This window comes from Streptomyces hawaiiensis (genome assembly GCF_004803895.1).
Taxonomy (GTDB): domain Bacteria; phylum Actinomycetota; class Actinomycetes; order Streptomycetales; family Streptomycetaceae; genus Streptomyces; species Streptomyces hawaiiensis.
This window is the reverse complement of sequence record NZ_CP021978.1, coordinates 1,766,087-1,822,282: the sequence shown is the minus strand read 5'-3', so window position 1 is coordinate 1,822,282 and position 56,196 is coordinate 1,766,087. Positions and strand designations below refer to the sequence as shown.

The window sequence follows — 56,196 nt, the reverse complement described above, 5'->3', positions numbered from 1 at the left end:
AGGCGGGCTGCCCCGACTGCCGAGGGTGCTTCGAGCTCGCCGCGGGCGCCCTGCGCCTGGCCATCGGCGCCACGAGCCGCACCACCTTCTACTCCTTCACCTGCCCGGAGTGCGGCGCGTCCGTCCGCAAGCCCGCGGGGGAGCGGATCGTGGAGCTGCTCACCGGCGGCGGTGTGCGGACCCTCAGGCTGCACTCCACCGTCTAGTGGGCCGGGGCGTTCGCCCGCTCGGGAAGGTCTAGGCTCGGCGTCATGTTCTGGCCGATGTTCGCGGTTGCTGTGGGTTTCGTGGGTCTCGTCGTGCTCGGGGTGCTCGCCGTGCGGGTCTTCGTGGCGGCACAGCGTCTGGGCAGGCAGGTCACGGACTCGGCGCGCCGTATCAACCGGGCCGCCGAGGACCTGGAGCGGGCCGCGGAGAGCGCCGCCCGTTCCGCGGACGCTCTCTGAGCCGTCCGGCAGGCGGCTGTGAGTTGCGTTTCGGGACACTTCGCCCTGTCACGTCGGCGGTTCGTACAGGTACTCTGCTGGTCGCGGCCCGGTTAACGAGGCACTGGTCGCGGACGGGAGTACGCACAGGGGATGCAGAGGGATTGCCCCACGTTTACCCCTGAGCGTTACGATCGCTGCCAGCACGATCGTTCGGACACTTGTCCGACCGGTCGGACAGCACCCCACCACAGCCGCCTCGGTGAGAAGGTAAAGACTTATGTTCGGAAGGCTCGGAGCCCCCGAGATCATTCTCATCCTCGTCGTCATCATCCTGCTGTTCGGCGCGAAGAAGCTTCCGGACATGGCTCGGTCGCTCGGCAAGTCGGCCCGCATCCTCAAGAGCGAGGCCAAGGCGATGAAGGACGAGAACAAGTCGTCCACGACGCCGGCCGGCCCGCCCAACAACGACGAGCAGTCCGCGCACCGCACCATCCAGGCAGCGCCCGGCGACGTGACCAGCTCGCGTCCGGTCAACGAGCCCACGGACACGACCAAGCGCTGACGCAGGGCCGGTGACCTCCGGCCCGCCGCACGAGATGGGAACGTGGGTTGCTGAAGTCTGCCCGCAAGCAGGAGAGGGATCCCGAGGGGCGCATGCCCCTCGCGGAGCACCTTCGCGAGCTCCGCAACCGGCTCGCCAAGGCGATTGTGTCGATCGTCGCCGTCACGGTCGTCGCCGCCTTCTTCTACAACGACATCATCAACTTGATCACCAAGCCGATCCTCGACTCGGTCGGCTGTGACAAGACCTTCGCGGAACTGGCCAAGTCGCAGGTGGGCACGAAGCCCTGCGCGCAGATCACCATCAACGGCCTGCTCACGCCCTTCACGCTGGCGCTGAAGGTGTCCTTGATGGCCGGTGTCGTGCTGGCCTCGCCGGCCTGGCTCTACCAGCTGTGGGCCTTCGTCGCCCCGGGCCTGCACCGGCACGAGAAGAAGTACGCCTACGCCTTCGTCGCCACGGGCGCCCCGCTGTTCATCGTCGGCGCCTACTTCGCGTACACGGTGCTTCCCACCACGGCGAAGGTGCTCCTCGAGTTCACCCCGGGCGGCACGTCCAACCTCCTTCCGCTGGACGACCTGCTCGACCTGGTCATGCGGATGGTGCTCGTCTTCGGCCTCTCGTTCGAGCTGCCGCTGCTGCTGGTCATGCTCAACCTCACCGGGGCACTCACCGGCAAGCGCATGCTCGGCTGGTGGCGCGGCATGATCATGGGCATCACGGTGTTCGCGGCCATCGCCACGCCCAGCACCGACCCGCTGACCATGCTGGCGCTCGCCGGGCCGATCTGGATCCTGTACTTCGCGGCCACCGCCTTCTCGCTGCTCAACGACCGCCGACGCAGCCGTCGCGAGGCCCTCGGCCCCGACGACGACGAGGCCTCCGAACTGGATCTCACCCCCGACGACATCGGCGAGATCGAGGCCGTGACCACCAGCCGGGCCGCCCTGCCCGAGCAGGCGAGCTCGGACCGCTCGGACCGGGTCAACGGTTATGACGACGTGACCTGAAGATCGGCAGGCAGCTCATAGGGTCGGTCGCGTGACCAGCGAGATCACCCTCTTCGTCAACCCCACCGCGGGCCGCGGCCGGGGCGCCCGCGCGGCGCAGCCGGCCGCTTCCGCGTTGCGGGCGGCCGGCTTCTCGGTGCGGACGATCCTCGGGGAGGACGCCGCGGACGCCCTCGTACGCGCGCGTGCGGCCGTCGAGGGCGGCACGGGCGCGCTGATCGCCGTCGGCGGTGACGGAATGGCGGGCCTCGCGCTGCGGGCGGTCGCGGGCACCCGCACCCCCCTCGGCCTGGTCGCCGTCGGCACCGGCAACGACTTCGCCCGCGCCCTCGGCCTGCCCGTGCGGGAGCCCGCCGCCGCCGGCCGCATGATCGCCGACGCCCTCAAATGCGGCCGGCTCCGCGACATCGACCTCGGGCAGGTCGGCGACCGCTGGTTCGGCACGGTCCTCGCCTCCGGCTTCGACTCCCGCGTCAACGACCGGGGCAACCGCATGCGATGGCCCACCGGCCGCTTCAAGTACGATCTGGCGATGATCGCCGAACTCGCCGGGTTGCGGCCCGTCCCCTACCGGATCCGGCTCGACGACGGTGAGGTCCGCGAGGTCGAGGCGACCCTCGTGGCCGTCGGCAACGGCTCCTCGTACGGCGGCGGCATGCGGATCTGTCCCGGCGCCGACCTGACCGACGGGCTGTTCGACATCACCGTGGTGGGGGACTGCAGCCGTACGACGCTGCTGCGGGTGTTTCCGAGGGTGTACCGCGGGACGCACGTCGGCCATCCGAAGGTGACGGTGCTGCGGGCGGCCCGGGTCGAGATCGCCGCCGAGGGCGTCACCGGGTACGCGGACGGGGAGCCGCTCGGCCCGCTGCCGCTGAGCGCGCGCTGCGTACGCGGGGGCGTGCGGGTCGTCGGCCCCTGAGGCCCGCTGCCCCTGAGCTGCGCCGATCCCGGGTTTCACAGGAACGGATCCGGATAATGATCGTCCTGTTGTCAGTGCGGCCCGGTACGCTCGAAAGCACGATGACAGAGGACCTCTCACCGGCCGAGCGGTACGCGGCAGCCCGCAAGCGTGCTGTCGAGCAGGCCACCGCGCTCGCCACCTTCCGCGAGATGTACGACTTCGGCCTCGACCCCTTCCAGATCGAGGCCTGCCAGGCGCTCGAGGCGGGGAAGGGCGTGCTGGTCGCCGCGCCCACCGGCTCCGGCAAGACGATCGTCGGCGAGTTCGCCGTCCACCTCGCCCTCCAGCAGGGCAAGAAGTGCTTCTACACGACACCCATCAAGGCGCTGTCGAACCAGAAGTACGCCGACCTGTGCCGCCGCTACGGCACGGACAGGGTGGGCCTGCTCACCGGCGACAACAGCGTCAACTCCGACGCCCCGGTGGTCGTGATGACCACCGAGGTGCTGCGGAACATGCTGTACGCCGGTTCCCAGACCCTCCTGGGCCTCGGCTACGTGGTCATGGACGAGGTGCACTACCTCTCCGACCGGTTCCGGGGCGCCGTATGGGAAGAAGTGATCATTCATCTTCCCGAGTCGGTCACGCTCGTCTCGCTCTCGGCGACCGTGTCGAACGCGGAGGAGTTCGGCGACTGGCTCGACACGGTCCGCGGCGACACCGAGGTGATCGTCTCCGAGCACCGGCCCGTGCCGCTGTTCCAGCACGTGCTGGCCGGGCGGCGGATGTACGACCTGTTCGAGGAGGGTGAGGGCCACAAGAAGGCCGTCAACCCCGACCTCACGCGCATGGCGCGCATGGAGGCCAGCCGGCCCTCGTACCAGGACCGCCGGCGCGGCCGGTCCCTGCGCGAGGCCGACCGCGAGCGCGAGCGCCGTCAGCGGTCCCGGATCTGGACGCCGAGCCGGCCCGAGGTCATCGAGCGGCTCGACGCCGAGGGGCTGCTGCCCGCCATCACCTTCATCTTCAGCCGCGCCGCCTGCGAGGCCGCCGTCCAGCAGTGCCTGCACGCGGGTCTCCGGCTCAACGACGAGGAGGCGCGCGACCGGGTCCGCACCCTGGTCGAGGAACGCACGGCGTCCATCCCGACGGAGGACCTGCACGTCCTCGGCTACTACGAGTGGCTCGAGGGCCTGGAGCGCGGCATCGCCGCCCACCACGCGGGCATGCTGCCGACCTTCAAGGAGGTCGTCGAGGAGCTGTTCGTACGCGGCCTGGTCAAGGCCGTGTTCGCCACCGAGACCCTCGCCCTCGGCATCAACATGCCCGCCCGCTCGGTGGTGCTGGAAAAGCTCGTCAAGTGGAACGGCGAACAGCACGCGGACATCACCCCGGGCGAGTTCACCCAGCTGACGGGCCGGGCCGGGCGGCGCGGCATCGACGTCGAGGGCCACGCCGTGGTGCTCTGGCAGCGCGGCATGAGCCCCGAGCACCTCGCGGGCCTGGCCGGCACACGCACGTACCCGCTGCGCTCCAGCTTCAAGCCGTCGTACAACATGGCGGTCAACCTGGTCGAGCAGTTCGGGCGGCACCGCTCGCGCGAGCTGCTGGAGACGTCGTTCGCGCAGTTCCAGGCGGACAAGTCGGTCGTCGGCATCTCCCGGCAGGTGCAGCGCAACGAGGAGGGCCTGGAGGGCTACAAGGCCTCCATGACCTGCCACCTCGGCGACTTCGAGGAGTACGCGCGGCTGCGCCGCAACCTGAAGGACCGGGAGAACGAGATCGCCCGGCAAGGCGTGGCACAGCGGCGCGCGGAGGCCGCCGTCGCGCTGGAGAAGCTGAAGCCCGGTGACGTCATCCATGTGCCCACCGGCAAGTACGCGGGCCTGGCACTGGTGCTGGACCCGGGCCTGCCGGCCGGCCGTTCGAACGGCCACCGCGGCTTCGAGCACCACGACGGGCCGCGTCCGCTGGTGCTGACCGCCGAGCGGCAGGTGAAGCGGCTGGCGTCCATGGACTTCCCGGTGCCCGTCGAGCCGCTGGAGCGGATGCGGATCCCCAAGTCCTTCAACCCCCGTTCCCCGCAGTCCCGTCGGGATCTCGCCTCGGCACTGCGCACCAAGGCCGGGCACATCCCGGCCGAGCGGCACCGCAAGCAGCGCTCCCAGGCGGCCGACGACCGCGAGATCGCCCGGCTGCGCACCGCGCTGCGCGCGCACCCCTGCCACGGCTGCAACGACCGCGAGGACCATGCCCGTTGGGCCGAGCGGTACCACCGGCTGCTGCGCGACACCTCGCAGCTGGAGCGGCGGATCGAGGGCCGTACGAACACGATCGCCCGGACGTTCGACCGCATCGTGGCGCTGCTGACCGAGCTGGACTATCTGCGCGCCGACGAGGTCACCGAGCACGGCAAGCGGCTCGCGCGGCTGTACGGCGAGCTGGACCTGCTCGCCAGCGAGTGTCTGCGCGAGGGCGTCTGGGAGGGCCTCGGCCCGGCGGAACTGGCCGGGTGCGTCTCGGCGTTGGTGTTCGAGTCGCGTGTCGCGGACGACGCGATGGCCCCGAAGGTGCCGTCCGGGAAGGCCAAGGCCGCCCTGGGCGAGATGGTGCGGATCTGGGGGCGGCTGGACGCGCTGGAGGAGGACTTCCGGATCTCCCAGACCGAGGGGGTCGGGCAGCGTGAGCCCGATCTCGGCTTCGCCTGGGCCGCGTACGAGTGGGCCTCCGGAAAGGGGCTCGACGAGGTGCTGCGCGAGGCGGAGATGCCGGCAGGGGACTTCGTGCGGTGGTGCAAGCAGGTCATCGACGTGCTGGGGCAGATCGCCGCGGCTGCTCCGCAGGGGTCCAGCGTCGTGAAGAACGCGCGTAAGGCCGTGGACCTGTTGTTGCGGGGAGTCGTCGCCTACTCGTCGGTGGGGTGAGCTTGTAGCGCGGGTGCCGGTGGTTCGTGGCTGCTCGCGCCCGCGCGGCGGAGCCGCACAGTGACACAGCCCCGCGCCCCTGAAGCAGCGTTGTACTGAGGCCCATTCACCCTCACGGTGAGTGGGCTTTCGTATGCCCGTTCGTCGCTACGCACAGTATTCGAACGATGTCGCAACGTGTAAACGACTGAGCGTACTATCCCTTCGCGTCCGGTTTCCGGCAGTTGCTGAATATGACACGGCGATGATCCGGTCGGACTAAGCTCGCCCGCAGCGCACCGTCTTGAGATGAATTCGTGCGCTTGTTCCCCAATGTGCGGAAGATCCAGACAGTTTCATGACATACCCCCTCGCACGTCCCTCCGAACCTCAGTCGACTCCTGTCAGAAGGCCCACATGGTGAGTGTTCAATCCCCTCCCGGTCGCCGTGAACTTCCCTACGCGCGCGTGCTGTTGCTGCCTGCCATAGTCATGGCGGCGGCGACCGGAGCCGCCGTCGCCCTGGTGACGGAGCCCGCCCGGACCGCCGTCGGCTGGTGCGGCGGCATCGCCACCGCGCTGGTGCTCGCGACGGCTGCCGAGGCGGTGCGCCGCGGCCGTGCGCTGCGCAACCAGCGTGCGGAGCACGCCCGGCACAGCGCCCATCTGGAACAGCGGATCGCCGCCCACGAGAACGAACTGGTCCGCTTCTCGAGGGAGATCGTGCCCGCCGCGCTCGACCTGCTGCGCACCGGAGAATCCCCCAGGGAGGTGATTCGCAAGCTCGGCCTCGCCAACCCCGCGTTCCGCAACCTCCCCGCGCCGCAGGCCGAGACGCTGCTGACGGTCCTCAAGATCGTCGACCGCGAAGTGACCATGCGTGACGCCGCCGCGCGCTCCTTCGTCAGTGTCGCCCGCCGCGTCCAGGCGATCATCCACCAGCAGGCCGAAGAGCTCCGGGAGATGGAGGAGGACCACGGCCGCAACCCGGAGGTCTTCGACGACCTGCTGCGCATCGACCACGGCAACGCCCTGATCGGCCGCCTGGCCGACTCCGTCTCCGTCCTCGGCGGCGGACGCCCCGGACGGCAGTGGCCCGAGCCGGTGTCCCTCTACAGCACCCTGCGCGGCGCCATGTCCCGCATCCTGGAGTACCGGCGCATCCAGCTGTCCTCCATCGCCAAGGTCAGCGTCAAGGGCATCTACGTCGAGCCGGTCATCCACGCCGCCGCCGAACTCCTCGACAACGCCACGCGCTACTCACCGCCGCAGACCAAGGTGCACGTCACCGCCACCGAGGTGCAGACCGGCGTCTGCATCGAGATCGAGGACGGCGGTGTCAACCTCAACGAGGAGGCACGCGCCCGCATCGAGGGCATGCTGGAGGCCGCCAAGGCGGGCGTCGACCTGCAGGACATCGGCGAGCACCCGCGCCTCGGCCTGGCCGTCGTGGGCCGCCTCTGCACGGCGTACAACATGCAGGTCTCGCTGCGCGCCTCCGCGTACGGCGGCGTCCGCGCCATCCTCATCGTGCCCAGCCAGATGATCACCCACGAGCCCGGTGTCGGACTCGCCCACGGCATCGGCGCCACCGGCATCCCGATGACGGTCGGCATCCCCGAGGGCCCGAAGCGCGCGCCCAAGAGGCGACGCCCCACCAGCCCGAAGATCCCCGCCACGGTCTCCCTGGAAGACGACGACGTCCCCGAGGTCACCGAGTGGACCGCGAACGGCCTGCCGCAGCGCCGCAGCCGGGTGAAGATGCCGCTCGCCGAGCGACTCGCCCAGCAGGCCGCCAACGAGAAGGCCGACCGGGAGGCCGCCGAACGCGGCGAGTACAACCCATGGGCGGCGACGCAGGAGCCCGAGACCAAGCCCCTGCGCGACATGTCGGCGCCCGACGCCCCCGGCAAGGGCCTCGAGGCCTTCTGGGAGGGGCTGAAGCAGGGCATCGAACCCGGCACGCACCCGACCGACTTCATCCGCAACCCGACCAAGTACCTGCACCTGATCAACGACCCGGCTCCCACCGAGGCCGACGACGAGGGGGACCTCAAGTGATCCAGCAGCGAGGCAACTTCGACTGGATGCTCAAGCAGCTCGCCGACGGCGTGCCGGGCATCGAGATGATCGTGGTGCTCTCGGCCGACGGTCTGCGCATCGCCCGCTACGGCGGTGAGCCCGACGCGGCCGACCGGGTCGCCGCGGCCTGCGCCGGCCTGCAGTCCCTCGCGGGCAGCGTCTGCCAGGAACTCACCGTCGGCGACGGCGAGATGAAGCTCGTCATGATCGAGATCGACCGCGGCTACTTCTACCTGATGTCCGCCGGTGCCAACGCCTTTCTCGCGGTGCTCTCCGACGTCCGGTGCGAACCCGGCCGGATGAGCGCGATGATGCGCGATCTGGTCGTCCGGATCGGCGGCCATCTCACCAGTCCGCCCCGGCGGAACGGGCAGATCGTATGACGCCTCCCCAACGCCAGAGGCGCGACCCCGCATCGGAACCGCCCACGCCCCAGGAGGGCGACGGCAAACCCGGGAATCCCGAGCGGATGTACGTGGTGGCCGGCCCGGACGGTGAACGGGCCGAGCTCGACCTGGTGACGTTAATCGTGGCGCGTGCCACGGATCCGCCGCCCTCCGCCTCTCCCGAGCAGGCGGCGCTGCTCCGACTCTGCGCCGCCCCCCTGTCCGTGGCCGAGCTGTCGGCCTACCTCCACCTGCCGTTCAGCGCGATGGGCGTGCTGCTCACCGAGCTGCTGACGGCGGAACTGGTGCAGGCGCGTGCCCCGATCGTCCGCAAGGCGCGCTCCGACCGTTCCCTCCTCGAAGCGGTGATGAATGGACTTCAACGGCTCTGACACCATCCCGGGCCCCCGGACCGAGGACCAGCTGCCCCACACGGCACAGGCCGCGGCCAAGATCGTGATCGTGGGTGGCTTCGGCGTCGGCAAGACGACCATGGTCGGCTCGGTCAGCGAGATCACACCGCTGACCACCGAGGAGACCATGACGCAGGCCGGCATCGGTGTCGACGACAACTTCGGCTCCGCGTCCAAGACGGCCACCACCGTCGCCATGGACTTCGGCCGGATCAGCATCACCGACCAGCTCGTGCTGTACCTCTTCGGCACGCCCGGCCAGCAGCGCTTCTGGTTCCTGTGGAACGGCCTGTTCGAGGGCGCGCTCGGTGCGGTGGTGCTGGTCGACACCCGGCGGCTGGAGGTCAGCTTCGACGTCATGGGGCGCCTGGAGGAGCGCGGCGTGCCGTTCGTGGTCGCCATCAACTCCTTCCCCGACGCACCCCATTACGCCGTCGAGGAGCTGCGCACGGCCCTCGACCTCACGCCGGACATCCCGATCATCGAGTGCGACGCACGGCGGCGGGCCTCCAGCCGCGACGTCCTGATGACGCTCATGCGCTTCCTGCACTCGCTCGCCATGACGGGCTCACGCACCTGATCCGTGTCCGTCCGCCCCATCCCCCCATGCCACCTGGAAAGCTTCGGAGCGACCACTGTGACGCCTGAATCCCACGCCCCGACCAGTACGGACGACGACCTCCGGCCCGGCCCGCCCCCCGGCTGCCCCGCGCACGGCCTCGGGCCCGGGGGGCTGCACCGGCTGCACGAGGCGGAGGACCTGGGAGCGCTGTACGAGCAACTGCGGGACCAGCACGGTCCCGTGGCGCCCGTGCTGCTCCACGACGACGTGCCGATGTGGGTCGTCCTCGGCCACGCCGAGAACCTTCACATGGTGCGCTCGCCCTCGCAGTTCTGCCGGGACAGCCGTATCTGGACCCCGCTCAGGGAGGGCCTGGTCAAGCCCGACCACCCACTGATGCCGCACATCGCCTGGCAGCCCATCGCCTCGCACGCCGAGGGCGACGAGCACAAGCGGCTGCGCGGTGCCGTCATGGGCGCCATCTCCACCATCGACTTCCGCAGCCTGCGCCGCTACATCAACCGCAGTACGCAGGTGATCGTCAACCGGTTCTGCGAGGCGGGTGAGGCGGACCTCGTCAGCCAGTTCACCGAGCACCTGCCGATGGCGGTGATGTGCGAGATCCTCGGCATGCCCGACGAGTACAACGACCGGATCGTCGAGGCCGCCCGCGACGCCCTCAAGGGCACCGAGACCGCGATCGCCAGCCACTCCTACGTCATGGACGCCCTGAGCCGGCTCACCGCCACCCGCCGCGCCCAGCCGGAGGAGGACCTCGCCAGCTACCTGATCACCCACCCGGCCCGGCTGAGCGACGACGAGGTCAGGGAGCACCTGCGCCTGGTGCTCTTCGCCGCCTACGAGGCCACCACCAACCTGCTGTCCAACGTGCTGCTCACGGTGCTGATCGACCCGCGCTTCCGGGCCCAGCTCAACGGCGGCCAGATGACGGTGCCGGAAGCGGTGGAGCAGTCCCTGTGGGACGAGCCGCCGTTCAGCACGGTCTTCGCCTACTTCGCCAAGCAGGAGACCGAGCTGGGCGGGCAGCGCATCCGCCGGGGCGACGGGCTGCTCTTCGCGCCGCTGCCGGCCAACGTCGACCCACGGGTGCGGCCGGACCTGAAGGCCAGCATGCAGGGCAACCGCTCCCACCTCGCCTTCGGCGGCGGACCGCACGAGTGCCCCGGACAGGACATCGGCCGCTCCATCGCCGACGTGGGCGTCGACGCGCTGCTGATGCGGCTGCCGGACGTCGAACTCGACTGCGACGAGGAGGAGCTGCGCTGGACGGCGTCCATCGCCTCCCGGCACCTGGTGGAACTGCCGGTGCAGTTCGTGCCCAAGCCGCCGCAGGACGTGCAGGAGGTGCCGAACCACAAGCCGGTCGCCGCACAGCGCTCGGACTGGCAGATCGGCACCGCACAGCCGCAGGCCGCACCGGCCGGCGCGCAGCCCCAGCCGGCCGCCCCACAGCCGCAGCCGGCCGCCGCGCAGCCCCAGCCGGCTCACGTGCAGGCCCAGCCGGTGTCGGGGCCGCCGCAGCCGGCCGTCGCGGAACCGCCCCGCCGCAAGGGGGTCTGGCAGCGGTTCCTGAGCTGGTGGCGCGGCTACTGACCGTCTGACGGGCCGTCGTACGTCCCGGCGGCCCACCGGTCGTACGACGCCCAGGCCGCGAGCACCCGGCCGCTGCGGAACCGGTGCTCCTCGCCCGTGACCGGGTCGGCGAACTCCAGGGACCGCGCCAGCAGCTGGAGCGGACGGCGGAAGTCGCCGGCCGGCCCGGGGGCGGTCACCTCCGGGTAGAGCGGGTCGCCGAGGATCGGCACCCCCAGCGCGCTCATGTGGACGCGCAGCTGGTGGGTCTGCCCGGTGGACGGTGTGAGCCGGTACCGGGCGATTCCGCCCGGCCCGTCGGGGCGGTCGCGGTGTTCGACGAGCTCGACGTGGCTGACGGCGTTGGGCTCGCCCGGGACTTCCCGGGCGGTGAGCACCCCGCGCTCCTTCAGGATCCGGCTGCGGACGGTCCGGGGCACGGTGAGGGCGGGGTCGTACGGGGCGACGGCCTCGTACTCCTTGCGGACCAGACGGTCGCGGAACAGCGTCTGGTACGCGCCGCGCTCCTGGGGGCGCACGGTGAACAGCACGAGTCCCGCGGTGAGCCGGTCCAGGCGGTGCGCGGCAGTGAGCGCCGGGAGGTCCAGCTCGCGGCGGAGCCGGGCCAGCGCGGTCTCGGCGACATGGCCGCCGCGCGGGGTGGTGGCGAGGAAGTGCGGCTTGTCGGCGACGACGATGTGCTCGTCCCGGTGCACGACCTCCACCGGGAAGGGCACCGGCACCTCCTCGGGCAGGTCCCGGTGGAACCACACGAACAGTCCGGGCACGAAGGGGGCGTCCGCCGCGACGGGGCGCCCGTCCGCCCCGACGATCCGGCCCGCGGCGAACATGCCGTCGACGACCCCGGCGCCCGCCCCGGAGAGCCGCTCCACCAGGTGCTCGCGCACCGTGCCCCACGTCCCCGCGGCGGGCAGCCGCACGCGCACCGGGTCCACGCCGTGGCGCTGCGGCAGGGGAGAGGGCGGGGTGGGGGTCTTGCGTCTCATCGCGGCCCAGCGTACGAGGCCGGTGCGCGGGGGCGGAAAACCAGTGGGGCCGCCCGGCCCGCCCTTGTCAGGATGCGGGCATGCCGTTCCTCATCAGCCCGGTTCTGAACGCCGGAACCCTCGCAGACCGCCCGCAACCGACACTCCCCGCCGACGGCGGACTCGTGCTGCGCCCCTGGCGGGCCGGGGACGCGCCCGCGGTGTACGAGGTCTTCCAGGACCCGGTGATGCACCAGTGGCACGCCCGCGCCGCCGACTCCGTGGCGGAGGCCGGGGAGTGGATCCGCGAGTGGCGACAGGCATGGGAGGGGGAGCGGGAGGCGCACTGGGCCGTGGCCGACGCGGAGTCCGGCGCGCTGCTGGGCCGGGTGGCGCTGCGCGAGCTTCGGCTCGACGACGGGACGGCGGAGGTGGCGTACTGGACGGTCCCGGCGGCCCGGGGGCGGGGCGTCGCCGCCCGCGCCACGACCGCGCTCACCCACTGGGCCCTCGACGAGACCGGCTTCCACCGTCTGGAGCTCCTGCACGCCGTCCACAACGAGGCCTCGTGCCGCGTCGCCACCAGGACCGGCTTCGACCTGGAGGGCACCAAGCGCAGTGCGATCCTGCATCCGGACGGATGGCACGACATGCACCTGCACGCGCGGGTCGGCTCCCGCACAGCTCCGCCTCGGTGAGGAGCGTCCTCAGGCCGCGGACACGCTCTCCTGCTCCGCCTCGATCCGGGCGTTCCACTCGCGCTTGGAGGCCTGCCAGCCCTCCTCGTCGTGGCCGCGGCGCCAGTAGCCGGAGATCGAGAGGTCCTCGCGCGGGACGTGGCGCTCGATGCGGAGCAGGTGGCGCAGCTGCTTGACGAAGTGCGCCTCGCCGTGGACGAAGGCGTGCACGCGGCCTTCGGGGAACTCCAGGTTCCGTACGGCCTCGACCAGCGCCTCACCGTGCGGCCGGGCGCCGCGGTGCAGCCAGACGACCTCCACGTCCGAGTCGATCTTCTGCTCCTCCTCGGGGCCGGAGATCTCCACGAAGGTGTACGCCCTGGCCCCGCGCGGCAGTGCCTCCAGGGCGCAGGCGATCGCGGGCAGCGCGCTCTCGTCACCGACGAGCAGATGCCAGTCGGCGCCCGGGTCGGGCGCGTAGGCCCCGCCGGGTCCCATGAAGCGCACGGTCTCGCCGGGCCGGACCCGCATGGCCCACGGACCGGCCAGGCCTTCGTCGCCGTGGATGACGAAGTCCAGGGTCAGTTCGCGGTGCTCGGCGTCCCACTGGCGGACCGTGTAGGTCCGGGTCACCGGCCACTGTTCGCGCGGCAGTTCGTCCCGGACGCGCTGCAGGTCGAAGGGTTCCGGGTAGGTGACGCCCACGGGCGGGAACAGCAGCTTCACATAGTGGTCGGTGCACGTGCCCGCCGCGAAGTCGGCAAGGCCCTCGCCGCCGAGCACCACACGCTGCATGTGCGGGGTCAGCCGCTCCGTGCGCACGACCAGCGCGGAGTGGACCCTGCGCGGCTGGCGTCCCGGTCGCTCTGCCATGAGGACCTCCCTGTCTCACATAGTTAGGCTAACCTAAGTTAGCACCTCGCCCTCACTTCACACCTCTGGTGGCGAGGATCAGGTCGCGAGAGTCGTCAGCAGGCGCTCCAGTGACCCGCCCAGGCCCCAGCGGGCCGCCAGTGCCTCCTGCGCCGCCGGGTCTCGTGGCGCCCGCGGCAGCGCCGTGGAGACGCTCGGCAGGGGCACGTCGTCCGCGACCCGGACGACCTTCGGCGCGACCGCGAGATAGGGACGCGCCTCGTCCAGCCGCCTGCGCTGCGTCGGCGTCAGCTTCGACCGCCGGTCCTCGACCGCAGCCAGGATCCCGGCCAGGTTCCCGAACTCGGCCAGCAGCTTGGCGGCCGTCTTCTCGCCGATGCCCGGCACGCCCGGCAGGCCGTCGCTGGGGTCGCCGCGCAGCAGGGCCAGATCCGCGTACCCGCTGCCGTCGACCCCATACTTCTCACGCAGCGCCGCCTCATCGGTGCGCTGCAGGGTTCCCACGCCCTTCAGCGGGTACAGCACGCGCACCCCGCGCGCGTCGTCCACCAGCTGGTACAGGTCGCGGTCGCCGGTGACGATGTCGACCGGGCCCTTCGCCCGCGCGGTGAACGTGCCGATCACGTCGTCCGCCTCGTACCCGGCGACGCCCACCCGCGCGATGCCCACCGCGTCCAGCACTTCCTCGATGACCGGCACCTGCGGCGACAGCGTGTCGGGCACCTCCTCCTCGTCCGGTCCCACCGCGTGCTCCTCGGCGACACGGTGCGCCTTGTACGAGGGGATCAGCTCCACCCGCCACTGCGGCCGCCAGTCGGCGTCCATGCAGGCCACGAGCTCGTCCGGCCGGTGGTCCCTGACCAGGCGGTCGATGAAGTCGAGCAGTCCGCGCACGGCGTTCACCGGCGTGCCGTCCGGGGCCCTGACCGAGTCCGGGACGCCGAAGTAGGCGCGGAAGTACAGGGAGGCGGTGTCGAGAAGCATCAGTCGTCCGGTCACGCCACGCATCATGCCGTACACCGCCGACAGCCACTCGCCGCTGCGCAACACGTTGCGCCCTGCGCCTCCTGTGTGAAGCGCCCCACTCTTCTGTTTGCTTTCCGAAATTGGGGGGAGGCGCCGCCCCGGAGCGAGGCTGGTTGCGCATTTCAACTGTTTGCGCCCTGTCATCGCTCTGTTCTGTTGCCAAGGAAATAGAGGTCCACGTGTCAGCGACGCTTGAGGCAGAGAGCCTGTACAAGGTGTTCGGCAGAAGACCGGACCGGGCGGTCGAGCGGCTGCGCGACGGAGCCGACCGGGAGGAGCTGCGGGCCGAGGGCGCCACCGCCGCCGTGATCGACGCGTCCTTCACCGTCGAGCCCGGCCAGATCTTCGTCGTCATGGGCCTGTCCGGCTCCGGCAAGTCCACGCTGCTGCGCATGCTGAACGGCCTGCTCGAGCCGTCCGCCGGACACGTGCGCTTCGACGGCCAGGACCTGACCACGCTGACCGACCGCGAACTGCGCGAGGTCCGCTCCAAGAAGATCAGCATGGTGTTCCAGCACTTCGCGCTCTTCCCGCACCGCAGCGTGCGCGAGAACGCCGCCTACGGTCTGGAAGTGCAGGGCGTGCCCCGCGCCGAGCGCGCACGCCGCGCCGACGAGGCGCTCGCCCTGTGCGGCCTGGCCGGCTGGGAGAAGTCCTGGCCCGACGAGCTGTCCGGCGGCATGCAGCAGCGCGTGGGCCTGGCCCGCGCGCTCGCCACCGACGCCGACCTGCTGCTGATGGACGAGTCCTTCAGCGCCCTGGACCCGCTGATCCGCCGTGACATGCAGGACCAGCTGCTGGAACTCCAGCAGAAACTCAAGAAGACGATCGTCTTCATCACCCACGACCTGAACGAGGCCATGCGCCTGGGCGACCGCATCGCCGTCATGCGCGACGGCCGCATCGTCCAGATCGGCACCGCCCAGGACATCCTGCTGCGGCCGGAGAACGACTACGTCGCCTCCTTCACCCAGGACGTCGACCGCTCCCGCGTGCTGACCGCGGGCGAGCTCATGGACACCTCGGTCACCGCCGACGCCCCGGGCTGCCACTGCGAGACCGCGACCCCCGACACCCCGTTCACGGAGCTGTGCGCGATCAGCGCCCGGCTCACCCACCCGGTCTCGGTCGTGGACGAGGACAGCAAGCAGATCGGCGTCGTCCAAAGGCAGCGCCTGATCGGCTTCCTCGGAGACGAGCGGGACGCCGCCCCGCGGCCCTGCGACTTCCCGCGCGACAAGGGCGGAGAGAAGGTGATCGCCCGTGCCTAGAATTCAGCTCGGCAGCTGGGTCAACGACGCGGTCGACTGGCTCACCACCCACATGGCGTGGCTCTTCGACTTCTGCAAGACCGTCTTCCTCGGCCTCTACGACGGCATCAACGCCGTCCTCCAAGCGCCCGAACCGCTGCTCCTCGCCGGCATCTTCGCGGTGATCGCCTTCTGGCTGCGCGGCACCCTCGCCGGTGTCCTCACCTTCGTGGGATTCGCGTTCATCGACTCCCTCGCACTGTGGGAGCACGCGATGATGACCCTGTCGCTCGTCCTCGTGGCGACCGTCATCGCACTCGTGATCTCGATTCCCATGGGCATCTGGGCAGCCCGCTCCGACCGGGTCAGTGGTCTGGTGCGGCCCGTCCTGGACTTCATGCAGACGTTGCCGGCGATGGTCTACCTCGTTCCGGCGATCCTCTTCTTCGGCAGCGGCGCGCCCGCGGGCATCGTCGCCACCCTGATCTTCGCGCTCGCCCCGGGCGTGCGGATGACCGAGCTGGGCATCCGGCAGGTCGACAAGGAGCTGGTCGAAGCCGCCGACGCGTTCGGCACCACCCCTCGCGACACCCTGCTGCGCGTCCAGCTCCCGCTGGCACTGCCCACGGTCATGGCCGGTGTCAACCAGGTGATCATGCTCGGCCTGTCCATGGCCGCCATCGCCGGCATGGTCGGCACCGACGGCCTCGGCGGCGACGTCAACCAGGCCATCGGCCAGCTCGACGTGGGCCTCGGCGCCGAAGCCGGTGTCGCCATCGTGATCCTCGCGATCTACCTCGACCGCATGACCAGCGCCCTGGGCACCCAGGTCTCCCCGCTCGGCCGCCGCGCCGCCGCCAAGCTGCGCGCCGCCCAGGGCCTGAAGATCTGGTCGTACCGGCCGCGGCCGGCGGTCGCCGTGATCGGCGTCGTCGTCCTCGCCCTCGCCGCGGGCGGCATGGGCGTCTTCGGCGGCGGCACCACCGGCTCCACGGCCGCGGCCGGCAGCAAGAACGTCGGCCAGGGCAAGAAGATCAGCATCGGCTACATACCGTGGGACGAGGGCGTCGCCTCCACCTTCCTGTGGAAGGAGGTCCTGGAGCAGCGCGGCTACGACGTCGAGGCCAAGCAGTTCGACGCGGGCCCGCTGTACACCTCCCTCGCTCAGGGCGATGTCGACTTCCAGACGGACGCCTGGCTGCCGACGACCCACGCCCAGTACTGGAAGAAGTACGGCAAGCAGCTCGACGACCTCGGTGCCTGGTACGACAAGACGTCGCTGGAGCTGAGCGTGCCCTCGTACATGAAGGGCATCGACTCCCTGGCGGACCTCAAGGGCAAGGCCTCCGAGTTCGGCGGCAAGATCACCGGCATCGAGTCCAGCGCCGGGGAGATGGCCCTGCTGAAGAGCAAGGTCCTCAAGGAGTACGGCCTGGACAAGGAGTACAAGGTCGTCGCCAGCTCCACACCCGCCATGCTGGCCGAGCTGAAGAGCGCGTACGCCCAGAAGAAGCCGATCGTCGTCACACTCTGGTCGCCGCACTGGGCGTACAACGACTACGACCTCAAGAAGCTCAAGGACCCGAAGGGCGCCTGGGGCGCGGGCGACGGCGTGCACACCCTGTCCCGCAAGGGCTTCGCGGACGACGACCCGACGGTCGCCAAGTGGCTGAAGAACTTCAAGATGAGCGAGAAGGAGCTCACCAGCCTCGAAGCCGAGATCAACAAGGCGGGCAAGGGCAACCAGCAGGACGCCGTCCGCGCCTGGCTGAAGCAGCACCCCGGCCTGGTCGACAAGCTCGCCCCGGTGCAGGGCGGCGCCGGCAGCACGCCCGCCGAGGCGAAGCGGCCCCTGGACGTGGCCTGGTTCCCCTGGGACGAGGACATCGCCGTCACCTACCTGTGGAAGAACGTCCTGGAACGGCGCGGCTACCAGCTGAACCTGAAGCAGATGGACGTCGGCCCGGTCTACACGGGTCTGGCCTCGGGCGATCTCGACCTCAACTTCGACGCCTGGCTGCCCTACGCCCAGAAGAACTACTGGGACAAGAACAAGGACCGGCTCAAGGACCTCGGCACCTGGTACGAACCGACCTCCCTGGAGATCGCCGTGCCGTCCTATGTGAAGGGCGTCGACTCCCTGGAGGACCTCAAGGGCAAGGCCGGCACCTTCAAGGGGAAGATCATCGGCATCGAGCCGGGCACAGGTGAGATGAACCTGCTGAAGACCAAGGTCCTGCCCGGCTACGGCCTCGACAAGGAGTACGAGGCCGTCGCCGGCTCCACGCCCGCGATGCTGGCCGAGCTGAAGCGCGCGTACGCCAAGAAGGAGCCGATCGCCGTCACCCTGTGGTCGCCGCACTGGGCGTACAGCGACTACGAGCTGACCAAGCTGAAGGACCCCAAGAAGGCCTTCGGCGAGGGCAACACGATCCGCACCATCTCCAACGAGAAGTTCCCCGAGCAGTACCCGCAGCTCACGAAGTGGATCAAGAACTTCAAGATGAGCGAGGACGAGCTCGGCAGCCTGGAGAGTGAGATCAAGAACCGCGGCCAGGGCCATGAGGAAGAGGCCGTGGCCGCGTGGCTCGAGCAGCACCCGGACATGGTGCGGCGCATGACACCGCAGTAGGGTTCCGGGGTGGGACGCGCGACACGCCGCGTCCCACCCCGCCCCCCGATCCCACGAGCGGGATCCGGACAACCACAGAGCGCTACGGCACCCCCCGAACCCCCTCTCCCGCCCAGTTCTTCCGGCAGACGGAAGGCATTCCCCGCCCTCGCCGGCGGCGGATCCCCTGGCGCGAAGTGTGAGGTCGTGCACCGTCCCGTATGACGTCGATGTGACGGGCGCGGGAAACGGTGTGCCGAACATGCGTAGGGTGCAGACAACTCAACAGAAGCAGTGCGCCGGGACACCGCCGCACGGGGAGCGGATCGACGGGCGAAGGAGGGAGCCGGAGCGATGGGCGACCACAAAGAACAACCCCTTCGGGTGGGCGCGGCCGTGCGCCGGCGGCGCCGCGCGCTGGAGCTCACCCTCGCCGTCGTGGCCGCGCGCAGCGGCCTGTCGGTCCCGTTCCTGAGCCAGATCGAGAACGACCGGGCCCGGCCCAGCACCAGTTCCCTGGAGAAGGTCGCCGACGCCCTGCGCACCACCGCCGTGGAGCTCCTCGCCGCGGCCGACCCGGCATGCAGCGTGGACGTCGTCCGCGCCGACGGCACCGAGCCGCTGCCCCAGCCCCGGGCCCGCTCCCTGGTCCGCGGCCACCACCAGATGCACGCCTCCGAGTTCACCGGCGACCATGACGGCGGCCGTGAAGTCCGGTACCGCAACGACCAGTTGATGTACGTCGCCGACGGCGCGGTGGAGATCGAGGCGGAGGGCCGCGCCTACCGCCTGGGCCGCGGCGACACGCTGTACCTGACCGGCGGCGTACGGCATCGCTGGCGGGCGGCCGAGTCGGACACCCGCGTGATCGTCGTCGCCGTGGCGGAGCACATCGAGGCGGTCCGGGACCGGCCGCGCCGTTGAGGGTCGTCTCGCTGGTCCCCTCGCTGACCGAGGCCGTGGCCCGGTCCGCGCCCGCAACCCTGGCCGGCGCCACCGACTGGTGTACGCATCCCGCCGGCCTGGACGTCGTACGCGTCGGCGGCACCAAGAACCCCGAGACCGGCCGGATCCTCTCCCTCGCGCCCGATCTGGTGATCGCCAACGAGGAGGAGAACCGCGCACCCGACCTCATGGCCCTGCGCGCGGCGGGCGTCGAGGTGCTGGTGACGGAGATCCGCGACATGCCGCAGGCCTTCGGGGAACTGGCCCGGGTGCTGGACGCCTGCGGAGTGACGGCCCGTCCGCGCTGGCTGGACGAGGCGGAGGAGGTCTGGTCGTCCCTGCCGCAGCCGGAGAAGCGGCTGACGGCGGTCGTGCCGATCTGGCGCCGCCCGTGGATGGTGCTGGGCCGCGACACCTTCGCGGGCGACGTCCTCGCCCGCCTCGGCGTCGACCTCGTGCACGCGACGCACCCCGACCGCTACCCCCGCGTCCCGCTCGAGGAACTCCGTGCCCGCGCACCGGATCTGGTGGTCCTCCCGGACGAGCCGTACCGCTTCACCGCGGACGACGGCCCCGAGGCCTTCCCCGGCCTGCCCTGCGCGCTCGTCAGCGGGCGGCACCTGACGTGGTACGGACCGTCACTGGCCGAGGCGCCGAGGGTACTGGGGCGGGCCCTGCGAGCAGCTCGCCCCTGAGCAGCCCGCGTACGGTACCCGCGACGGCGGTGCCCCATGCCGCGACCAGCACCGCGTACAGCATGACCGCCGGACCCGCGTAGGCGATCAGCCCGGTGTGCCGGCCCAGTGCCTCGGCGCCCGTGACGCAGGTCCCGACCGGGAAGGTGAACGACCACCAGGTCATCGAGAACCGCATCCCGTGCCGCCGGGCGCGCAGCACATGGGCGGCGGCCAGGCAGAACCACAGCAGCGCGAACCCCATCACGGGCACGCCGTAGAGCACGGCGAGGGCACCGAACCCCTCGCTGTACGGCTCGGGTACGGCCCCGGGCGCGATGTCCGCGAACGTGCCGACGGCGGTGGTGGACTGCCCGAGCGGGCCCAGCACCAGGAACAGCGTCGGGGCGAGGGGGAGGGGCAGCGGCCCGCCGGTGAGCAGCCTGGCGAAGACCAGGGGCAGCATGACCAGGGTCGCGAGCAGGCTGAGACCGAACAGCGCGAAGCAGCCGAGCAGCAGCGTCTCACGAGCCTGCCCGGGCGGCAGGTGCGGCACCAGCGGCGGTCCGACGGAAGCCGACACCATGGGCGCGACGAGCGGCAACAGCCAGACGGGCGTGGCCTGCCCCGGCTCCACCCGATGCCGTACGGCCATCAGATACGGCACGGCGACAGCCGCGGCGAGCCCGAGAACCGTGCCGGCGGTGAACAGCACCGCGTCGAGCGCCACGGCCACCCGCATGCCGATCCAGTCCCGGCCGACGGTGAGCGCACCGCCGCCCACGGCCAGCAGGGCCATGGCGAGACAGCCGTAGAAGGGTGCCGTCGCCGGGTCGAGGAGGTGGGCGCGGGCCTGGTCACGGTGCCGGGCCCAGTGCGCGGCCCGTCCTGCGAGCAGCGCCAGGAGCAGGGCGAGCGAGACGGCCCACACGCCCACGAGCACGCCGTGCAGCCCCGGGACGTGCGGGGGAAGGGTGGCTCCGGCGGTGGCGACGACGGCGGTGCCCATCACCGTGGCGTACCAGTTGGGTCCGAGATGACGGACGGAGAGCGGGTACGTGAGGGGCTGGGCTGCGGTGACCATGTCTCCACGGTGGGGCCGGGGGAGACGCACCACCAGGGACCATGCCTCTATGGCGACATAAGCTGGGTTTATGAGCAACGCGGATGAGCAGGCAGGGCCGACGGCCGCCGGGGCCCTGGCGCACCGGGTGCCGGATCTGGGCGCCCTGGAGCTGCTGCTGGCGGTGGCGCGGCTCGGCAGCCTGGGCGGGGCGGCGCGGGAGATGGGCATCACCCAGCCCGCGGCCAGCAGCCGGGTCCGGTCGATGGAGCGGCAGCTCGGGGTGGCGCTGGTCGACCGGTCGCCCCGCGGGTCCCGGCTGACGGACGCCGGGGCGCTGGTGACGGACTGGGCGCGGCGGATCGTGGAGGCGGCGGAGGCGTTCGACGCGGGGGCTCAGGCGCTGCGTGTCCGTCGCGACTCCCGGTTGCGGGTGGCCGCGAGCATGACCATCGCCGAGTATCTGCTGCCGGGCTGGCTGCTCGCGCTGCGCGCGCAACGGCCCGATACGGCGGTGTCGCTGCACGCGGGGAACTCGACGGTGGTGGCGGAGCGGCTGCTGTCGGACGAGGCGGATCTGGGGTTCGTGGAGGGGGTGTCGGTGCCCGCCGGTCTCGACTCGGCGGTCATCGCCCATGACCGGCTGATAGTGGTGACCGCGCCGGGGCACGCGTGGGCTCGGCGGCGGCGGTCGCTGGCCGCGGAGGAACTGGCGTCGACGCCGTTGATCCTCCGTGAGAAAGGGTCGGGGACGCGGCAGGTGCTGGACGCGGCGCTCGGTGGGCTGGCCCGGCCGCTGATCGAGTTGTCCTCCACGACGGCGGTGAAGGCGGCGGTGGTGAGCGGGGCGGGGCCGGCGGTGCTGAGTGAGCTGGCGGTGGGGGAGGAGCTGGCGATGCGGCGGCTGGTGCGGGTGCCGGTGGAGGGGGTGGCCCTGGCGCGGGATCTGAGGGCGGTGTGGCCGACAGGGCATCGTCCTACGGGCCCGGCGCGGGATCTGCTGTCGCTGACGCGGGGGTAGGGCGCCCCGTAGCCAGGGGGCTCCGCCCCCTGGGCCCCCGGCCTGCGCCCACCCCACCGCCCGAATCAGTCGGCCAGGAAGCCCGGCTCGCGGCCTCCACCGGAGTCGAGGGGCGAAGCCCCTTGGTACTCAGCCCGCCGCTGCCGCCTCCACCAGCGCCCGCATCACCCGCACGTCCTCGCCCATCTCCGGATGCCACTGCACGCCCAGGACCCAGTCGGCAGAGGGCAGTTCCACCGCTTCCACCGTGCCGTCCGCCGCGTACGCCGAGGGGACGAGGCCCTCGCCCAGGCGGTCGACGGCCTGGTGGTGATACGTGGGAACGAACGTCTCCTCCGGTACGACACCGGCGTACAGACTCCCCGGCACCGGCTTCACGGCATGCCCACCGAACACGCCCACAACCTCGGCGTGCCCGTCGACGTGCTGCGCGAGCGTCCCTCCGAGAGCGACGTTCAGCAGCTGCATCCCCCGGCAGATCCCCAGCAGCGGCACACCGCCGGCCAGCGCCGCGTCGATCAGCGCCAGCTCCCACGCGTCCCGCTCCGGCGCCGGCGGCCCGGTCCGCTCCTCGCGCTCCGCGCCGTAGCGGACCGGCTCCACGTCCGGCCCGCCCGCGATGACCAGCCCGTCCAGCCGGGCCACGGCAGCCGCGGCGAGGCGCGGGTCGTCCGGCGGCAGCATCGCGGCCAGGCCGCCCGCCCGCTGAACGAGCCGGGGGTAGCCGACCGGCAGCAGGGCGGCCTCCAGCTCCCACACGCCCCAGCGCGCACCGGACTCCAGATAGGTGCTGACCCCGATCAACGGCCTGCCCACGGAAACTCCCTCACTCTCGACGCCTCAGTCCCGTGCCAACTCTGCCTCGGCGGCCGCCAGGGCCGCGAACTCCTCCTCCGGCGCCTTCGCCACCAGCCGCTTACGGCTGTACAGGCCGAAGTACCCGACGGCCACGGCGTAGACCACGAGCGCGATCAACGCCGCCGTCACGTCCACCAGGAACGTCGCGACCAGCGCCGCGCACGCCAGTACCAGGGCGATCGAGGACGTCACCACCCCGCCCGGCGTGCGGTACGGCCGCGGCAGATCCGGCTCGCGGCGGCGCAGCACGATGTGGGACAGGGACATCAGCGCGTAGGAGATGGTCGCGCCGAAGACGGCGATGTTCAGCATCCGCGCGCCGTTGCCGGAGAACGCCGCCAGCAGGAAGCCGATCGTGCCGGGCACCAGCAGGCCCAGGTAGGGCGCCTTGCGACGGCTGGTGAGCGACAGGAAGCGGGGCAGATAGCCCGCGCGGGACAGGGCGAACAGCTGGCGCGAGCCGGCGTAGATCAGGGAGAAGAACGACGCCACCAGACCGGCGAGGCCCGCGTAGTTCACGATCCGGCTGAGGGTGGTCGCCTCGCCGTTCGGCTGGAGCGCCTCGACCAGCGGGTTGCCCGCCTCCTGGATCGCGTCGGAACCGCGGGCCCCGGCCGCCGCGAAGAACGTGACCACCGCCAGCACCACCAGGATGCCCATAGACCAGCGGATCGCCTTCGGCAGCGTACGGGCCGGATCCCTGGTCTCCTCGGCGGCCAGGGGCACGCCCTCCACGCCCAGGAAGAACCACATGCCGAAGGGGAACGCCGCCCAGATGCCGAGCAGGCCGAACGGCAGCCAGGAGCTCGACCCCGCGGCGGAGGCGTCGACCGGGATGTCGTCCAGCGAGGCGAAGGAGAAGTCGGGCAGCGCCGCCAGCGCGAACACGATCAGGGCGACCACCGCGATGCCGGTGACGACGAAGCTGAAGCGCAGCGCCTCGCCCACGCCCCACAGGTGGATGCCGAGGAAGATCGCGAAGCAGACCAGGTACATCGGCCAGCCGGACTCCAGACCGAACAGGCCCAGCGACTCGACGTAGTCGCCGATGAAGATGACGATCGCGGCGGGCGCGAGGACGTACTCGATCAGGATCGCCGTGCCGGTCAGGAAGCCGCCCCACGGGCCGAGCGCCCGGCGGGCGAAGCCGTAGCCGCCGCCCGCCGTGGGCAGGATCGAGGACAGCTCGGCGAGGGCGAAGACCATGCACGCGTACATCGCGCCCATGAGCACCATGGCGATCGCGAGGCCCCCGAAGCCGCCCTCGGCCAGGCCGAAGTTCCAGCCCGAGTAGTCGCCGGAGACGACGTAGGCGACGCCGAGGCCGGTCAGCAGCACCCAGCCGGCGCTGCCGCGGCGCAGCGCTCTGCGTTCCAGATAGTCGTCGCCCTCCGGGGCGGCGGGTGTGACGGTGGGTTCCTGGGGCATGGGCAGACTCCCGACGGGGCGGCGGCGGTCACGAGGGGCGAGCGGACTACGACTCAATGGAATGGAGCCATACCTTTGCGGCGCCGACCGAGGGAATGCAAGACCCGTGCGTTAATCGCCCGTAAATCCTCACCGCGCCGCGACACCGCCCGGCTCAGCCGAGGAAGCCCCGCAGCAGCGCCGCCGTGCCCCCGCAGTGCTCGCGCATGATCTCCCGCGCCTGGTCGGCGTCGCCCTCGATCACGGCCTCCACCAGAGCGGTGTGCTGCCGCTGGGAGTGCTCCAGGTTGCGCACCAGCAACGGGATGCAGTCGAGCAGGTCGTTGACCCTCGCGCGGACGGCCGCGTACTGGGCGGTCAGCGTGGGGGAGCCGGACAGCTCGGCGACCGTGAGATGCAGCAGCGTGTCCAGGCGGCGGTACTCGGCGAGCGGCGCGTCGTGCGTGCGCGCCAGGGCCTCACGCAGCCGGTCCGCCTGCTTCTCCTCCAGCCCGTGCGCCGCGCACAGCCCGGCGGCGCCCACCTCCAGCACCTCCCGGAACCGCAGCACGTCCTCTATGTCGACCTCGGCCACCCGGCGCCGCAGCTCGTCCTCACCGACGGCCTCGGCCCGCGGCAGCACGAACGTGCCGCCGTACCGGCCCCTGCGCGATTCGACGAGCCCCTGGTCCTGGAGCACCTTCAGCACCTCGCGCAGCGTCACCCGGCTGATCCCCAGCCGCTCCGCCAGCTCCCGCTCGGCCGGCAGCCGCTCGCCCCCCGGTACCAGTCCCAGCCGTACGACCTGCAGGATCTGCTCCAGAGCCTCCTCGAAGCCGTTGCCCGCGCGCACCGGTCGCAGCACCGGCGTCAGCCCGTCCCGCAGCTCGCCCCCACCGTATTCGTCCGGCATGTGGCCGCACCCCCTTCCCAAGCAATGGTTCTCCGCAATACCTTATGGCTCCCGGCGGACCCAAGGAGCCTAGGAGGCCTTCCCGTGGCAGACCGCACACCCCCGCTGAGCGTCGAGGAACTGCACACCCTCGTCGCCGGCGGTGAGATCGACACTGTCGTCCTGGCCTTCCCCGACATGCAAGGGCGGCTCCAGGGCAAGCGGTTCGCCGCACGCTTCTTCCTCGACGAGGTCCTCAAGCACGGCACCGAGGGCTGCAACTACCTGCTCGCCGTCGACACCGAGATGAACACCGTCGACGGCTACGCCATGTCCTCCTGGGACCGCGGCTACGGCGACTTCGCCATGCACCCCGACCTGTCCACCCTGCGCCGCGTCCCCTGGAACGAGGGCACGGCCATGCTCCACGCCGACCTCGCCTGGCTCGACGGCTCCCCGGTCGTCGCCGCCCCCCGCCAGATCCTGCGCCGCCAGCTGGAGCGCCTCGCGGAGCTCGGCTACACCGCCCAGGTCGGCACCGAGCTGGAGTTCATCGTCTTCAAGGACACCTACGAACAGGCCTGGGACGCCGGCTACAAGGGCCTGACCCCCGCCAACCAGTACAACATCGACTACTCGGTCCTCGGCACCGGCCGCATCGAGCCCCTGCTGCGCCGCATCCGCAACGAGATGGCCACCGCGGGCCTCACGGTCGAGTCCGCCAAGGGCGAGTGCAACCCCGGCCAGCACGAGATCGCCTTCCGCTACGACGAGGCCCTGGTCACCTGCGACCAGCACTCCGTCTACAAGACCGGCGCCAAGGAGATCGCCGCCCAGCAGGGCATGTCGATCACCTTCATGGCCAAGTACAACGAGCGCGAGGGCAACTCCTGCCACATCCACCTCTCGCTCGCCGACGCCGACGGCACCAACGCCATGGCCGGCGACCGCGAAGGCGGCATGTCCGAGGTCATGCGCCACTTCCTCGCCGGCCAGCTCGCGGCACTGCGCGACTTCTCCCTCCTCTACGCCCCCAACATCAACTCCTACAAGCGGTTCCAGCCCGGCTCCTTCGCCCCGACCGCCGTCGCCTGGGGCCAGGACAACCGCACCTGCGCGCTGCGCGTGGTCGGCCACGGCCGCTCCCTGCGCTTCGAGAACCGCCTGCCCGGCGGCGACGTCAACCCCTACCTCGCCGTCGCCGGACTGGTCGCGGCCGGACTGCACGGCATCGAGCAGAAGCTGGAACTGCCCGAGCCCTGCCCCGGCAACGCCTACGCCGCCGGCCTGGCCCACGTCCCCACCACCCTGCGCGAGGCCGCCGAGCTCTGGGAGAACAGCACCGTCGCCCGGGCCGCCTTCGGCGACGAGGTCGTCGCGCACTACCGCAACATGGCGCGCGTCGAACTGGACGCCTTCGACGCCGCGGTGACCGACTGGGAGCTGCGCCGCTCCTTCGAACGCCTGTGAGGTCCCTCTTGTCTTCCGAGCACCTTCTGGAAGTACTGAACCCCGCGACCGAGGAGGTCGTCGCCGCCGTCGCCGGAGCGAGCCCGGCCGACGTCGACGCGGCCGTCACCCACGCCACCAGGGCACAGCGGGTCTGGGCCGCCCTCGCCCCCGGCGACCGCGCCCGGCTGCTGCGCCGCTTCGCGGCCACCGTCGACGAGCACCTGGAGGAACTGGCCCGCCTGGAGGTACGCGAGGCCGGCCACCTCATCGGCAACGCCCGCTGGGAGGCCGGCAACGTCCGTGACCTGCTGGACTACGCGGCCGGGGGAGTGGAGCGGCTCACCGGCCGGCAGATCCCGGTGCCCGGCGGCCTGAACGTCACGATCCTCGAACCGCTCGGCGTCGTCGGCGTGATCGCGCCCTGGAACTTCCCCATGCCGATCGCCGCCTGGGGCACCGCGCCCGCCCTCGCGGCCGGCAACGCCGTCATCCTCAAGCCCGCCGAGACCACCCCGCTCACCGCGCTGCGCCTGGCCGAACTCGCCCTGGAGTCAGGACTCCCGGAGCACCTCTTCCAGGTCCTGCCCGGACGCGGCGACATCACGGGCGACGCCCTGGTCCGGCACCCCGGAGTCGCCAAGATCGTCTTCACCGGATCCACCCGGACCGGGACGCGCGTCGCGGCCCTCGGCGCCGAGCAGGTCAAGCCCGTCACCCTCGAACTGGGCGGCAAGAGCCCCAACATCGTCTTCGCCGACGCCGACCTCAAGACCGCCGTCGACCCCTTCTCCTTCCTGGACAACTCCGGCCAGGACTGCTGCGCCCGCACCCGTGTCCTGGTCCAGGAGTCCGTCTACGACGAGGTCCGCGAGCTGCTCGCCGAGGCGCTGGCCGCCGTGGTGGTGGGCGACCCGGCCGACGACAAGACCCAGATGGGCCCGCTGATCTCCCGGCAGCAACTGGACCGCGTCCGCGGCTTCGTGCCCGACGACGCACCGGCCCTGCGCGGCAGCGCCCCCGAGGGCCCCGGCTTCTGGTTCCCGCCGACCGTCCTCACCGGGGAGAGCCCCGACTCGGCCGCGGCCTGCGAGGAGATCTTCGGCCCCGTCGCCGTACTCCTGCCCTTCACCGACGAGCAGGACGCGATCCGCCTCGCCAACGGCACCCCCTACGGCCTCTCCGGCTCCATCTGGACCCGGGACGTCGGCCGGGCCCTGCGCGTCTCCCAGGCCGTCCGCGCCGGCAACCTGTCCGTCAACTCCCATGCCAGCGTCCGCTACTGGACCCCCTTCGGCGGCTACAAGCAGTCCGGTGTCGGGCGTGAGCTCGGCCCCGACGCCCTGGCCGCCTTCACCGAAACCAAGAACGTCTTCATCAGCACGGAGGGCCCCGCACAGTGACTGCCCAGGAAAACATCTGCCGCCGCCTGGTCGGCCGTACCGCCGTCGTCACCGGAGCAGGCAGCGGCATCGGCCTCGCCGCCGCCCGCCGCCTCGCCTCCGAGGGCGCCCACGTCGTCTGCGGCGACGTCGACGACACCCGCGGCAAGGCCGCCGCCGAGGAGACCGGCGGCACCTTCGTGAAGGTCGACGTGACCGACCCCGAGCAGGTCGAGGCCCTCTTCAGGACCGCCCACGACACCTACGGCAGCGTCGACATCGCCTTCAACAACGCCGGCATCTCCCCGCCCGACGACGACTCCATCCTGGAGACCGGCCTGGAGGCCTGGAAGCGCGTCCAGGAGGTCAACCTCACCTCCGTCTACCTGTGCTGCAAGGCCGCCATCCCCTACATGCGACGCCAGGGCCGCGGCTCGATCATCAACACGGCGTCCTTCGTCGCCAGGATGGGCGCGGCCACCTCGCAGATCTCCTACACGGCCTCCAAGGGCGGCGTGCTCGCCATGTCCCGCGAACTGGGCGTGCAGTTCGCCCGCGAGGGCATCCGGGTGAACGCCCTGTGCCCCGGCCCGGTCAACACCCCGCTGCTCCAGGAGCTGTTCGCCAAGGACCCGGAGCGGGCCGCGCGCCGCCTGGTGCACATCCCGCTGGGCCGGTTCGCCGAAGCCGAGGAGATCGCCGCCGCCGTGGCCTTCCTGGCCAGCGACGACTCCTCCTTCGTGAACGCCACCGACTTCCTGGTCGACGGCGGGATCGCGGGGGCGTACGTCACACCCCTGTAAGCGGGCATCCGGACGGCCCGGGTCGCGCCCTACAGTGCCGGGATGAGCATGACGCCCCCGCCCGGCTGGTATCCCGACCCGCACGCCCCGCACCGGCAGCGCTGGTGGGACGGCACGGCCTGGACCGAGCACCGCCGCGCGCCCGAGGCCCCCGCCGCCCCGCCACCGGGCGGCGGCACCGGCCGGACGAAGGTGGTCGCCCTGACCGCCGCCGGCACCGTCCTGGTCGCGGCGATCGTCACCGGAGCCGTCGCCCTCAGCGGGGGCGACGGCGGCGGCCCGCAGACCAGGACCGCCCCGACCTCCACCCCCGAGGCCACGCCCGGCTCGCCGGAGCCGACCCCCGAGGCGTCCGCGCCAAAGCCGCCCGCCGACGACCCGGCGGTCGTCGAGGACCAGCTCAACGGCGTCACGTTCCCCCTGCTCGACGGCTGGGTCCGCCCGCAGCACGTCGCCCAGGACGACGTCGTCATGACGACCGACGGCACCTACGACTGCCCTGGCGGCGTGGGCCTGTGCCGTCACGGCATGGTCTTCTCCCGCACGGTGACCGAGAACGACGAGAAGTCCCCCGAGGCCCTCGCCGAGGAGGACATCTCCGAGGCCGCCGACGAGGCCTACGACCGCGACCGGCTCGGCCGCGAGCTCTACGGGGGCCTCCGGTCGCGCCAGGTCGTCAAGTCCGGACCGGTCGCGGTGGCGGGCCGCGCCGGGTACCTCGTGCGCTGGCGCGTCACGACGGCCAAGGGCCCCGGCGGCTACGTCCAGTCGCTCGTCTTCCCCTCCAGCGTCGGAACCGAGTCACCGGTCCTCGTCCGGTACGTCTTCGACGCCGGCGAGGACGGCCCGCCGCTCGCCGACATGGACCGCATCACCAAGGGCATCCGCCCGGCCGGCGACGCGGACACGGGCGGCGGCGTCGGCAGCAGCATCGGACCGACGGACTGACGCCCTACAAGAACGTGTGGCCCTCGCCGCGGTAGGTGGGCACGGTCTCCGTCACCGCGTCGCCCTCGACCAGGTGCAGCCGGTCGAACCGCTCGCACAGCTCACCGGCCTTGGCGTGCCGGAACCACACCTTGTCACCGAGGAGCAGATCGTCGGCGGGCGAGCCCAGCAGCGGCGTCTGCACCTCACCGGCCCCCTCCTGCGGGTCGTAGCGCAGCCCCTCGGGCAGATACGGCACCGGCGACCGGTCGGCCCCGGCCGCACCGGACGCGGGATACCCACCGCCGAGGACCGTCACGACCCCGACGCCCGGCCGGCGCACGACCGGCTGGGCGAAGAGGGCCGACGGACGCCCGCTGAACGACGTGTAGTTGTCGAACAGCCGCGGCAGATACAGCCCCGACCCGGCGGCGATCTCGGTCACCGCGTCCTCGGCCGCCGTGTGCTGCACCGAGCCGGTGCCGCCGCCGTTGACGAACTCCAGCCCCGGCACCACGGCCCGTACCGCGCGCACCACCTCCGCACGCCGCTCGGCGAGTTCACGCTTGGCGGCGGCCTGCATCAGCCGGATGGCGCGGGACCGCAGCGGCCGCCCGGCCAGCGCGTCCCCGACACCGGCGACATGCCCCTCGTACGCCATGATCCCCACGACCTCGAAACCAGGCCGCCGGGCCACGGCCCGGGCCACGTCGGCGACCTGGGCGGGGGAGTGCAGCGGCGAACGCAGGGCCCCGACCCGCACCCGCCCGCCGAACAGCTTCAGCGACGTGTCCAACTCCAGGCACACCCGCACCACTTCACGCCCGCCACCTCGGGAGGCGTCGATCAGATCCAGCTGGGCGACGTCGTCGACCATGACGGTCACGGCGGCGGCGAGCTTGGGATCACCGGCCAGTTCGGCGTACGCGGCACGGTCGGCGGACGGGTAGGCGAGCAGCACGTCCTCGAACCCCGACCGGGCCAGCCACAGTGACTCGGCGAGGGTGAACGACATGATCCCGGCGAAGCCGTCCCGGGCCAGGACGCGTTCCAGCAGCGCCCGGCAGCGCACGGACTTGCTGGCGACCCGGACGGGCTTGCCCCCGGCGCGGCGGACCAGATCGGCGGCGTTGGCGTCGAAAGCCTCCAGGTCCACGATCGCGAGTGGGGCGTCGAGATGGGCGGTGGCCCGGTCGTAACGGGCCCGGTCGGCGGCGCGCGCAGTCATGAGCGCAGCCTGCCAGACTGGATTACCGCAGGGTAGGGGGACGTTCCGGGCAGATGCCCCGGCCTTGTGGACTGGTTCCCGTTCGCCCAGGAACAAGCCGTAGAGTGACGCGCACGTACGGCGGGCGACGCCGGCCGGGGATCCGCGCCGGGATGACGCTCCGTCCGTACGGGTATGTGTGCCCGGGACGATTCGTACCGGGCCTCGGGCAGGACGCCACCGGCCCGCGCGAGACGAGCGGCCCGGGCATGAGGAAACGGGGGGTGCATGAGCACGGAAGCGCAGCGCGCCTCCTTCCCCCACGCCCCGCCACGCCACCCCGCCCCTCGCACCCTCCGGCCGCACCGGAAGCCCCGGCGACGGACGAGCGGGACACCCCGGGCACAGCCTCCAACCCTGCGACGGGACCCGAAGCCACCACGGCCGGGCCGGCCGGGGGCTCGGACGGTGTGAAGTCCTCCGACAGGCCCCACGGCCGCCCCCGCTTCCCGAGCCTCGGGGCCGCGAACTTCGGCGCCGCCGCACCCCGGCGCACCGAGCCGGCCGCACCGCCCCCGCCCCACGCCTCCACCCGCTTCCCGGACGAGCCACCCGGCGTCGGCGGCGAGAGCCGCGGTGCAACCCGCTCCGACTTGGACAGGCCGCTCGGCGTCGGTCGCGAGACTCGCGGTGAGACCCGCTCCGACTGGAACAGGCCGCTCGGCGTCGGCGACGAGGACCGCGGTGCAACCCGCTCCGGCTCGGACAGGCCGCTCGGCGTCGGTCGCGAGACTCGCGGTGAGACCCGCTCCGACTGGAACAGGCCGCTCGGCGTCGGCGACGAGGACCGCGGTGCAACCCGCTCCGACTTGGACAGGCCGCTCGGCGTCGGTCGCGAGACCAGCGGCGCAACCCGCTCCGACTCGGACACGTCGCTCGGCGTCGGCCGCGAGGCCCGCCCTGACTCGAACATGTCGCCCGGCGTCGGCCGGGAAGCACGAACCGACTCGAACACGTCGCCCGGCGTCGGCCGTGAGACCCGTCCCGACTCGGGCAGGCCTCCCACCTCCCCGGCACCTGACACCCCGCTGCGGCCGCGTCACCTCCCCACGCCGGGCTCCTCCGGCCGGGCAGGGCGCTCGGACACCCCGGACGCGACCTCACCGGAGACGTCCGGCCGTCCCTTCCGCCTCTCCGCACCCGGCCGTTCGGACGCCTCGGCCGGAGCGCCCCCGGAGCCGGCCGGCCGGCCGTTCCGCCTCCCCGCGCCCCGCCGTCCCGGCGCCCCCGGCGAGAACTCGTCCGAGACGACCGCGCGCCTGCGCCCGATCCCCGCGGACCCGGCACCGGATGCCCCCGCCGCACCCTTCGGCCGCCCTTCCACGCCGGGGGCGACGGCAGCCCGCCCCGGACCCGTGCGCCCCGCCACCCCACCGCGCCCCGCACACGAACCGCGGGCGTCCTCCATCCCGCCGCCCCGCAACCCCGCCCCCGTCTCTCCTGACCCCGCCCTCTCCTGGAGCGCCACGCGCCCCCTGGTGTCGTTCGGCGAGCCCGAAGGCTACGACCGCGATGCCCGGCCCCGGCTCCTCGGCCGGCGTGGGACGTCGCAGGCCGCCGCGGCCGCCGTCTGCCTCGTGCTCGGGCTGGGACTCATCTCGGGTGCGGCCACCGGCAGCTGGCTCGTCGGCGGCTCAGGGGAAGACGGCACGCTCAGCACCTTCGCCGCCGCGGGAAGCCTCTGGCACAGCGTCCCGGTCGACCAGCTGTTCCCGCCCACCGTGCAGGGCCGGGGCGCCGGCCCCGGCGGAGCCGACCGCACCTGGACCCGCGTCGCCGTCGCACCCGACAGCGGCTGCAAGGACGCCTTCGACCCGCTGCTGCGCAAGGCCCTCGCCCCCGTCGGCTGCGAACGCCTCCTGCGCGCCACATACACCGATGCCACCGAGAGCTACGTGACCACCGTCGGCCTGCTCTTCACCACCGCCGACGCCCCCGGCATGACCGCCCTCGCGAACCGTTTCCGCAAGGAACGCCTGGACCGCCGCAGCGACCTGATGCCCCTGCCGTACGCCGCCGAGGGCACGCCCGCCGCCGGCTTCGGCGCCCGGCAGCGCGCCTCCTGGACCGTCTCCGTGCTCACCGAGGCCCCCGTCGTCGTCTACGCCGTCTCCGGCTGGGCCGACGGCCGCGGCGTCGACGACCCGCAGCCCGCCGGGGACGCCGTGGATGCCGACGCCACCACCCCCGCCGCACAGGCCGGCCTCGGCAACGAGGCGAAGGGCCTCGCCGACCGCGTCGAACGCGACTTCCGCAGAAACGTCCGCTCGGCCTCGGAGCAGCCCTCGTGACCGCTGTGCCCACCCCGGCCGGGAAACGCCCGCGCAGGCCGTCCCGGAAGGCCGCCGCCCTCGGCGTCCTGCTCACCGCCGGACTCGTCCTCCTCCCCGCCGCCACCGCGCACGCCGACGGCATCCGCGCCCAGCAGTGGGCCCTGGAGGCCATGCACACCGAGCAGGCCTGGCAGACCACGAAGGGCGAGGGCGTCACCGTCGCCGTCCTGGACACCGGCGTCGAGGCCGACCACCCCGACCTGGCCGGCAACGTCCTGCCCGGCAAGGACCTGGTCGGCTTCGGGGCCGAACCCGGCGACCGCGCCTGGGCCCGGCACGGCACTGCCATGGCCGGCATCATCGCCGGCCACGGACACGGCCCGGGCAACGCCGACGGCGTCCTCGGCATCGCCCCCGAGGCGAAGATCCTCCCGGTCCGCGTGATCCTGGAGGACGGCGACTCCTCCCGCGCCAAAGCCCGCAGCACCCGCGGCAACGCCCTCGCCGAGGGGATCCGCTGGGCCGCCGACCACGGCGCCGACGTCATCAACCTCTCCCTCGGCGACGACTCCGCCTCCGCCCACCCCGAACCCGCCGAGGACCAGGCCGTCCAGTACGCCCTGAAGAAGGGCGTGGTCGTCGTCGCCTCCGCCGGCAACGGCGGCGAGAAGGGCGATCACATCTCCTACCCGGCCGCCTACCCGGGCGTGATCGCCGCCACCGCCGTCGACCGCGCCGGGACCCGCGCCTCCTTCTCCACCCGCCGCTGGTACGCCACGGTCAGCGCCCCCGGCGTCGACGTCGTGATCGCCGACCCCGACCACAAGTACTACGAGGGCTGGGGCACCAGCGCCGCCGCCGCCTTCGTCTCCGGCGCCGCCGCCCTGGTCAAGGCCGCCCACCCGGACCTGGACCCGGCCCAGATCAAAACCCTCCTGGAGGACACGGCCCGCAACGCCCCCGCCGCGGGCCGCGACGACTCCCGGGGCTTCGGCTTCATCGACCCGGCCGCCGCCCTCGAGGCCGCAGGACGGCTCAAGCCCGAGGACCTCCAGTCGGCGTCCTACGGCGCGAAGTACTTCGGCAGCGGACCGGACGCCGACGACTCCGGCGACGACACCGCCGACTGGGCCGCCCCCCTCGCGGGCGGCACCGGCGGCGTCCTGCTGGTCGCGGCGGTCGTACTGTGGCGCGGCCGCCGTACGGGCCGCGAGGACTTCTGAGCCACTGCCGGGAGCGCACCGCCCGGCCGATAGGGTCGACGCGTGGCGAACAAGAACATCCCGGACTCCGGCTTCTCCGACGACGACGGCTGCGCCGACCCCCGGCTGAGCGCGGCGCTCACCGCCTGGTCCGCTGACCGGGGCGCCGTCGGCCCGGTCCTCGCCGCCCTCAAGGGCGCCCGGCTGCTCGTCCCCGTCGTGGCCGTGCTCGGCGAGGCCGAGGAGGACGAGCGGGGACTGCGCCGCGAGAAGACCAGCGACATGGCCGTACCGACCCTGAAGGCCGGCGACCGCACCGCTCTGCCCGCCTTCACCTCCACGGACTCCCTCGCCCGCTGGGACCCGCAGGCCCGCCCCGTCGCCGTGCCGCTGCACCAGGCCCTGCAGGCCGCCGCGCACGAGAAGGCGGACACGATCGTGCTCGACATGGCCGGGCCGGTGCCCTTCGAGCTGACCGGCCCCGCCCTGCTCGCCCTCGCCGAGGGCCGCACGACCACCGACCCGCTCACCGACCCGGCCGTCGTCGGAGCCGTACGCGCAGCCGTGGCCGCCGAGCCCGCCGTCCTGCGCGCCCATCTCGGCCCGGGCCGGGCCGACGGCACCCTCGCCCTGGTGCTGGACCCGTCCGCGGAACCGGCCGAGGCGGCGAGGGCCGTCGCCGAGCGGCTCGCCGCCGACGAAACACTCAGGGCCCGCCTGGTGCGCGGCCTCGACCTGGCACTGCTGCCGGCCGAGACGACGCCACCGGGCGAGCCCCTGTTCGTACGCTGAGGTTCCCGCTAGCCGTAGACCGGGCCCGTGTACTTCTCGCCCGGGCCCTGGCCCGGCTCGTCCGGGACGAGCGACGCCTCGCGGAAGGCCAGCTGCAGCGACTTCAGGCCGTCGCGCAGGGGAGCCGCGTGGAAGGAGCTGATCTCGGTCGCGGTCGCGTCCAGCAGACCGGCCAGGGCGTGGACCAGCTTGCGGGCCTCGTCCAGGTCCTTGTGCTCCTCGCCCTCCTCGGTCAGACCGAGCTTCACGGCAGCGGCGCTCATCAGGTTGACGGCGACCGTCACGATCACCTCGACCGCCGGGACCTCGGCGATGTCGCGGGCCATGGCGTCGAAGTCGGGGGACTCAGGAGGGGTCTCACTCATGCCCCACACGATAGGCGCAGGGAGCGGGTGCGCCCCACGTGCCCCCGGCACGCCCCAATTGGCCGTTGCCGGCCAATGCTGGTAATCTCGTGTAACGACCGGTCGGACACGTATGCCTCACAGCCCGCGAGCCCGGCCCACAAGTGGAGGCTTTCGAACTCCCACCCGATCGCCCTCAGGGCGGTGGGTCACCGGTCAGGCGGTCCCGTCCCAGCGGCGGCGATCCGTCCGAAAGCGCGCCCCGCGGCTTCCCGCGGCGGTGCTCCGGTAGTTCGAGGAGCCCCGCCTGGGATCGTCCGGGGCATTTTTGTTGCCTCGGCGCGGTTAGGTCTATCGAACACAGACGTTACGCGGCCGTCCGCCAGACCGCCGCGTGGTGCTACCGAGGAGGATCCATCAGCGCCGAGCCCCGCATCAACGACCGGATTCGCGTTCCCGAGGTGCGACTTGTCGGTCCCAGTGGCGAGCAGGTGGGCATCGTCCCCCTGGCCAAGGCACTGGAGCTTGCGCAGGAGTACGACCTGGACCTGGTCGAGGTCGCGGCGAACGCCCGTCCGCCCGTGTGCAAGCTCATGGACTACGGGAAGTTCAAGTACGAGTCGGCCATGAAGGCCCGTGAGGCGCGCAAGAACCAGGCGCACACGGTCATCAAGGAGATGAAGCTCCGGCCGAAGATCGACCCGCACGACTATGACACCAAGAAGGGTCACGTCGTTCGGTTCCTCAAGCAGGGCGACAAGGTCAAGATCACGATCATGTTCCGTGGTCGCGAGCAGTCCCGGCCCGAGCTGGGCTACCGGCTGCTGCAGCGTCTCGCGGAGGACGTGGCCGACCTCGGGTTCGTGGAGTCGAACCCGAAGCAGGACGGCCGAAACATGATCATGGTTCTCGGTCCGCACAAGAAGAAGACCGAGGCGATGGCCGAGGCTCGCCAGGCGCAGGAAGCCCGCAAGGCGGAAGCGAAGGCCAACCCCGGCAAGTCGCAGAACGCCGCGGAGTCCGACGACTTCGAGGACGCCGAGGCGCCGGCCGAGGCCCCCGCCGAGGAGCCCGCCGACGCGTGACCCCCGGGACGCCAGTCCCAGGAAGCAACCGAAACAAGACGACGCTCCAACCGTGCCCGGTTTCGCGACCGGGCACCGGAGCGCCACCGACGAGGAGAGAACGGCGCTATGCCGAAGAACAAGTCGCACAGCGGGTCCAGCAAGCGCTTCAAGATCACCGGCTCCGGCAAGGTGCTCCGCGAGCGTGCCGGCAAGCGCCACCTGCTCGAGCACAAGTCGTCCCGTGTGACGCGTCGCCTCACCGGCAACGCCGAGATGGCCCCGGGCGACGCCAAGAAGATCAAGAAGCTTCTCGGCAAGTGACGTCCCGGCGCGCGAGCGCCGTGCGTACGTCAGACCGGGACCCAATCGATTTCGGGTCGTGTGAGCACCCCCACGACCCCGCTACAAGGAGTTAACAAGTGGCACGCGTCAAGCGGGCAGTCAACGCCCACAAGAAGCGCCGGGCGATCCTCGAGCAGGCCTCCGGCTACCGCGGTCAGCGCTCGCGCCTGTACCGCAAGGCCAAGGAGCAGGTCACCCACTCGCTGGTCTACAACTACAACGACCGCAAGAAGCGCAAGGGTGACTTCCGTCAGCTGTGGATCCAGCGCATCAACGCCGCTGCCCGCGCCAACGGCATGACCTACAACCGCTTCATCCAGGGTCTGAAGGCCGCGAACATCGAGGTCGACCGCAAGATCCTGGCCGAGCTGGCCGTCAACGACGCCGGTGCGTTCGCCGCGCTCGTCGAGGTCGCCCAGAAGGCGCTGCCGAGCGACGTGAACGCGCCGAAGGCTGCGTGAACCCGGCTCGAGCCGATGTGACTGAAGGACCCGCAGGCCGGACATGGTCTGCGGGTCCTGCTGTGTAGCTACCGAGAAAGCGAACCGGATGCCTCCCGCCACCCCCGAGCTCATCTCCCCCCGCTCCCCCCGCGTCCTGGCCGCGCGGCGGCTGGCCAAGCGGAACTTTCGGGGGAAGGAGCGGCTGTTCCTGGCGGAGGGGCCGCAGGCCGTGCGGGAGGCGGCCGGGCACCGGGCTGGGGGTGCGGCCACGCTCGTGGAACTGTTCACGACGCTGGAGGCCGCCGAGCGCTACGCCGACATCGTCGGGGCCGCCCGGGATGCCGGAGCCCGGGTGCACCTCGCCGACGAGCAGGTCATCGCCGACATCTCCACCACCGTCACCCCGCAAGGCCTCGTCGGCGTCTGCCGGTTCCTGGACACGCCCTTCGAGGAGGTTCTCGCGGCCCGTCCCCGGCTCGTCGCCCTCCTCGCCAACGTCCGGGACCCCGGCAACGCGGGAACCGTGCTGCGCTGCGCCGACGCCGCCGGGGCCGAGGCCGTCGTGCTGACCGACGCCTCCGTCGACGTGTACAACCCCAAGGCCGTCCGCGCCTCCGTCGGCTCTCTGTTCCACCTGCCGGTCGCTGTCGGCGTCCCCGTGGAAAGGGCGGTCGAGGGGCTGCGGGACGCCGGTGTCCGGATCGTCGCCGCCGACGGGGCGGGCGACCGCGACCTCGACGACGAGCTCGACAAGGGCACCATGGGCGGGCCGACCGCCTGGGTCTTCGGCAACGAGGCGTGGGGTCTGCCGGAGGAGACCCGTGCCCTCACGGACGCCGTCGTACGCGTTCCGATCCACGGGAAGGCCGAGAGCCTGAACCTCGCCACCGCCGCCGCCGTATGTCTCTATGCGTCGGCGCGTGCACAGCGCGCCTCCGGAGGGTGCCGCTCCGTCACCGGGAACTAGTAGGGTGACCAGCTCAGGACCCCTCTGCGGAGCCTTGGAGGTGGGGTACGGGGATGAGTGTCGGCACGAGCAGCGCACCGGGAGCCCAGGACGCCGGGAGCCCGCCCGCCGTGTCCCCGCCACCCGGTGATACCGCCGGCCTCGGCATCGACCCCGACCAGTTGCCCGACGGGCTCGTCGTCGCCGACGAGCAGGGCCGCGTCATCTGCTTCAACGCGGCCGCCGAGCGCATCACCGCCGTCCGCGCCCGCGACGCCCTCGGACAGCCGCTGGAGAAGGCCCTGCCATTAGAGGACCTGGAGGGCCGGCGCTGGTGGCAGCTGACCGATCCGTACGGCGGCCTCGCCATCCGCGTCGGACAGCCCGAGCGCAACCTCCTCCTCCCCGGCGGCCGCGAGGTCCTGGTCTGCGCGCGCTACGTCCGCACCCGCCCCACCGGACCCGTCAGGCGCCTGGTCGTCACCCTGCGCGACACCGAGGCCCGCCGCCGCACCGAGCGCAGCCACGCCGAGCTGATCGCCACCGTCGCCCACGAACTGCGCTCCCCGCTGACCTCCGTCAAGGGCTTCACCGCGACGCTGCTCGCCAAGTGGGAACGCTTCACCGACGACCAGAAGCGCCTGATGCTGGAGACCGTCGACGCCGACGCCGACCGGGTCACCCGGCTCATCGCCGAGCTGCTCGACATCTCCCGGATCGACTCCGGTCGCCTGGAGGTGCGGCGCCAGCCCGTCGACATCGGCGCGGCCGTCGGACGGCACATCCAGGCCTACGTCGCCGCCGGGCAGCCCGCCGACCGGTTCCTGCTGCGCGTCCAGCAGCCGCTGCCCGACCTGTGGGCCGACCCCGACAAGATCGACCAGGTGCTCAGCAACCTGCTGGAAAATGCCGTGCGGCACGGCGAGGGAACTGTCACGATCGACGTCACGGCCACGGCGTCCCTCCGCGAGGGCGAGTACGCCGAGAACGCAGCCACGTCGGTCACCGTGAGCGACGAGGGGCCCGGCATCCCGGAGGAGTCCATGAACCGCGTCTTCACCCGCTTCTGGCGGGGCAGCAAGCGCGGCGGGACGGGCCTCGGGCTCTACATCGTCAAGGGCATCGTCGAGGCCCACGGCGGCACCATCACGGTCGGCCGCGCCCCCGGCGCCGGCGCCGAGTTCCGATTTACGTTGCCCGTGAGCGCTCCGGCCTATCTCGCCTGAGCCCCCACGGGCGCATTCGCCTACCTGAGGGCCCGCTCGGACCGGGCGTCCGAGAGGGGCCCTCCACCCCGTTAGACTCGGCCAATGGCACCTTTGTGTCCCGGAGACGGCCGTCCGAGTCGGTGACGGGGACCTTCAGCCAGCCAATCGGAAGCACGGGAAGAGATGTCGGCACCGAATAAGTCGTACGACCCTGTCGAGGTCGAGACGTTGAAACCGGAAGAGATCGAGCGCATGCGGGACGAGGCGCTCGCCGCCTTCGCTGCCGCGGACTCCCTCGACGCGCTCCACGAGGCCAAGGTCGCCCAGACCGGCCCCACCTCGCCGCTGGCCCTCGCCAACCGCGAGATCGGCGCCCTGCCCCCGCACGCCAAGGCCGAGGCCGGAAAGCGCGTCGGCCAGGCCCGCGGCGCCGTGAACAAGGCCCTCGCCGCCCGCCAGGTGGAACTCGAGGCCGAGCGGGACGCGCGCGTGCTCGTCGAGGAGGCGGTGGACGTCACGCTGCCGTACGACCGCGTACCGTCCGGCGCCAGGCACCCGCTGACCACCATGATGGAGCGGGTCGCGGACGTCTTCGTGGCCATGGGCTACGAGGTCGCCGAAGGCCCGGAGGCCGAAGCGGAGTGGTTCAACTTCGACGCCCTCAACTTCCTGCCCGACCACCCGGCCCGGCAGATGCAGGACACCTTCTTCGTGCAGGGCCCCAAGGGCACCGACGAGTCCGGGTCCGGCGTCGTCCTGCGCACGCACACCTCCCCGGTGCAGGCCCGCGCGCTGCTCGACCGTGAGCTGCCGGTCTACATCGTCTGCCCCGGCCGCGTGTTCCGCACGGACGAGCTGGACGCCACGCACACGCCCGTCTTCCACCAGATCGAGCTGCTCGCGGTGGACGAGGGCCTGACGATGGCCGACCTCAAGGGCACGCTCGACCACATGGTCCAGGCCCTGTTCGGCGCGGACATGAAGACCCGGCTGCGGCCGAACTTCTTCCCGTTCACCGAGCCGAGCGCCGAGATGGACATGCTCTGCTACGTCTGCAAGGGCGAGTCCATCGGCAACCCCGACCGCCCCTGCCGCACCTGCTCCTCCGAGGGCTGGATCGAGCTCGGCGGCTGCGGCATGGTCAACCCGCGGGTGCTCACCGCCTGCGGCGTCGACCCCGAGAAGTACAGCGGGTTCGCCTTCGGGTTCGGCATCGAGCGGATGCTGATGTTCCGCCACAACGTCGAAGACATGCGAGACATGGTCGAGGGTGACGTCCGGTTCACCCGGCCGTTCGGGATGGAGATCTGATGCGGGTCCCGCTTTCTTGGCTGCGGGAGTACGTCGACCTGCCGGAGACGGAATCCGGCCGCGACGTCCAGGAGAAGCTCGTCTCGGCCGGTCTCGAGGTCGAGACCGTCGAGCAGCTCGGCGCCGACCTCAAGGGCCCGCTGGTCGTCGGCCAGGTGTCGACGATCGAGGAGCTGACGGAGTTCAAGAAGCCGATCCGCTTCTGCACCGTCGACGTCGGCCGGGCCAACGGCACCGGTGAGCCCCAGGAGATCGTCTGCGGCGCCCGCAACTTCGCCGTCGGCGACAAGGTCGTCGTGGCCCTGCCCGGCGCCGTCCTGCCCGGTGACTTCCAGATCGCCGAGCGCAAGACCTACGGCAAGATGTCGCGCGGCATGATCTGCTCCAGCGACGAGCTGAACATGGGCGACGACGGCACCAAGGGCATCATCGTCCTGCCGCCGGAGACCGAGATCGGCAAGGACGCCGTCGAGCTGCTCGAACTGGTCGACGAGGTCCTCGACATCGCCGTCACGCCCGACCGCGGCTACTGCCTGTCCATCCGCGGCGTGGCCCGCGAGACCGCCATCGCCTACGGGCTGCCGCTGCGCGACCCGGCGCTGATCGACGTGCCCGGCCCGAACGCCTACGGCTACCCGGTGCGGATCTCCGACCCCCTCGGCTGCGACCGCTTCACGGCCCGCACGGTGACCGGCCTGAGCGCCGAGGCCCGCTCCCCGATCTGGCTCCAGCGCCGGCTGCAGAAGGTCGGCATGCGCCCGATCTCGCTCGCCGTCGACGTCACCAACTACGTGATGATGGAGCTCGGCCAGCCGCTGCACGCCTACGACCGCGGCCTGGTCCAGGGCACCATCGGCGTGCGCCGGGCCGAGCCGGGCGAGAAGCTCACCACCCTCGACGGTGCCGAGCGCACGCTGGACGCCGAGGATCTGGTGATCACCGACGACCGCGGCCCGATCGGGCTCGCCGGCGTCATGGGCGGCGCCAACACGGAGATCGCCGACCACGACAACGTCGAGAACGCCACGGCCGACGTCGTCATCGAGGCCGCGCACTTCGACGCGGTGTCGATCGCGCGCACGGCCCGCCGGCACAAGCTGTCCTCCGAGGCGTCTCGGCGCTTCGAGCGCGGCGTCGACCCGCAGGCCGCGGCGGCCGCCGCGCAGCGCACCGTCGACCTGCTGGTGCTGCTCGCGGGCGGCACCGCCGAGGTCGGCGTCACCGAGGTCCTCGCCCCTTCCGCGCCGCGCACCATCACCATCCCGGCCGATCACCCGGACAAGGTCGCGGGCGTGGTCTACGGCCGCGAGACCGTCGTACGCCGCCTCCAGGAGGTCGGCTGCGACGTGTACGGGCAGGACGAGCTGATCGTCACCGTGCCGTCCTGGCGGCCCGACCTCACCGACCCGAACGACCTGGCCGAAGAGGTCATCCGGCTGGAGGGCTACGAGAACCTGCCCTCCACGCTGCCCAAGCCGCCGGCGGGCCTCGGCCTGACCGACCGGCAGCGGCTGCACCGCCGCGTGGGCCGCGCCCTGGCCGGTGCCGGATACGTCGAGGCGCTGAACTACCCGTTCATCGGCGAGCAGGTCTTCGACCAGCTCGGCCTGGAGGCGGACGACCGGGCCCGGCGCGTCGTGAAGCTCAGCAACCCGCTGAGCGACGAGGAGCCCGTGCTGCGCACGTCGCTGCTGCCGGGTCTGCTCGCCGCCCTGCGGCGCAACGACGGCCGGGGCTCGCACGACCTCGCGCTGTTCGAGTCCGGTCTGGTCTTCCGGCCGCGCGAGGAGCAGCGGATCGCGGCCGTGCTGCCGGTCGACCGCCGCCCGACCGACGAGGAGCTCGCCGAGCTGAACGCGGCGCTGCCCGAGCAGCCGCGGCACGTGGCCGTCGTCCTCGCCGGTGCGCGTGAGCAGGCCGGCTGGTGGGGCAAGGGCCGTCCGGCCGACTGGGCCGACGCGGTCGAGGCCGCGCGGTCCGTCGCGCGGGAGGCCGGCGCCGAGCTCGTCATCCGCAAGGGGCAGTACGGGCCGTGGCACCCGGGGCGATGCGCCGAGCTGGCGGTCACCGTGGACGGTGCCGAGCGGGTCGTGGGGCACGCGGGCGAGCTGCATCCGCGGGTCGTGAAGGCCCTCGGCCTCCCCGCGCGCACCTGCGCGACGGAGATCGACCTGGACGCGGTGGAGGCCGCCGGTGACGCCACGGCGGCGGCGCCGCGGATCTCCACGTTCCCCGTGGCCACGCAGGACGTCGCCCTGGTCGTCGACGCCGTTGTTCCGGCGGCGGAGGTCGAGGAGGCCTTGCGTGAGGGGGCCGGGGAGCTGCTGGAGTCGATCCGGCTGTTCGACGTGTATGAGAACGCGGAGCAGCTGGGTGACGGACGGAAGTCGCTCGCCTACGCGCTGCGGTTCCGGGCGGCCGACCGGACGCTGACCGTGGACGAGGCGTCCGCGGCCCGCGACGCGGCGGTCGCCCTCGCGGGCGGGCGTGTGGGCGCCGAGCTGCGGAGCTGAGTGCCCAAGGGGCGGGGAACCGCGGTGTGCGGGCGGCTGCGGCTTCGTCGTGGTCGTCCGCGCGGTTCCCCGCACCCCAGACGGTCCGGCCGGCGGAGCCGTCCGCCCCGCCACGGAGTGTCGGGCAGGCGGCCGGGCGGACGGCGATAGCGGGCCGCCGCACTGTACGAGGGGGAGCCGGCGGCCCGGCCGGCCTCTTTCGAGGCGATTCAGTCAACCGGCCGGCGACTCTCAGCGACAGCGCGCACACAGCGCGGATGCGGGCACTCCGTTCACACCCCGTGTGAAGACGGACCCACTAATCTGGCCGCACCGAGCCATCCGGGGGCCCACATGCAGCCCAACACTCTGCTCGACGCGATCCTGGACGAGGCGGGGATCTCGCACGCGGGGCTGGCCGCACACGTCAACCAGGCGGGACGGGCACGTGGCCTGTCCCTGAGGTACGAACACACCGCCGTCGCCCGGTGGTTGAAGGGGCAGCGCCCCCGGGGCCAGGTGCCCGACCTGATCTGCGAGGTGCTCGCGGCCCGGCTGCAGCGGCCGGTCACCCTCGACGACATCGGCCTCGGCGTGCCCGGCGAGCCGTCCGCCCCGCACACCGGCTCCCTGTCCGGGTTCGTCGAACGGGCCACCGCCCTGTGGCGCTCCGACCAGCAGCAGCGCCCGCACATCCTGGGCGCGCCCGCGCTCACCGGCACGCCCGCCGTGATGCCGGTGTGGGAGTGGGAGAACCCGCCCGAGGACGTGGACGTCTCCCGCGGCGGCAGACACCGGGTCACCGCGGGCGACCTGGAGATGCTGCGGTCCGCCCGCACGCACTACGAGCAGATGTACCGCAAGGCCGGGGGCATCGCGACGCGGGCCCGTATCGTCGGCTTCCTCAACGCCGAGGCCGCCCCGCTGCTGCGCGGCAGCTACACCGACGAGACCGGCCGCCAACTGCACCGGGCCACCGGCGGGTTGGTGGCGGTCGCCGGCATTTGCGCGTACGACTCCGACGCGCACGGCCTGGCCCAGCGCTACTTCCATCAGGCGCTGCGGCTCGCCAAGGCCAGCGGTGACCGGGGACTGGGGGCGTATGTGATCGCCCTGCTCGTCAACCAGTCGCTGTTCATGCGGGAGTACCGTCAGTCCGTCGCCTTCGCGGAGGCGGCGCTGCGGGCCGCCGGCAAGCACATCACCCCAGCGCTCGCCTCCGACCTGTACGCGATGCAGGCCAAGGCGTACGCGCATCTCGGCGACGGCGGCGGCGCCCTGTCCTGCATCCGGCGGGCCGAGCAGGCCGCCGAGCGCATCCGGCGCGGCCACGAGCCCGACGAGACCGGTTATGTCCAGCCCGGGCTCGTCAATGTGCAGGTGGCGGAGGCGCTGCTGAGCCTCGGGGAGATCGCGGCCGCCGGGGAGCATGCCGCGGCCGCCGTCGGCAACCCGGCGCACGACCGCGGCCGGGTGCACCGGCTGGCCATGCTCAGCACCATCGAGCTGCGGCAGGGCAACGCCGACAAGGCGGTGGTCATCGCCGTGCAGATGGCCGAGCAGGCCCGGGGCATGGAGTCCCAGCGGCTGCGCGACCGGCTGCGCGCGGTGCGGGAGCACCTGGCGCGCAGTGGCTGCGCGGGCACGGCCGAGGCCGCCGAACTCATCGACGGAGCACTGCGCGTACCGTTGTAGGTCCGGGCGGTGGCGCCCGTGTCTCGCTCCGAGGCGCTTCCTGTGCGCCTGCTGTCCGTACGTCCCTGCTGCGATATTGCCACTTACTCGACGGAAGGTGGCAGAACCGTGCAGTGGACGAAACACAACGAACAAACTGTGTACTCAAACCGCTGGTTCAGCGTCAATCTCGCGGATGTCGAACTGCCGGACGGCAGGCACCTGGACCACTTCCTCATACGGCTGCGGCCCGTCGCGGTGGCCACGGTCGTGAACGAGGCCAACGAGGTGCTGCTGCTCTGGCGGCACCGTTTCATCACCGACAGCTGGGGGTGGGAACTCGCGGCCGGGGTGGTCGAGGACGGCGAGGACATCGCCCGCGCGGCCGCCAGGGAACTGGAGGAGGAGACCGGCTGGCGGCCGGGGCCCCTGCGCCACCTGATGAGCGTGGAGCCGTCCAACGGGCTCACCGACGCCCGGCACCACGTGTACTGGGCCGACGAGGGCGAGTACGTCGGGCACCCCGTGGACGACTTCGAGTCGGACCGCCGGGAATGGGTGCCTCTCAAGCTCGTCCCCGACATTGTCGCCCGCGGCGAGGTCCCGGCCGCCAACATGGCGGCCGCGTTACTTCTGCTGCACCATCTCAGGCTCGGTCAGGACACGCTGCCCTGAGTCAACGGCCGAGCGCCTGCCAGATCGCCATGACGAGGGCACCCACGGCGGTGAGGGCGCAGACCGCGGGCAGCGGCCAGCGCGCGTGTTCGAGCGTGTGGATCCGGGTGTTGAGCTCCTCGATCTCCTTGGCGGTCTCCTCGGTGCGGTGGCTGAGCAGAGCCAGTCCGCCCTCGACGCGGGCATAGGCCACATCGAGGCGGCGTCGTAACTCTGCGAGTTCTCCATGGACGACGGGATGCTCGGGATCGGCGGTCACGAGTCCGCTCCTTTCCGTAGTCGTTTCACATCCCTTGCATGCGTATGAGGAGTCAACTCGCCTGGTGGGCGCCTGGGGAGAGTGTGCGAGGGGCATATGCGAGCCCGGCGCGCACACGGTGTGTGAATGCCGCGAGCCCGGCACCAAGTCCGGTGCCGGGCCCGCAGCTTGGCCGAAATCTGACCGTCCGTAACCGGCCTCGGGGGTACCCGGGACGGCATGACGAAGCGGCAGAAGTACGCGGCGTACGCGATGGCGCTCTACGCGCTGCTGGTCGTGGTGTTCCGGTACTCCTCGGGCGGAACGGGGTGGGGCACGGCGCTGCTGCTCGCCCTGGCCGCCACTCCGCTCGCCCTCTGGATGGGCTGGCTGCGCGGGCGCCTCAACGAGCGGGCGGCGGAATGGGGACGCCGCCGGTTCCGGCCGTGGCCGGAGGAGCGGCGGCGTTGAGGTGGCTGCTTCAGCCGGGCGGTCAGCCGTAGGTGTAGAAGCCCGAGCCCGTCTTGCGGCCCAGCCGGCCCGCGTCGACCATACGCTGCAGGAGCGGGGGAGCGGCGTACAGGGGCTCCTTGTACTCCTCGTACATGGACTGCGCGACCGAGGCGACCGTGTCCAGGCCGATCAGGTCGGACAGCTTGAGCGGGCCCATGGGGTGGGCGCAGCCCATCTCCATGCCGTTGTCGATGTCCTCGCGGCTGGCGATGCCCGTCTCGAACATCCGGATCGCGGAGAGCAGGTACGGGATCAGCAGCGCGTTGACCACGAAGCCGGAGCGGTCCTGGGCGCGGATCGCGTGCTTGCCCAGCAGCTTCTCGGTGAACATCTGGGCGCGGCTGATCGTGCCCTCGGACGTGGTGAGCGCCGGGATCAGCTCGACGAGCTTCTGCACCGGGGCCGGGTTGAAGAAGTGGATGCCGATGACCTGGTCGGGCCGTGACGTCGCCACTGCCAGCTTCACCAGCGGGATCGAGGAGGTGTTGGACGCCAGGATCGCGTCGGGCCGGGTCACGACCTGGTCGAGCACCTGGAAGATCTCGGACTTGACCTGCTCGTTCTCGACGACGGCCTCGATCACGAGGTCACGGTCGGCGAACTCGCCGAGATCCGTGGTGAAGCTCAGGCGGGCCAGTGTGGCCTCCTGCTCCTCCTCGGTGATCTTGCCGCGTTCGGCTGCCTTGGCCAGGGAGGTGAACAGCCGGGTGCGGCCGATCTCCAGGGCTTCGCCGGTGGTCTCGGCGACCATGACGTCCAGGCCGGCCCGGGCGCACACCTCGGCGATCCCCGCGCCCATCTGACCGCAGCCCACGACTCCGACGCGTGCAATGTCTCCCGCTGGGATGTCCGTCACATCGTCCCTTTCGCTGCTGATCCACGACCGGCAGGCCGGCCGGGTCCCGGCGCCTGCTCCGTTCGTGCACGTTACCGCCAAGTATCGATGATCGATCGCGGGGGTCGGGTCCGCTTCGGGCATGCTGGGCGCGGAGCGATCCGCGACCGGGCGGATCCGCGGCTTTTTGGGGCATGCGGATGGGACGAGTCTCACGCAGGGCGTTCGCGGTGGCGGCGCTGTCGGCTTTCACGATGATGCCTCAGGCGTCGGCCGCCCCCGGGCGGAAGGGCGGGGCGCCGGAATCCGAGATGCGGGGCGTCTGGATCGCCTCCGTGGCCAACCGCGACTGGCCATCGAAGCCCGGGCTGACCGCGTCGCAGCAGCGCGCCGAGCTGCTCACTCACCTCGACACGGCGGTCAGCAACCGGCTCAACACCGTGTTCCTCCAGGTCCGGCCCACGGCGGACGCCCTGTGGCCCTCGCCGTACGAGCCCTGGTCGCAGTACCTCACCGGCACCCAGGGCAAGGACCCCGGCTGGGACCCGCTGGGCACGGCAGTGCAGGAGGCGCATGCCCGGGGCCTCCGGCTGCACGCCTGGTTCAACCCGTACCGGATCGCCGCTCACGCCGACCCGACCAGGCTCGTCGCCTCCCACCCCGCCCGCCGGAACCCCGACTGGGTGGTGACGTACGGCGGGAAGCTGTTCTACAACCCGGGGCTGCCCGAGGTCCGCGCCTTCGTCGAGGACGCGATGCTCGACGCGGTGGCGAAGTACCCCGTGGACGGCGTCCACTTCGACGACTACTTCTACCCGTACCCCGTGGCGGGGCAGAGCTTCGACGACGACGCGGCCTACGACGAGCACGGCGGCGGCTTCCCGGACCGGGCCGCCTGGCGGCGGGACAACATCGACCGGCTGGTGCGGGAGACGGCGGACCGCATCAAGGAGGCCCGTCCGGGCGCCCGCTTCGGTATCAGCCCCTTCGGCGTGTGGCGCAACGCCGCGACCGACCCGCTCGGCTCGGACACCCGGGCGGGTGTGGAGACGTACGACGATCTGCACGCCGACACCCGGAAGTGGGTGCGGGAGGGCTGGATCGACTACATCGTCCCGCAGCTGTACTGGAACATCGGCTTCGCCGCCGCCGACTACGCGAAGCTGGTGCCCTGGTGGGCGGAGGTCGCGCGCGGCAGCTCGACGCAGCTCTATGTGGGGGAGGCGCTGTACAAGGCCGGCGACCCGGCGCAGCCCGCCCCGTGGCAGGAGACCGGCGAGCTCTCCCGGCACCTGACGCTGGCCGGGGAGTACCCGCAGGTGCGCGGACACGTCTACTTCGCCGCCAAGGACGTGGCGGCCGACCGGATCGGGGCGATGGCGCGGGTGGTCGCCGACCACTACGGGCAGCCGGCGTCGCCCCCGCGCTGAGTCATGGCCCGGTGGTGGTCTCCCTGTGCCGGATCTCCGTGTCGGGTCCCGGGGAGCACACGCCCTCGTGTCCGTCCTCGAACCGGACGCGGTACGGCGGGTTGCCCTCCTGGCCGAGCACTTCGACGATCTCGCCGACCTTGTCGTGCTGACCGACCACCCTGCCGTGCTGGACAAGCTGGTCACCCACGGTTGCGCGCATATGGGGCCTCCTCACGATGTGCGGAGCAGCGGTCCGTGGCCTTGAGTCTACGGCGGGGGGCGCCTGTAGGCAGTGGCCGTGCGCCGTCCCGCTCAGCCGCGTGATCGCTGTGTGACGGCGATGCAGACCAGCACCGCCGCGGCCGTCAGCGGGGCGGCGACCGTGAGGTGCTCGCCCAGCAGCAGCACCGACCACACCAGTGTGAGCAGCGGCTGGGCGAGCTGCAACTGGCTGGCCTTGGGGATGCCGATGGCCGCCATGCCGCGGTACCAGACGACCAGCCCGGCGAACTGCGAACCCGCCGCGACCCACAGCAGGCCGGTGACGCTGTGCGCGGTCAGCCGGACGGGTTCGTGCGCCAGGGCGAGGGCGGCGACGGGCACGGTCAGCGGCAGGCACAGCACCAGCGCCCAGCCGATCACCTGCCAGCCCGGCATGACCCGGGCCAGCCGGCCGCCCTCGGTGTAGCCGGCCGCGCAGACCAGCAGCGCGGCGAAGAGGTACAGGTCGGCGGTGGTCAGGGCGCCGCCGCTCTGCTGCACGGTGAAGGCCAGCACCGCCGCCGCGCCCGCGAGGGCGGCGATCCAGAAGGTGCGCGAGGGCCGCGTGCCGACGCGCAGGGCCGAGAAGAGCGCGGTGGTCAGCGGGAGCAGGCCGACCACGACGGCGGCGTGCGCGGTGGTGGAGGTCTCCAGCGCCAGCGTGGTCAGCAGGGGGAAGCCGAGGACGACACCGGCCCCGACGACCGCGAGGCCCGGCCAGTGCCGACGGGCGGGCAGCGGCACCCGCAGCGCCAGGAGAGCGACGCCCGCGATCACAGCGGCCAGGACGCTCCGCACGGCGACCAGCGACCAGGGACCGAAGCCCTCCAGCCCCCAGGCGGTGGCCGGGAACGTGAGGGAGAAGGCCACGACGCCGAGGGCGGCCTGGAGGGTGCCGAAGCCGGGGCGCTCCGGGGCCGGGGTGGCGACTGCTATCGAGGCCACCGCAGTAGCGCTACTCTGTGCTCTCATGCAAGAGCGTAGCAGTGTGGGTGATCTGGCAGAACAGCTGAGGCGGGAGCTCGACCGCTACTCGCCCGGTGGAAAGCTGCCGTCGAGTCGGGCCCTCGTGGAACGGTTCCGGGTGAGCCCGGTAACGGTGTCGCGTGCCCTGGCGCAGCTCGCCGCCGAGGGCCTCGTGGTCACTCGGCCCGGCGCGGGCGCGTTCCGTGCGCAGGCCCGGACGTCACCGGCCCCCGGCGGGGACACCTCCTGGCAGGAGGTCGCGCTCAGCGCCGACGGCGCCGCCGATCTCGTACCGCGCTCGGTCGACGCCTCGGGGGTGCTGGTGTCGCTGGCCGCGCCGCCGCCCGGCGTGATCGAGTTCAACGGCGGCTATCTGCACCCGTCGCTGCAGCCGGAGCGGGCGATGGCCGCCGCGCTCTCGCGGGCCGGGCGCCGTCCCGGTGCCTGGGGGCGCCCGCCCATGGAGGGGCTGCCGGAGCTGCGCGAGTGGTTCGCGCGGAGCATCGGCGGCGCGGTCACGGCCGCCGAGGTGCTGGTCACCGCGGGCGGACAGTCCGCGCTGACCACGGCCCTGCGCGCCCTCGCCCCACCCGGCGCCCCCGTTCTGGTCGAGTCGCCGACCTACCCCGGCATGCTCGCCATCGCCCGCGCCGCCGGTTTGCGCCCGGTACCCGTGCCGGTGGACGCCGACGGTGTGCGGCCGGCCCTGCTCGCCGACGCGTTCCGCGCCACCGGCGCCCCGGCCTTCGTCTGCCAGCCGCTCTTCCAGAACCCCACCGGCGCCGTACTCGCGCCCGAGCGGCGCGCCGAGGTGCTGCGCATCGCGCGGGAGGCGGGTGCGTTCGTCGTCGAGGACGACTTCGTACGGCGGCTCGTGCACGAGGACGCGGGGCCGCTGCCGCGGCCGCTGGCCGCCGACGACCCCGACGGCGTCGTCGTCCACGTCTCCTCGCTCACCAAGGCGACCTCTCCGAGCTTCCGGGTGAGTGCCCTGGCCGCCCGCGGACCGGTCCTGGAACGGCTGCGCGCCATCCAGGTCGTCGACACCTTCTTCGTGCCGCGCCCCCTCCAGGAGGCCGCGCTCGAACTCGTCGGCTCGCCCGCCTGGCCGCGCCATCTGCGGGCGGTCTCCGCGGAGTTGAAGGCCCGCCGGGACGCGATGACCGGTGCCCTCGCCCTGCACCTGCCGGAGTTCGCCCTGGCGCACATCCCGTCCGGCGGCTACCACCTGTGGCCGCGCCTGCCCGACGGCACGGACGAGTCGGTCCTGACCTCGGCGGCCCTGCGGGCCGGCGTCGCCCTCACGCCGGGCCGCCCGTACTTCAGCGCCGAACCACCGGCCGCGCACGTCCGGCTGAGCTTCGCGGCGGTCGCCGGGACCGGGGAGATCGCGGAGGGCGTCCGGCGGCTGCGTACGGCCTGCGACGAGGTGCTGGGATAACCGCTCGACGCGCCTCCGGGCGGCCTGCGAGCATCGCGGCCATGACCGACACGCCGAGCCTGCCCGAGGGCTACGAGATCTCCACCGACCCCGCCCGCGTCGACCGCGAGCGCGTGCACCACTGGCTGTCCACCGACGCCTACTGGGCACTGGGGCGCCCCCGTGAGACGCAGGAGCGGGCTATCGAGGGGTCGCTCAACTTCGGCGTGTACGAGACGGTGTCGGGGGAGCAGGTCGCGTACGCCCGGGTGATCACCGACCGGGCGACCTTCGCATGGCTGTGTGACGTGTACGTCGATCCGTCGGTGCGCGGCAAGGGCGTCGGAAGCGCGCTCGTGGGCGCCGTACGGGACGAGTTGCGCTCGTACGGCGTGCGGCGGGTGCTGCTCGCCACGCACGACGCGCACGGGGTGTACGAGAAGCTCGGGTTCGCCGGGCTGGAGCGGCCCGAGCACTGGATGGCGCTCGTCTTCGGCCAGTGAAGGTCGGTGCACCCTGGGTAACTCGTAGGTAACACCTCTTGACCTGCGCACTTGTGGCGCTCACGATCGCCGCATGCCACTTCGGGTCACCTTCGTCGCCGCCGCGCGCAGCTCCCCGCTGCTCGCCGAGCGTTTCGAGGACGAGCGGCCGCTGGACCAGGCCGGCTGGGGCGAGGTGGAGCGCGCCGCCCACGAGCTGCTGCCGCTCGCCGCGGCCGAACTGCGCTACTGCTCGCCGACTCCGCGCAGCCGGTCGACGGGGGAGGGGCTCGGGTACGCGCCGCTGGTGCAACTCGGTCTGCGCGACTGTGACATGGGCCGGTGGCGCGGGCTGACCCTGGGCGAGGCGATGGCCCGGGAGCCGGATGCCGTGGACGCATGGCTCGCCGACCCCCGCGCCACACCGCACGGCGGTGAGTCGCTGGTCGACTTCATCACCCGGGTCGGCGGCTGGCTCGACACCCGGCCCGTCGAGGACGGCTGCCGCGTCGTGGCGGTGGCCGAGCCGTCCGTGATCCGGGCCGCCTTGGTGTACGCCCTGAAGGCACCGCCGTCGACGTACTGGAACATCGACGTCCGCCCGCTGTCGACGACCTCCGTGACAGGTCGTGCGGGCCGCTGGAACCTGCGTTTCGACGGGGCGTCGGCTCAGCCTTCACGCGCGTAGTCGGGGCGTCGGCTCAGCTTTCACGCGCGTAGTCGGTGCGCAGTACGAGGTCCTTGGCGGGGCCGCGCACGTGCCACACCGTCCGCCAGTGGTCCGCGTCCCGGACGGTGAACTCGCCGCGGTAGAGGTCCGCGGCGCAGGGGTGGTCGGCGATGTGCCGCCCGGACGTCAGATCCAGCTCGTGGAACGGCCGGCCGTCGGCGAACCGCACGTCCGCGCTGCCGCCCGGGCCCGGCAGGAACCGCAGGGTCCGCTCCGCGGGCCGGGCCACGCCCTGCCAGACGAAGACGCCGGACTCGTGGTGCAGCAGCCCGCCGGTCTCCTCGGTACGGAACTCGGTGGTTCCGGTGAACTCCCCCTCCGCGCCGCTCGCGAGATCCCACACCGACCGCGTCACGCCCCAGCGACCGGCCAGGTACGCCAGCACCTCGGGCACTGGCCAGCACTCGCCCATCCCGAACCGCTCTCCGTCCCAAGCGTTGCTGCGCGACCCATTGACGCGCACCGGTACCCTCCCTATCTTGCCGTTCGAAGTGCTGATCAATGTCTGATATTTCGAACACTCCTCTACCAGAGAGCCGCGGAGTATCCATGCCACGCACCGCCGCCCGCACCCGATGGAGAGTGGGTCTCGCGACCACCGCCCTCCTGACGGCAACAGCCCTCGTACCGGCCCCCGCGCACGCCGAGGACGTCACCGACTACGCGATCAGCGTCGACCCGTCCGCGAAGGGCGCCGCGATCGACGACACGATGTACGGCGTCTTCTTCGAGGACATCAACCGGGCCGCCGACGGCGGTCTGTACGCCGAACTCGTGCAGAACCGCTCCTTCGAGTACTCCACCGCCGACAACGGCTCCTACACGCCCCTGACCTCCTGGGCGGCCGGCGGCACGGCCCAGGTGCTGAACGACTCCGGCCGGCTCAACGAACGCAACCGCAACTACCTCTCCCTGGGCGCCGGTTCGTCCGTCACGAACGCCGGCTACAACACCGGCATCAGGGTCGAGCAGGGCAAGCGGTACGACTTCTCCGTGTGGGCCCGCGCCGAGAGCGGCAGCGCCCTCACCGTCTCGCTGAAGGACGCCGCGGGCAGCCTGGCCACCGCCCGCAAGGTCGCCGTGAAGGGCGGCTGGGCCAAGTACAAGGCCACGTTCACGGCAACCCGCACGAGCAACCGCGGCCGGCTCGCCGTCGCCTCGTCGAACGCCGCCGCGCTGGACGAGGTGTCCCTCTTCCCGCGCGAGACGTACAAGAACCAGCCGAACGGGCTGCGCAAGGACCTCGCCGAGAAGATCGCCGCCCTGAAGCCGGGCTTCGTGCGCTTCCCCGGCGGCTGCCTGGTCAACACCGGCTCCATGGAGGACTACAGCGAGGCCTCGAACTGGCAGCGCAAGCGCAGCTACCAGTGGAAGGACACCATAGGCCCGGTCGAGCAGCGCGCCACCAACGCCAACTTCTGGGGCTACAACCAGAGCTACGGCCTCGGCTACTACGAGTACTTCCGCTTCTCCGAGGACATCGGCGCCATGCCGCTGCCCGTCGTCCCCGCCCTGGTGACCGGCTGCGGCCAGAACAAGGCCACCGACGACGACGCACTGCTCAAGCGGCACATCCAGGACTCCCTCGACCTGATCGAGTTCGCCAACGGCCCGGCGACCTCCAAGTGGGGCAAGGTCCGCGCGCGGATGGGCCACCCCAAGCCCTTCCACCTGACCCACATCGGGGTCGGCAACGAGGAGAACCTCCCGAAGGAGTTCTTCGCCCGCTTCGAGCAGTTCCGGGCCGCCATCAAGGACAAGTACCCGGACATCACCGTCATCTCCAACTCGGGCCCGGACGACGCCGGCACGACCTTCGACACCGCGTGGCAGCTCAACCGCGAGGGCAAGGTCGACATGGTCGACGAGCACTACTACAACAGCCCGAACTGGTTCCTGCAGAACAACGACCGCTACGACTCCTACGACAGGAACGGCCCCAAGGTCTTCCTCGGCGAATACGCCTCCCAGGGCAACGCCTGGAAGAACGGCCTCTCCGAAGCCGCCTTCATGACAGGCCTGGAGCGCAACGCGGACGTCGTCAAGCTCGCCTCGTACGCCCCGCTGCTCGCCAACGAGGACTACGTGCAGTGGAAGCCCGACATGATCTGGTTCAACAACCGGGCCTCCTGGAACTCGGCCAACTACGAGGTCCAGAAGCTGTTCATGACCAACGTCGGCGACCGTGTCGTCCCGTCGAAGGCCACGACCACGCCGAACGTCAGCGGCCCGATCACCGGTGCCGTCGGCCTGTCGACGTGGGCGACCAGCGCCGCGTACGACGACGTGTCGGTCACCTCGGCGGACGGCTCGACCCTGCTGAGCGACGACTTCTCCGGTGACGCCTCGAAGTGGAAGCACTCCGGCGCGGGCAGCTGGAGCGTCCAGGACGGTGCCTACGTCCAGACCGACACCGCCGCCGAGAACACCCTGGTCACGGCGGGCGACCCGGCCTGGAAGGACTACGACCTGCATGTGAAGGCCACCAAGAAGTCCGGCAAGGAGGGCTTCCTCGTCGCCTTCGGTGTCAAGGACACCGGCAACTACTACTGGTGGAACCTGGGCGGCTGGAACAACACCCAGTCCGCGATCGAGCAGGCCGTGGACGGCGGCAAGGGCACCCTGATGACGAAGCCCGGATCGATCGAGACCGGCCGGGCCTACGACATCGACATCAAGGTCCGAGGCCGCCAGGTCACCCTCTTCCTCGACGGCAAGGAGTGGGGCGGCTTCAAGGACGACAAGCCGGCCGAGCCCTTCCGCCAGGTCGTCACCAAGGACGCGAAGACCGGTGACCTGATCGTCAAGGTCGTCAACGCCCAGGCGGCCGAGGCCCGTACGGCCGTCGACCTCGGCGGCGCCAAGGTCGCCTCCACGGCCCGCGTGACCACGCTGGCCGCCGACGAGGACGCCGTGAACACCGAGACGGACACCCCGGTGACGCCGGTGACGTCCACCTTCCGGGGCGTGGCCAAGAAGTTCACGTACACCTTCCCGGCGAACTCCGTCACGTTCCTGAGGATCAAGCAGAAGTAGGACCCGGCGGTGTGGGCCGCTGCCCCTTGGCGGCGGCCCACACCATCGACGTGGCCGGGCGCGGGCTCAGCCGCGCGCCTTCCAGCCCGGGACCCTCGGCAGCACCGACTCCGCGACGCGCAGCAGCACCGCGTCGTCGGGTACCACTCCGTCCGCGCGCCACAGGGTGACGTCGAGGGAGCCGCCGCGGTCCTTCGCGTCCAGGGCCACGGTGAGGGCCCGGGCCGGGACGCCGGGACCGCTGTCGGCGTCGCCGCCGTCGAGCCGGAAGCTGATGCTGATGGTGCGGGTGGAGTAGAGAACCCCGGGGCGGCCCAGTACCTTCTGCGGGCGGGCGTAGCTACCGAGCAGGCCTTCCGACCCGGCCACCGGAAGGCCGTCGTAGGTCGCCGAGAGCGTCACGGTGTACGTCTCGAACTCGACCTGCGCCTGCGGTGTGGCGATGTCCTTGCCGCCGGCGGTCCCGGTGGAACTGTCGCTGCCGGAGGCGGTCTTCGCGATCTCGGCCGGCGTGCCCAGCAGCGCGGCCAGGTCGGACCGGTTCAGCGCCTCGCACAACTGCGCGCCGGAGAGGTGCTTG

The 56,196-nt window shown here is 71.9% G+C and carries 54 protein-coding genes (2 of these 54 only partly in view); 39 read left to right on the top strand and 15 right to left on the bottom strand.

What is annotated here, in order from left to right; translation table 11 throughout:
• The 11 genes from CEB94_RS08435 to CEB94_RS08385 form a co-directional block, all read left to right on the top strand.
• Window positions 1-206, top strand: the 3' portion of a protein-coding gene (locus CEB94_RS08435) for a hypothetical protein (RefSeq protein WP_175431567.1). 88 nt of this gene lie to the left of the window's left edge; only the last 206 of its 294 coding nucleotides appear in the window; its start codon lies off the left edge, out of view; the stop codon is at window positions 204-206.
• 45 nt (window positions 207-251) lie between these two features.
• Window positions 252-446: a hypothetical protein gene (locus CEB94_RS08430; protein ID WP_175431566.1), complete on the top strand. Its 195-nt coding sequence runs from the start codon at window positions 252-254 to the stop codon at window positions 444-446.
• Window positions 447-705: 259 nt separating this feature from the next.
• On the top strand, window positions 706-990 hold the full coding sequence (tatA, locus tag CEB94_RS08425) for a Sec-independent protein translocase subunit TatA (protein WP_175431565.1): 285 nt from the start codon (window positions 706-708) through the stop codon (window positions 988-990).
• Window positions 991-1,037: 47 nt separating this feature from the next.
• Entirely contained in the window at window positions 1,038-2,000 is a 963-nt protein-coding gene (tatC, locus tag CEB94_RS08420; RefSeq protein WP_175431564.1) for a twin-arginine translocase subunit TatC, read from the top strand.
• Between the two features lie 31 nt (window positions 2,001-2,031).
• Window positions 2,032-2,922: a diacylglycerol kinase gene (locus tag CEB94_RS08415; RefSeq protein WP_175431563.1), complete on the top strand. Its 891-nt coding sequence runs from the start codon at window positions 2,032-2,034 to the stop codon at window positions 2,920-2,922.
• 56 nt (window positions 2,923-2,978) lie between these two features.
• Window positions 2,979-5,828, top strand: a complete 2,850-nt coding sequence (locus CEB94_RS08410) for a DEAD/DEAH box helicase (RefSeq protein WP_175431562.1) — start codon at window positions 2,979-2,981, stop codon at window positions 5,826-5,828.
• A 396-nt stretch (window positions 5,829-6,224) separates the two neighbouring features.
• Window positions 6,225-7,868 (top strand): sensor histidine kinase, encoded by a 1,644-nt coding sequence (locus CEB94_RS08405; RefSeq protein WP_175431561.1) that lies wholly within the window; start codon window positions 6,225-6,227, stop codon window positions 7,866-7,868.
• Window positions 7,865-8,272 (top strand): roadblock/LC7 domain-containing protein, encoded by a 408-nt coding sequence (locus CEB94_RS08400; protein ID WP_031141974.1) that lies wholly within the window; start codon window positions 7,865-7,867, stop codon window positions 8,270-8,272. The genes CEB94_RS08405 and CEB94_RS08400 overlap by 4 nt, the downstream gene beginning before the upstream one ends.
• Window positions 8,269-8,667, top strand: a complete 399-nt coding sequence (locus CEB94_RS08395; protein WP_062925887.1) for a DUF742 domain-containing protein — start codon at window positions 8,269-8,271, stop codon at window positions 8,665-8,667. The genes CEB94_RS08400 and CEB94_RS08395 overlap by 4 nt, the downstream gene beginning before the upstream one ends.
• Window positions 8,648-9,268, top strand: coding sequence for a GTP-binding protein (locus tag CEB94_RS08390; RefSeq protein WP_175431560.1), 621 nt, complete (start codon window positions 8,648-8,650; stop codon window positions 9,266-9,268). Before CEB94_RS08395 ends, CEB94_RS08390 begins: the two co-directional genes overlap by 20 nt.
• A 57-nt stretch (window positions 9,269-9,325) precedes the next feature.
• Window positions 9,326-10,864 (top strand): cytochrome P450, encoded by a 1,539-nt coding sequence (locus CEB94_RS08385; protein ID WP_175431559.1) that lies wholly within the window; start codon window positions 9,326-9,328, stop codon window positions 10,862-10,864.
• On the opposite strand, the gene CEB94_RS08380 is transcribed toward CEB94_RS08385, so the two are convergent.
• Window positions 10,858-11,850, bottom strand: a complete 993-nt coding sequence (locus tag CEB94_RS08380) for a pseudouridine synthase (protein ID WP_175431558.1) — start codon at window positions 11,848-11,850, stop codon at window positions 10,858-10,860. The genes CEB94_RS08385 and CEB94_RS08380 overlap by 7 nt on opposite strands.
• An 80-nt stretch (window positions 11,851-11,930) precedes the next feature.
• On the opposite strand from CEB94_RS08380, the gene CEB94_RS08375 reads away from it, so the two are divergent.
• The gene (locus tag CEB94_RS08375; protein ID WP_175431557.1) at window positions 11,931-12,527 is read left to right on the top strand and encodes a GNAT family N-acetyltransferase; all 597 of its coding nucleotides are present in this window, start codon (window positions 11,931-11,933) and stop codon (window positions 12,525-12,527) included.
• Window positions 12,528-12,536: 9 nt separating this feature from the next.
• Here the strand turns inward: CEB94_RS08375 and CEB94_RS08370 are convergent, their stop codons facing one another.
• Entirely contained in the window at window positions 12,537-13,379 is an 843-nt protein-coding gene (locus tag CEB94_RS08370; RefSeq protein WP_175431556.1) for a siderophore-interacting protein, read from the bottom strand.
• Window positions 13,380-13,457: 78 nt separating this feature from the next.
• Entirely contained in the window at window positions 13,458-14,387 is a 930-nt protein-coding gene (locus tag CEB94_RS08365) for a 5'-3' exonuclease (protein WP_246112140.1), read from the bottom strand.
• 197 nt (window positions 14,388-14,584) lie between these two features.
• Here CEB94_RS08365 and CEB94_RS08360 point away from each other — a divergent pair, with 197 nt between their 5' ends.
• The 4 genes from CEB94_RS08360 to CEB94_RS08345 all read left to right on the top strand — a co-directional run bounded on the left by CEB94_RS08360 (window position 14,585) and on the right by CEB94_RS08345 (window position 19,906).
• Window positions 14,585-15,676 carry a quaternary amine ABC transporter ATP-binding protein gene (locus CEB94_RS08360; protein ID WP_175431555.1) on the top strand — a complete coding sequence of 364 codons (1,092 nt, stop codon included), beginning with the start codon at window positions 14,585-14,587 and terminating at the stop codon, window positions 15,674-15,676.
• On the top strand, window positions 15,669-18,287 hold the full coding sequence (locus tag CEB94_RS08355; protein WP_175431554.1) for an ABC transporter permease/substrate binding protein: 2,619 nt from the start codon (window positions 15,669-15,671) through the stop codon (window positions 18,285-18,287). Before CEB94_RS08360 ends, CEB94_RS08355 begins: the two co-directional genes overlap by 8 nt.
• Window positions 18,288-18,620: 333 nt before the next feature.
• Window positions 18,621-19,190 (top strand): helix-turn-helix domain-containing protein, encoded by a 570-nt coding sequence (locus CEB94_RS08350; RefSeq protein WP_175431553.1) that lies wholly within the window; start codon window positions 18,621-18,623, stop codon window positions 19,188-19,190.
• On the top strand, window positions 19,187-19,906 hold the full coding sequence (locus tag CEB94_RS08345) for a helical backbone metal receptor (RefSeq protein WP_175431552.1): 720 nt from the start codon (window positions 19,187-19,189) through the stop codon (window positions 19,904-19,906). Before CEB94_RS08350 ends, CEB94_RS08345 begins: the two co-directional genes overlap by 4 nt.
• On the opposite strand, the gene CEB94_RS08340 is transcribed toward CEB94_RS08345, so the two are convergent.
• A complete protein-coding gene (locus CEB94_RS08340; protein WP_175431551.1) occupies window positions 19,818-20,969 on the bottom strand; it encodes a TDT family transporter in 1,152 nt (383 codons plus the stop codon). The two genes, CEB94_RS08345 and CEB94_RS08340, sit on opposite strands and share 89 nt — an antisense overlap.
• Window positions 20,970-21,039: 70 nt before the next feature.
• Here CEB94_RS08340 and CEB94_RS08335 point away from each other — a divergent pair, with 70 nt between their 5' ends.
• On the top strand, window positions 21,040-21,969 hold the full coding sequence (locus CEB94_RS08335; RefSeq protein WP_175431550.1) for a LysR family transcriptional regulator: 930 nt from the start codon (window positions 21,040-21,042) through the stop codon (window positions 21,967-21,969).
• Window positions 21,970-22,098: 129 nt separating this feature from the next.
• Here CEB94_RS08335 and CEB94_RS08330 read toward each other — a convergent pair whose 3' ends face one another.
• The 3 genes from CEB94_RS08330 to CEB94_RS08320 all read right to left on the bottom strand — a co-directional run bounded on the left by CEB94_RS08330 (window position 22,099) and on the right by CEB94_RS08320 (window position 25,147).
• The gene (locus CEB94_RS08330; protein WP_175436938.1) at window positions 22,099-22,773 is read right to left on the bottom strand and encodes a gamma-glutamyl-gamma-aminobutyrate hydrolase family protein; all 675 of its coding nucleotides are present in this window, start codon (window positions 22,771-22,773) and stop codon (window positions 22,099-22,101) included.
• Between the two features lie 36 nt (window positions 22,774-22,809).
• Window positions 22,810-24,255, bottom strand: a complete 1,446-nt coding sequence (gene eat / locus CEB94_RS08325; RefSeq protein WP_175431549.1) for an ethanolamine permease — start codon at window positions 24,253-24,255, stop codon at window positions 22,810-22,812.
• A gap of 154 nt (window positions 24,256-24,409) precedes the next feature.
• Window positions 24,410-25,147 (bottom strand): FadR/GntR family transcriptional regulator, encoded by a 738-nt coding sequence (locus CEB94_RS08320; RefSeq protein ID WP_175431548.1) that lies wholly within the window; start codon window positions 25,145-25,147, stop codon window positions 24,410-24,412.
• Window positions 25,148-25,231: 84 nt separating this feature from the next.
• Here CEB94_RS08320 and CEB94_RS08315 point away from each other — a divergent pair, with 84 nt between their 5' ends.
• The 4 genes from CEB94_RS08315 to CEB94_RS08300 are packed head-to-tail and all read left to right on the top strand — an operon-like array spanning window position 25,232 to window position 29,708.
• On the top strand, window positions 25,232-26,596 hold the full coding sequence (locus CEB94_RS08315; protein ID WP_175431547.1) for a glutamine synthetase family protein: 1,365 nt from the start codon (window positions 25,232-25,234) through the stop codon (window positions 26,594-26,596).
• A gap of 8 nt (window positions 26,597-26,604) precedes the next feature.
• Window positions 26,605-27,978: an aldehyde dehydrogenase family protein gene (locus CEB94_RS08310; RefSeq protein ID WP_175431546.1), complete on the top strand. Its 1,374-nt coding sequence runs from the start codon at window positions 26,605-26,607 to the stop codon at window positions 27,976-27,978.
• Window positions 27,975-28,760 (top strand): 3-oxoacyl-ACP reductase, encoded by a 786-nt coding sequence (locus CEB94_RS08305; protein WP_175431545.1) that lies wholly within the window; start codon window positions 27,975-27,977, stop codon window positions 28,758-28,760. Before CEB94_RS08310 ends, CEB94_RS08305 begins: the two co-directional genes overlap by 4 nt.
• A gap of 48 nt (window positions 28,761-28,808) precedes the next feature.
• A complete protein-coding gene (locus CEB94_RS08300; protein ID WP_175436937.1) occupies window positions 28,809-29,708 on the top strand; it encodes a DUF2510 domain-containing protein in 900 nt (299 codons plus the stop codon).
• A gap of 4 nt (window positions 29,709-29,712) precedes the next feature.
• Here CEB94_RS08300 and CEB94_RS08295 read toward each other — a convergent pair whose 3' ends face one another.
• Window positions 29,713-30,915, bottom strand: coding sequence for an amino acid deaminase/aldolase (locus tag CEB94_RS08295; RefSeq protein WP_175431544.1), 1,203 nt, complete (start codon window positions 30,913-30,915; stop codon window positions 29,713-29,715).
• Between the two features lie 449 nt (window positions 30,916-31,364).
• Here CEB94_RS08295 and CEB94_RS40775 point away from each other — a divergent pair, with 449 nt between their 5' ends.
• From CEB94_RS40775 to CEB94_RS08280, 3 genes are read left to right on the top strand one after another with little or no spacing between them, the layout of a single operon-like run.
• The gene (locus tag CEB94_RS40775) at window positions 31,365-33,245 is read left to right on the top strand and encodes a hypothetical protein (protein ID WP_246111755.1); all 1,881 of its coding nucleotides are present in this window, start codon (window positions 31,365-31,367) and stop codon (window positions 33,243-33,245) included.
• 5 nt (window positions 33,246-33,250) lie between these two features.
• Window positions 33,251-34,450 (top strand): type VII secretion-associated serine protease mycosin, encoded by a 1,200-nt coding sequence (gene mycP / locus CEB94_RS08285; protein WP_175436935.1) that lies wholly within the window; start codon window positions 33,251-33,253, stop codon window positions 34,448-34,450.
• 42 nt (window positions 34,451-34,492) lie between these two features.
• The gene (locus CEB94_RS08280) at window positions 34,493-35,221 is read left to right on the top strand and encodes an SseB family protein (RefSeq protein WP_175431543.1); all 729 of its coding nucleotides are present in this window, start codon (window positions 34,493-34,495) and stop codon (window positions 35,219-35,221) included.
• Between the two features lie 8 nt (window positions 35,222-35,229).
• On the opposite strand, the gene CEB94_RS08275 is transcribed toward CEB94_RS08280, so the two are convergent.
• Window positions 35,230-35,586, bottom strand: a complete 357-nt coding sequence (locus CEB94_RS08275; protein ID WP_031142026.1) for a DUF1844 domain-containing protein — start codon at window positions 35,584-35,586, stop codon at window positions 35,230-35,232.
• Window positions 35,587-35,981: 395 nt separating this feature from the next.
• Between CEB94_RS08275 and infC the strand changes: the two genes are divergently transcribed.
• The 9 genes from infC to CEB94_RS08230 all read left to right on the top strand — a co-directional run bounded on the left by infC (window position 35,982) and on the right by CEB94_RS08230 (window position 45,723).
• Window positions 35,982-36,650: a translation initiation factor IF-3 gene (gene infC / locus CEB94_RS08270; RefSeq protein ID WP_179956581.1), complete on the top strand. Its 669-nt coding sequence runs from the start codon at window positions 35,982-35,984 to the stop codon at window positions 36,648-36,650.
• 108 nt (window positions 36,651-36,758) lie between these two features.
• A complete protein-coding gene (rpmI, locus tag CEB94_RS08265; protein WP_059419477.1) occupies window positions 36,759-36,953 on the top strand; it encodes a 50S ribosomal protein L35 in 195 nt (64 codons plus the stop codon).
• 98 nt (window positions 36,954-37,051) lie between these two features.
• The gene (gene rplT, locus CEB94_RS08260) at window positions 37,052-37,435 is read left to right on the top strand and encodes a 50S ribosomal protein L20 (RefSeq protein ID WP_010045263.1); all 384 of its coding nucleotides are present in this window, start codon (window positions 37,052-37,054) and stop codon (window positions 37,433-37,435) included.
• Between the two features lie 88 nt (window positions 37,436-37,523).
• Window positions 37,524-38,384: a TrmH family RNA methyltransferase gene (locus CEB94_RS08255; RefSeq protein ID WP_175431542.1), complete on the top strand. Its 861-nt coding sequence runs from the start codon at window positions 37,524-37,526 to the stop codon at window positions 38,382-38,384.
• 53 nt (window positions 38,385-38,437) lie between these two features.
• Window positions 38,438-39,589, top strand: a complete 1,152-nt coding sequence (locus CEB94_RS08250; RefSeq protein ID WP_175431541.1) for a sensor histidine kinase — start codon at window positions 38,438-38,440, stop codon at window positions 39,587-39,589.
• A gap of 165 nt (window positions 39,590-39,754) precedes the next feature.
• Window positions 39,755-40,882 (top strand): phenylalanine--tRNA ligase subunit alpha, encoded by a 1,128-nt coding sequence (pheS, locus tag CEB94_RS08245; RefSeq protein ID WP_104778690.1) that lies wholly within the window; start codon window positions 39,755-39,757, stop codon window positions 40,880-40,882.
• On the top strand, window positions 40,882-43,395 hold the full coding sequence (pheT, locus tag CEB94_RS08240) for a phenylalanine--tRNA ligase subunit beta (RefSeq protein ID WP_175431540.1): 2,514 nt from the start codon (window positions 40,882-40,884) through the stop codon (window positions 43,393-43,395). The genes pheS and pheT overlap by 1 nt, the downstream gene beginning before the upstream one ends.
• A 333-nt stretch (window positions 43,396-43,728) precedes the next feature.
• A complete protein-coding gene (locus CEB94_RS08235; protein ID WP_175431539.1) occupies window positions 43,729-45,069 on the top strand; it encodes an NsdA family TPR-like regulatory protein in 1,341 nt (446 codons plus the stop codon).
• Window positions 45,070-45,177: 108 nt separating this feature from the next.
• Complete coding sequence (locus CEB94_RS08230) at window positions 45,178-45,723, top strand: NUDIX hydrolase (RefSeq protein ID WP_175431538.1); 546 nt, start codon at window positions 45,178-45,180, stop codon at window positions 45,721-45,723.
• 1 nt (window position 45,724) lies between these two features.
• Here the strand turns inward: CEB94_RS08230 and CEB94_RS08225 are convergent, their stop codons facing one another.
• Window positions 45,725-45,982: a hypothetical protein gene (locus tag CEB94_RS08225; protein ID WP_175431537.1), complete on the bottom strand. Its 258-nt coding sequence runs from the start codon at window positions 45,980-45,982 to the stop codon at window positions 45,725-45,727.
• A 219-nt stretch (window positions 45,983-46,201) separates the two neighbouring features.
• On the opposite strand from CEB94_RS08225, the gene CEB94_RS08220 reads away from it, so the two are divergent.
• Window positions 46,202-46,432 carry a hypothetical protein gene (locus CEB94_RS08220; protein WP_175431536.1) on the top strand — a complete coding sequence of 77 codons (231 nt, stop codon included), beginning with the start codon at window positions 46,202-46,204 and terminating at the stop codon, window positions 46,430-46,432.
• A 22-nt stretch (window positions 46,433-46,454) separates the two neighbouring features.
• On the opposite strand, the gene CEB94_RS08215 is transcribed toward CEB94_RS08220, so the two are convergent.
• Window positions 46,455-47,330 (bottom strand): 3-hydroxybutyryl-CoA dehydrogenase, encoded by an 876-nt coding sequence (locus CEB94_RS08215; protein WP_175431535.1) that lies wholly within the window; start codon window positions 47,328-47,330, stop codon window positions 46,455-46,457.
• Window positions 47,331-47,509: 179 nt separating this feature from the next.
• On the opposite strand from CEB94_RS08215, the gene CEB94_RS08210 reads away from it, so the two are divergent.
• Window positions 47,510-48,739, top strand: coding sequence for a glycoside hydrolase family 10-like protein (locus CEB94_RS08210; RefSeq protein ID WP_425472436.1), 1,230 nt, complete (start codon window positions 47,510-47,512; stop codon window positions 48,737-48,739).
• 1 nt (window position 48,740) lies between these two features.
• Here the strand turns inward: CEB94_RS08210 and CEB94_RS08205 are convergent, their stop codons facing one another.
• Window positions 48,741-48,941: a DUF1918 domain-containing protein gene (locus CEB94_RS08205; protein WP_010045242.1), complete on the bottom strand. Its 201-nt coding sequence runs from the start codon at window positions 48,939-48,941 to the stop codon at window positions 48,741-48,743.
• A 92-nt stretch (window positions 48,942-49,033) separates the two neighbouring features.
• Window positions 49,034-49,954 (bottom strand): DMT family transporter, encoded by a 921-nt coding sequence (locus tag CEB94_RS08200; RefSeq protein WP_175431533.1) that lies wholly within the window; start codon window positions 49,952-49,954, stop codon window positions 49,034-49,036.
• Between CEB94_RS08200 and CEB94_RS08195 the strand changes: the two genes are divergently transcribed.
• From CEB94_RS08195 to CEB94_RS08185, 3 genes are all read left to right on the top strand, one after another.
• On the top strand, window positions 49,953-51,389 hold the full coding sequence (locus tag CEB94_RS08195; RefSeq protein ID WP_175431532.1) for an aminotransferase-like domain-containing protein: 1,437 nt from the start codon (window positions 49,953-49,955) through the stop codon (window positions 51,387-51,389). The genes CEB94_RS08200 and CEB94_RS08195 overlap by 2 nt on opposite strands.
• A 41-nt stretch (window positions 51,390-51,430) precedes the next feature.
• Window positions 51,431-51,871 carry a GNAT family N-acetyltransferase gene (locus tag CEB94_RS08190; RefSeq protein WP_175431531.1) on the top strand — a complete coding sequence of 147 codons (441 nt, stop codon included), beginning with the start codon at window positions 51,431-51,433 and terminating at the stop codon, window positions 51,869-51,871.
• A 73-nt stretch (window positions 51,872-51,944) separates the two neighbouring features.
• Window positions 51,945-52,538: a histidine phosphatase family protein gene (locus CEB94_RS08185; RefSeq protein WP_175431530.1), complete on the top strand. Its 594-nt coding sequence runs from the start codon at window positions 51,945-51,947 to the stop codon at window positions 52,536-52,538.
• Window positions 52,539-52,551: 13 nt separating this feature from the next.
• Here the strand turns inward: CEB94_RS08185 and CEB94_RS08180 are convergent, their stop codons facing one another.
• Window positions 52,552-52,992: a DUF6314 family protein gene (locus tag CEB94_RS08180; protein ID WP_175431529.1), complete on the bottom strand. Its 441-nt coding sequence runs from the start codon at window positions 52,990-52,992 to the stop codon at window positions 52,552-52,554.
• A 137-nt stretch (window positions 52,993-53,129) separates the two neighbouring features.
• On the opposite strand from CEB94_RS08180, the gene CEB94_RS08175 reads away from it, so the two are divergent.
• Entirely contained in the window at window positions 53,130-55,616 is a 2,487-nt protein-coding gene (locus CEB94_RS08175) for an alpha-L-arabinofuranosidase C-terminal domain-containing protein (RefSeq protein ID WP_175431528.1), read from the top strand.
• A gap of 66 nt (window positions 55,617-55,682) precedes the next feature.
• Here CEB94_RS08175 and CEB94_RS08170 read toward each other — a convergent pair whose 3' ends face one another.
• Window positions 55,683-56,196, bottom strand: partial view of a DUF6215 domain-containing protein gene (locus CEB94_RS08170; protein ID WP_175431527.1) — the 3' portion only. 179 nt of this gene lie beyond the right edge of the window; only the last 514 of its 693 coding nucleotides appear in the window; its start codon lies off the right edge, out of view — the gene reads right to left on this strand; it ends in the stop codon at window positions 55,683-55,685.

What these genes read in the sequence shown, in the direction of transcription:
- CEB94_RS08370 (WP_175431556.1), bottom strand. Translation starts at nt 13,379, where the DNA reads ATGGCAGAGCGACCGGGACGCCAGCCGCGCAGGGTCCACTCCGCGCTG.
- CEB94_RS08365 (WP_246112140.1), bottom strand. Translation starts at nt 14,387, where the DNA reads ATGCGTGGCGTGACCGGACGACTGATGCTTCTCGACACCGCCTCCCTG.
- CEB94_RS08255 (WP_175431542.1), top strand. Translation starts at nt 37,524, where the DNA reads ATGCCTCCCGCCACCCCCGAGCTCATCTCCCCCCGCTCCCCCCGCGTC.
- CEB94_RS08380 (WP_175431558.1), bottom strand. Translation starts at nt 11,850, where the DNA reads ATGAGACGCAAGACCCCCACCCCGCCCTCTCCCCTGCCGCAGCGCCAC.
- rpmI (WP_059419477.1), top strand. Translation starts at nt 36,759, where the DNA reads ATGCCGAAGAACAAGTCGCACAGCGGGTCCAGCAAGCGCTTCAAGATC.
- CEB94_RS08185 (WP_175431530.1), top strand. Translation starts at nt 51,945, where the DNA reads ATGCCACTTCGGGTCACCTTCGTCGCCGCCGCGCGCAGCTCCCCGCTG.
- CEB94_RS08395 (WP_062925887.1), top strand. Translation starts at nt 8,269, where the DNA reads ATGACGCCTCCCCAACGCCAGAGGCGCGACCCCGCATCGGAACCGCCC.
- CEB94_RS08210 (WP_425472436.1), top strand. Translation starts at nt 47,510, where the DNA reads ATGGGACGAGTCTCACGCAGGGCGTTCGCGGTGGCGGCGCTGTCGGCT.
- CEB94_RS08275 (WP_031142026.1), bottom strand. Translation starts at nt 35,586, where the DNA reads ATGAGTGAGACCCCTCCTGAGTCCCCCGACTTCGACGCCATGGCCCGC.
- CEB94_RS08205 (WP_010045242.1), bottom strand. Translation starts at nt 48,941, where the DNA reads ATGCGCGCAACCGTGGGTGACCAGCTTGTCCAGCACGGCAGGGTGGTC.
- CEB94_RS08340 (WP_175431551.1), bottom strand. Translation starts at nt 20,969, where the DNA reads ATGGTCACCGCAGCCCAGCCCCTCACGTACCCGCTCTCCGTCCGTCAT.
- CEB94_RS08405 (WP_175431561.1), top strand. Translation starts at nt 6,225, where the DNA reads ATGGTGAGTGTTCAATCCCCTCCCGGTCGCCGTGAACTTCCCTACGCG.
- CEB94_RS08190 (WP_175431531.1), top strand. Translation starts at nt 51,431, where the DNA reads ATGACCGACACGCCGAGCCTGCCCGAGGGCTACGAGATCTCCACCGAC.
- CEB94_RS08295 (WP_175431544.1), bottom strand. Translation starts at nt 30,915, where the DNA reads ATGACTGCGCGCGCCGCCGACCGGGCCCGTTACGACCGGGCCACCGCC.
- CEB94_RS08175 (WP_175431528.1), top strand. Translation starts at nt 53,130, where the DNA reads ATGCCACGCACCGCCGCCCGCACCCGATGGAGAGTGGGTCTCGCGACC.
- pheT (WP_175431540.1), top strand. Translation starts at nt 40,882, where the DNA reads ATGCGGGTCCCGCTTTCTTGGCTGCGGGAGTACGTCGACCTGCCGGAG.
- CEB94_RS08195 (WP_175431532.1), top strand. Translation starts at nt 49,953, where the DNA reads ATGCAAGAGCGTAGCAGTGTGGGTGATCTGGCAGAACAGCTGAGGCGG.
- CEB94_RS08250 (WP_175431541.1), top strand. Translation starts at nt 38,438, where the DNA reads ATGAGTGTCGGCACGAGCAGCGCACCGGGAGCCCAGGACGCCGGGAGC.
- CEB94_RS08320 (WP_175431548.1), bottom strand. Translation starts at nt 25,147, where the DNA reads ATGCCGGACGAATACGGTGGGGGCGAGCTGCGGGACGGGCTGACGCCG.
- CEB94_RS08300 (WP_175436937.1), top strand. Translation starts at nt 28,809, where the DNA reads ATGACGCCCCCGCCCGGCTGGTATCCCGACCCGCACGCCCCGCACCGG.
- CEB94_RS08180 (WP_175431529.1), bottom strand. Translation starts at nt 52,992, where the DNA reads ATGGGCGAGTGCTGGCCAGTGCCCGAGGTGCTGGCGTACCTGGCCGGT.
- CEB94_RS08350 (WP_175431553.1), top strand. Translation starts at nt 18,621, where the DNA reads ATGGGCGACCACAAAGAACAACCCCTTCGGGTGGGCGCGGCCGTGCGC.
- CEB94_RS08235 (WP_175431539.1), top strand. Translation starts at nt 43,729, where the DNA reads ATGCAGCCCAACACTCTGCTCGACGCGATCCTGGACGAGGCGGGGATC.
- CEB94_RS08220 (WP_175431536.1), top strand. Translation starts at nt 46,202, where the DNA reads ATGACGAAGCGGCAGAAGTACGCGGCGTACGCGATGGCGCTCTACGCG.
- CEB94_RS08390 (WP_175431560.1), top strand. Translation starts at nt 8,648, where the DNA reads ATGGACTTCAACGGCTCTGACACCATCCCGGGCCCCCGGACCGAGGAC.
- CEB94_RS08375 (WP_175431557.1), top strand. Translation starts at nt 11,931, where the DNA reads ATGCCGTTCCTCATCAGCCCGGTTCTGAACGCCGGAACCCTCGCAGAC.
- CEB94_RS08410 (WP_175431562.1), top strand. Translation starts at nt 2,979, where the DNA reads ATGATCGTCCTGTTGTCAGTGCGGCCCGGTACGCTCGAAAGCACGATG.
- tatA (WP_175431565.1), top strand. Translation starts at nt 706, where the DNA reads ATGTTCGGAAGGCTCGGAGCCCCCGAGATCATTCTCATCCTCGTCGTC.
- eat (WP_175431549.1), bottom strand. Translation starts at nt 24,255, where the DNA reads ATGCCCCAGGAACCCACCGTCACACCCGCCGCCCCGGAGGGCGACGAC.
- CEB94_RS08200 (WP_175431533.1), bottom strand. Translation starts at nt 49,954, where the DNA reads ATGAGAGCACAGAGTAGCGCTACTGCGGTGGCCTCGATAGCAGTCGCC.
- CEB94_RS08335 (WP_175431550.1), top strand. Translation starts at nt 21,040, where the DNA reads ATGAGCAACGCGGATGAGCAGGCAGGGCCGACGGCCGCCGGGGCCCTG.
- pheS (WP_104778690.1), top strand. Translation starts at nt 39,755, where the DNA reads ATGTCGGCACCGAATAAGTCGTACGACCCTGTCGAGGTCGAGACGTTG.
- CEB94_RS08430 (WP_175431566.1), top strand. Translation starts at nt 252, where the DNA reads ATGTTCTGGCCGATGTTCGCGGTTGCTGTGGGTTTCGTGGGTCTCGTC.